Annotated in this window: 52 protein-coding genes, 1 tRNA gene and 1 pseudogene (1 of these 54 only partly in view); 23 read left to right on the forward strand and 31 right to left on the reverse strand. The window is 73.0% G+C overall.

Translation table 11 applies throughout. The annotated features are described in order from the left end of the window. The 5 genes from IF02_RS0113535 to mscL all read left to right on the forward strand — a co-directional run. Positions 1 to 925, forward strand: partial view of an MFS transporter gene (locus IF02_RS0113535; protein WP_030156615.1) — the 3' portion only. 410 nt of this gene lie to the left of the window's left edge; only the last 925 of its 1,335 coding nucleotides appear in the window; the start codon falls outside the window, past its left edge; its stop codon occupies positions 923 to 925. 67 nt (positions 926 to 992) lie between these two features. Further along, entirely contained in the window at positions 993 to 1,298 is a 306-nt protein-coding gene (locus IF02_RS33705) for an FmdB family zinc ribbon protein (RefSeq protein WP_078622074.1), read from the forward strand. An 84-nt stretch (positions 1,299 to 1,382) separates the two neighbouring features. Further along, a complete protein-coding gene (locus IF02_RS0113545) occupies positions 1,383 to 2,216 on the forward strand; it encodes an S-methyl-5'-thioadenosine phosphorylase (protein ID WP_030156617.1) in 834 nt (277 codons plus the stop codon). A 291-nt stretch (positions 2,217 to 2,507) separates the two neighbouring features. Continuing rightward, positions 2,508 to 2,939 (forward strand): hypothetical protein, encoded by a 432-nt coding sequence (locus IF02_RS0113550; protein ID WP_037836196.1) that lies wholly within the window; start codon positions 2,508 to 2,510, stop codon positions 2,937 to 2,939. 123 nt (positions 2,940 to 3,062) lie between these two features. Continuing rightward, positions 3,063 to 3,551, forward strand: coding sequence for a large conductance mechanosensitive channel protein MscL (gene mscL, locus IF02_RS0113555; protein WP_030156621.1), 489 nt, complete (start codon positions 3,063 to 3,065; stop codon positions 3,549 to 3,551). 4 nt (positions 3,552 to 3,555) lie between these two features. Here the strand turns inward: mscL and IF02_RS0113560 are convergent, their stop codons facing one another. After that, positions 3,556 to 3,777: a hypothetical protein gene (locus tag IF02_RS0113560; protein ID WP_030156623.1), complete on the reverse strand. Its 222-nt coding sequence runs from the start codon at positions 3,775 to 3,777 to the stop codon at positions 3,556 to 3,558. A gap of 137 nt (positions 3,778 to 3,914) precedes the next feature. Between IF02_RS0113560 and IF02_RS0113565 the strand changes: the two genes are divergently transcribed. Together IF02_RS0113565 and IF02_RS0113570 are read left to right on the forward strand one after the other, a co-directional pair. Next, positions 3,915 to 5,069, forward strand: coding sequence for a low temperature requirement protein A (locus IF02_RS0113565; protein ID WP_037836198.1), 1,155 nt, complete (start codon positions 3,915 to 3,917; stop codon positions 5,067 to 5,069). A 63-nt stretch (positions 5,070 to 5,132) separates the two neighbouring features. After that, positions 5,133 to 6,401, forward strand: a complete 1,269-nt coding sequence (locus tag IF02_RS0113570) for a cytochrome P450 (RefSeq protein WP_030156626.1) — start codon at positions 5,133 to 5,135, stop codon at positions 6,399 to 6,401. 111 nt (positions 6,402 to 6,512) lie between these two features. Here the strand turns inward: IF02_RS0113570 and IF02_RS0113575 are convergent, their stop codons facing one another. Beyond that, complete coding sequence (locus IF02_RS0113575) at positions 6,513 to 7,004, reverse strand: DUF5949 family protein (RefSeq protein WP_030156628.1); 492 nt, start codon at positions 7,002 to 7,004, stop codon at positions 6,513 to 6,515. A 56-nt stretch (positions 7,005 to 7,060) separates the two neighbouring features. Beyond that, positions 7,061 to 7,669, reverse strand: coding sequence for a DUF4352 domain-containing protein (locus tag IF02_RS33100; protein ID WP_051696192.1), 609 nt, complete (start codon positions 7,667 to 7,669; stop codon positions 7,061 to 7,063). Between the two features lie 170 nt (positions 7,670 to 7,839). Between IF02_RS33100 and IF02_RS33105 the strand changes: the two genes are divergently transcribed. Then, positions 7,840 to 8,277: a DUF6299 family protein gene (locus IF02_RS33105; protein ID WP_158708493.1), complete on the forward strand. Its 438-nt coding sequence runs from the start codon at positions 7,840 to 7,842 to the stop codon at positions 8,275 to 8,277. Positions 8,278 to 8,322: 45 nt separating this feature from the next. On the opposite strand, the gene IF02_RS32380 is transcribed toward IF02_RS33105, so the two are convergent. The 5 genes from IF02_RS32380 to IF02_RS0113610 all read right to left on the reverse strand — a co-directional run bounded on the left by IF02_RS32380 (position 8,323) and on the right by IF02_RS0113610 (position 13,758). Next, positions 8,323 to 8,502: a hypothetical protein gene (locus tag IF02_RS32380; RefSeq protein ID WP_037836201.1), complete on the reverse strand. Its 180-nt coding sequence runs from the start codon at positions 8,500 to 8,502 to the stop codon at positions 8,323 to 8,325. A 107-nt stretch (positions 8,503 to 8,609) separates the two neighbouring features. Next, positions 8,610 to 10,697 carry a SpoIIE family protein phosphatase gene (locus IF02_RS0113595; protein WP_051696194.1) on the reverse strand — a complete coding sequence of 696 codons (2,088 nt, stop codon included), beginning with the start codon at positions 10,695 to 10,697 and terminating at the stop codon, positions 8,610 to 8,612. Positions 10,698 to 10,709: 12 nt separating this feature from the next. Continuing rightward, entirely contained in the window at positions 10,710 to 11,009 is a 300-nt protein-coding gene (locus tag IF02_RS0113600; protein WP_030156636.1) for a hypothetical protein, read from the reverse strand. A gap of 18 nt (positions 11,010 to 11,027) precedes the next feature. Beyond that, complete coding sequence (locus tag IF02_RS0113605) at positions 11,028 to 12,302, reverse strand: NAD(P)-binding domain-containing protein (RefSeq protein ID WP_030156638.1); 1,275 nt, start codon at positions 12,300 to 12,302, stop codon at positions 11,028 to 11,030. 91 nt (positions 12,303 to 12,393) lie between these two features. Then, positions 12,394 to 13,758: an ATP-grasp domain-containing protein gene (locus IF02_RS0113610; RefSeq protein ID WP_420708145.1), complete on the reverse strand. Its 1,365-nt coding sequence runs from the start codon at positions 13,756 to 13,758 to the stop codon at positions 12,394 to 12,396. Positions 13,759 to 14,052: 294 nt separating this feature from the next. Here IF02_RS0113610 and IF02_RS0113615 point away from each other — a divergent pair, with 294 nt between their 5' ends. Next, positions 14,053 to 15,711, forward strand: a complete 1,659-nt coding sequence (locus tag IF02_RS0113615) for a glycoside hydrolase family 26 protein (RefSeq protein ID WP_030156642.1) — start codon at positions 14,053 to 14,055, stop codon at positions 15,709 to 15,711. Positions 15,712 to 15,716: 5 nt separating this feature from the next. Here the strand turns inward: IF02_RS0113615 and IF02_RS0113620 are convergent, their stop codons facing one another. From IF02_RS0113620 to IF02_RS0113660, 9 genes are read right to left on the reverse strand one after another with little or no spacing between them, the layout of a single operon-like run. Beyond that, the gene (locus IF02_RS0113620) at positions 15,717 to 16,859 is read right to left on the reverse strand and encodes a GNAT family N-acetyltransferase (RefSeq protein ID WP_030156644.1); all 1,143 of its coding nucleotides are present in this window, start codon (positions 16,857 to 16,859) and stop codon (positions 15,717 to 15,719) included. After that, entirely contained in the window at positions 16,856 to 17,611 is a 756-nt protein-coding gene (locus IF02_RS0113625) for a lipopolysaccharide biosynthesis protein (protein ID WP_078622075.1), read from the reverse strand. Before IF02_RS0113625 ends, IF02_RS0113620 begins: the two co-directional genes overlap by 4 nt. After that, positions 17,604 to 18,845, reverse strand: a complete 1,242-nt coding sequence (locus tag IF02_RS0113630; protein ID WP_078622082.1) for a glycosyltransferase — start codon at positions 18,843 to 18,845, stop codon at positions 17,604 to 17,606. The genes IF02_RS0113625 and IF02_RS0113630 overlap by 8 nt, the downstream gene beginning before the upstream one ends. Positions 18,846 to 18,850: 5 nt before the next feature. After that, on the reverse strand, positions 18,851 to 19,627 hold the full coding sequence (locus IF02_RS0113635; protein WP_030156651.1) for a polysaccharide deacetylase family protein: 777 nt from the start codon (positions 19,625 to 19,627) through the stop codon (positions 18,851 to 18,853). Next, on the reverse strand, positions 19,617 to 21,398 hold the full coding sequence (gene murJ, locus IF02_RS0113640) for a murein biosynthesis integral membrane protein MurJ (protein ID WP_106977282.1): 1,782 nt from the start codon (positions 21,396 to 21,398) through the stop codon (positions 19,617 to 19,619). The genes IF02_RS0113635 and murJ overlap by 11 nt, the downstream gene beginning before the upstream one ends. Next, on the reverse strand, positions 21,395 to 22,783 hold the full coding sequence (locus IF02_RS0113645; protein WP_078622076.1) for an O-antigen ligase family protein: 1,389 nt from the start codon (positions 22,781 to 22,783) through the stop codon (positions 21,395 to 21,397). The genes murJ and IF02_RS0113645 overlap by 4 nt, the downstream gene beginning before the upstream one ends. Further along, a complete protein-coding gene (locus IF02_RS0113650) occupies positions 22,783 to 24,300 on the reverse strand; it encodes an exopolysaccharide biosynthesis polyprenyl glycosylphosphotransferase (protein ID WP_030156657.1) in 1,518 nt (505 codons plus the stop codon). The genes IF02_RS0113645 and IF02_RS0113650 overlap by 1 nt, the downstream gene beginning before the upstream one ends. Further along, complete coding sequence (locus tag IF02_RS0113655; RefSeq protein WP_078622077.1) at positions 24,297 to 25,514, reverse strand: glycosyltransferase; 1,218 nt, start codon at positions 25,512 to 25,514, stop codon at positions 24,297 to 24,299. Before IF02_RS0113655 ends, IF02_RS0113650 begins: the two co-directional genes overlap by 4 nt. A gap of 19 nt (positions 25,515 to 25,533) precedes the next feature. Beyond that, positions 25,534 to 26,730 carry a hypothetical protein gene (locus IF02_RS0113660; protein ID WP_030156661.1) on the reverse strand — a complete coding sequence of 399 codons (1,197 nt, stop codon included), beginning with the start codon at positions 26,728 to 26,730 and terminating at the stop codon, positions 25,534 to 25,536. A 102-nt stretch (positions 26,731 to 26,832) separates the two neighbouring features. On the opposite strand from IF02_RS0113660, the gene IF02_RS0113665 reads away from it, so the two are divergent. The 5 genes from IF02_RS0113665 (at position 26,833) to IF02_RS0113685 (ending at position 29,916) form a co-directional block, all read left to right on the forward strand. After that, the gene (locus IF02_RS0113665; RefSeq protein WP_030156663.1) at positions 26,833 to 27,075 is read left to right on the forward strand and encodes a chaplin family protein; all 243 of its coding nucleotides are present in this window, start codon (positions 26,833 to 26,835) and stop codon (positions 27,073 to 27,075) included. Positions 27,076 to 27,229: 154 nt separating this feature from the next. Then, positions 27,230 to 27,673 carry a rodlin gene (locus tag IF02_RS0113670; RefSeq protein WP_051696195.1) on the forward strand — a complete coding sequence of 148 codons (444 nt, stop codon included), beginning with the start codon at positions 27,230 to 27,232 and terminating at the stop codon, positions 27,671 to 27,673. 136 nt (positions 27,674 to 27,809) lie between these two features. Next, positions 27,810 to 28,043 carry a chaplin gene (locus IF02_RS0113675; RefSeq protein WP_030156666.1) on the forward strand — a complete coding sequence of 78 codons (234 nt, stop codon included), beginning with the start codon at positions 27,810 to 27,812 and terminating at the stop codon, positions 28,041 to 28,043. 119 nt (positions 28,044 to 28,162) lie between these two features. Beyond that, complete coding sequence (locus IF02_RS0113680) at positions 28,163 to 29,401, forward strand: chaplin family protein (protein ID WP_030156668.1); 1,239 nt, start codon at positions 28,163 to 28,165, stop codon at positions 29,399 to 29,401. 167 nt (positions 29,402 to 29,568) lie between these two features. Continuing rightward, positions 29,569 to 29,916 carry a hypothetical protein gene (locus IF02_RS0113685; protein ID WP_030156672.1) on the forward strand — a complete coding sequence of 116 codons (348 nt, stop codon included), beginning with the start codon at positions 29,569 to 29,571 and terminating at the stop codon, positions 29,914 to 29,916. A gap of 119 nt (positions 29,917 to 30,035) precedes the next feature. Here the strand turns inward: IF02_RS0113685 and IF02_RS0113690 are convergent, their stop codons facing one another. Both IF02_RS0113690 and IF02_RS33110 read right to left on the reverse strand, forming a co-directional pair. Continuing rightward, positions 30,036 to 30,275, reverse strand: coding sequence for a chaplin (locus tag IF02_RS0113690; RefSeq protein ID WP_030156674.1), 240 nt, complete (start codon positions 30,273 to 30,275; stop codon positions 30,036 to 30,038). A gap of 166 nt (positions 30,276 to 30,441) precedes the next feature. Further along, positions 30,442 to 31,062, reverse strand: a complete 621-nt coding sequence (locus IF02_RS33110) for a hypothetical protein (RefSeq protein ID WP_051696196.1) — start codon at positions 31,060 to 31,062, stop codon at positions 30,442 to 30,444. 282 nt (positions 31,063 to 31,344) lie between these two features. On the opposite strand from IF02_RS33110, the pseudogene IF02_RS35485 reads away from it, so the two are divergent. After that, positions 31,345 to 31,728: pseudogene (locus IF02_RS35485) on the forward strand (rodlin); the annotation flags it as partial. Between the two features lie 53 nt (positions 31,729 to 31,781). On the opposite strand, the gene IF02_RS0113705 reads toward IF02_RS35485, so the two are convergent. Next, a complete protein-coding gene (locus tag IF02_RS0113705) occupies positions 31,782 to 32,423 on the reverse strand; it encodes a vitamin K epoxide reductase family protein (RefSeq protein ID WP_030156679.1) in 642 nt (213 codons plus the stop codon). 192 nt (positions 32,424 to 32,615) lie between these two features. Between IF02_RS0113705 and IF02_RS0113710 the strand changes: the two genes are divergently transcribed. Continuing rightward, positions 32,616 to 33,398 (forward strand): DUF6227 family protein, encoded by a 783-nt coding sequence (locus tag IF02_RS0113710; protein WP_030156681.1) that lies wholly within the window; start codon positions 32,616 to 32,618, stop codon positions 33,396 to 33,398. Positions 33,399 to 33,405: 7 nt separating this feature from the next. Here the strand turns inward: IF02_RS0113710 and pfkB are convergent, their stop codons facing one another. After that, complete coding sequence (gene pfkB / locus IF02_RS0113715) at positions 33,406 to 34,356, reverse strand: 1-phosphofructokinase (protein WP_030156683.1); 951 nt, start codon at positions 34,354 to 34,356, stop codon at positions 33,406 to 33,408. 192 nt (positions 34,357 to 34,548) lie between these two features. Next, complete coding sequence (locus IF02_RS0113720; protein ID WP_051696197.1) at positions 34,549 to 36,036, reverse strand: MFS transporter; 1,488 nt, start codon at positions 36,034 to 36,036, stop codon at positions 34,549 to 34,551. Between the two features lie 64 nt (positions 36,037 to 36,100). Here IF02_RS0113720 and IF02_RS0113725 point away from each other — a divergent pair, with 64 nt between their 5' ends. Next, positions 36,101 to 37,051 (forward strand): helix-turn-helix transcriptional regulator, encoded by a 951-nt coding sequence (locus IF02_RS0113725; RefSeq protein ID WP_030156687.1) that lies wholly within the window; start codon positions 36,101 to 36,103, stop codon positions 37,049 to 37,051. A gap of 128 nt (positions 37,052 to 37,179) precedes the next feature. On the opposite strand, the gene IF02_RS0113730 is transcribed toward IF02_RS0113725, so the two are convergent. The 3 genes from IF02_RS0113730 to IF02_RS0113740 all read right to left on the reverse strand — a co-directional run bounded on the left by IF02_RS0113730 (position 37,180) and on the right by IF02_RS0113740 (position 40,901). After that, positions 37,180 to 38,157 (reverse strand): sigma-70 family RNA polymerase sigma factor, encoded by a 978-nt coding sequence (locus tag IF02_RS0113730; protein ID WP_030156688.1) that lies wholly within the window; start codon positions 38,155 to 38,157, stop codon positions 37,180 to 37,182. A gap of 363 nt (positions 38,158 to 38,520) precedes the next feature. Beyond that, positions 38,521 to 40,065 carry an MFS transporter gene (locus IF02_RS0113735; RefSeq protein WP_030156689.1) on the reverse strand — a complete coding sequence of 515 codons (1,545 nt, stop codon included), beginning with the start codon at positions 40,063 to 40,065 and terminating at the stop codon, positions 38,521 to 38,523. Positions 40,066 to 40,157: 92 nt separating this feature from the next. Beyond that, on the reverse strand, positions 40,158 to 40,901 hold the full coding sequence (locus IF02_RS0113740; RefSeq protein ID WP_037836203.1) for a TetR/AcrR family transcriptional regulator: 744 nt from the start codon (positions 40,899 to 40,901) through the stop codon (positions 40,158 to 40,160). 243 nt (positions 40,902 to 41,144) lie between these two features. Between IF02_RS0113740 and IF02_RS0113745 the strand changes: the two genes are divergently transcribed. Both IF02_RS0113745 and IF02_RS0113750 read left to right on the forward strand, forming a co-directional pair. Then, positions 41,145 to 42,422, forward strand: a complete 1,278-nt coding sequence (locus IF02_RS0113745; protein ID WP_030156691.1) for a M6 family metalloprotease domain-containing protein — start codon at positions 41,145 to 41,147, stop codon at positions 42,420 to 42,422. Positions 42,423 to 42,508: 86 nt separating this feature from the next. Further along, the gene (locus tag IF02_RS0113750) at positions 42,509 to 42,991 is read left to right on the forward strand and encodes a RidA family protein (protein ID WP_030156692.1); all 483 of its coding nucleotides are present in this window, start codon (positions 42,509 to 42,511) and stop codon (positions 42,989 to 42,991) included. A gap of 9 nt (positions 42,992 to 43,000) precedes the next feature. Here IF02_RS0113750 and IF02_RS0113755 read toward each other — a convergent pair whose 3' ends face one another. The 3 genes from IF02_RS0113755 to IF02_RS0113765 are packed head-to-tail and all read right to left on the reverse strand — an operon-like array spanning position 43,001 to position 45,948. Next, the gene (locus tag IF02_RS0113755) at positions 43,001 to 43,873 is read right to left on the reverse strand and encodes an FAD binding domain-containing protein (protein WP_030156694.1); all 873 of its coding nucleotides are present in this window, start codon (positions 43,871 to 43,873) and stop codon (positions 43,001 to 43,003) included. A 39-nt stretch (positions 43,874 to 43,912) separates the two neighbouring features. Beyond that, positions 43,913 to 44,158: a hypothetical protein gene (locus tag IF02_RS34800; protein WP_158708494.1), complete on the reverse strand. Its 246-nt coding sequence runs from the start codon at positions 44,156 to 44,158 to the stop codon at positions 43,913 to 43,915. Next, positions 44,059 to 45,948, reverse strand: coding sequence for a tetratricopeptide repeat protein (locus IF02_RS0113765; RefSeq protein WP_158708495.1), 1,890 nt, complete (start codon positions 45,946 to 45,948; stop codon positions 44,059 to 44,061). Before IF02_RS0113765 ends, IF02_RS34800 begins: the two co-directional genes overlap by 100 nt. Positions 45,949 to 46,188: 240 nt before the next feature. Between IF02_RS0113765 and IF02_RS0113770 the strand changes: the two genes are divergently transcribed. Continuing rightward, positions 46,189 to 46,261, forward strand: a tRNA-Arg gene (locus tag IF02_RS0113770). A 70-nt stretch (positions 46,262 to 46,331) separates the two neighbouring features. Here the strand turns inward: IF02_RS0113770 and IF02_RS0113775 are convergent. From IF02_RS0113775 to IF02_RS35490, 3 genes are all read right to left on the reverse strand, one after another. After that, entirely contained in the window at positions 46,332 to 46,961 is a 630-nt protein-coding gene (locus tag IF02_RS0113775; protein ID WP_051696198.1) for a sortase domain-bontaining protein, read from the reverse strand. A gap of 700 nt (positions 46,962 to 47,661) precedes the next feature. Continuing rightward, the gene (locus IF02_RS0113790; protein WP_234318191.1) at positions 47,662 to 49,611 is read right to left on the reverse strand and encodes an MFS transporter; all 1,950 of its coding nucleotides are present in this window, start codon (positions 49,609 to 49,611) and stop codon (positions 47,662 to 47,664) included. A 169-nt stretch (positions 49,612 to 49,780) separates the two neighbouring features. Next, the gene (locus IF02_RS35490; RefSeq protein ID WP_234318192.1) at positions 49,781 to 52,819 is read right to left on the reverse strand and encodes a hypothetical protein; all 3,039 of its coding nucleotides are present in this window, start codon (positions 52,817 to 52,819) and stop codon (positions 49,781 to 49,783) included. Between the two features lie 163 nt (positions 52,820 to 52,982). On the opposite strand from IF02_RS35490, the gene IF02_RS0113800 reads away from it, so the two are divergent. The 3 genes from IF02_RS0113800 to IF02_RS0113810 all read left to right on the forward strand — a co-directional run bounded on the left by IF02_RS0113800 (position 52,983) and on the right by IF02_RS0113810 (position 55,286). After that, the gene (locus IF02_RS0113800) at positions 52,983 to 53,729 is read left to right on the forward strand and encodes a GOLPH3/VPS74 family protein (protein WP_030156705.1); all 747 of its coding nucleotides are present in this window, start codon (positions 52,983 to 52,985) and stop codon (positions 53,727 to 53,729) included. Positions 53,730 to 53,976: 247 nt separating this feature from the next. Further along, positions 53,977 to 54,861 carry a helix-turn-helix domain-containing protein gene (locus IF02_RS0113805; RefSeq protein WP_030156707.1) on the forward strand — a complete coding sequence of 295 codons (885 nt, stop codon included), beginning with the start codon at positions 53,977 to 53,979 and terminating at the stop codon, positions 54,859 to 54,861. Between the two features lie 212 nt (positions 54,862 to 55,073). Further along, the gene (locus IF02_RS0113810) at positions 55,074 to 55,286 is read left to right on the forward strand and encodes a DUF397 domain-containing protein (protein ID WP_030156708.1); all 213 of its coding nucleotides are present in this window, start codon (positions 55,074 to 55,076) and stop codon (positions 55,284 to 55,286) included. Positions 55,287 to 55,359: the final 73 nt, after the last annotated feature.

Consider the following 55,359-nt stretch of genomic DNA (forward strand, 5'->3'; position numbering starts at 1 on the left):
CCGCTGGGCCGCCAAGCTGGAAGGCTCCCCGCTGCTGCCGACGGCCGCCGCGTTCGAGTCCGTCACCGACGAGTTCACCTTCGTCGTCGGCCCGGTGCTGGCCACCGCGCTGTGCACCGGAATCCACCCGGCCGCCGGCCTGATCACCGAGGCCGCGCTGACGCTGGCCGGCGGTCTGGTCTTCGCCGCCCAGCGCGCCACCCAGCCGAAGCCTCACGCCACCCCGGCCGGGGGCGAGAAGCACGCCTCCGCGCTGTCCTTCCCGGGCCTGCGGGTCCTGATCGTGGCCTTCCTCGGCATCGGCGCCGTCTTCGGCGGCATGCAGGTGTCGCTGGCCGCCTTCTCCAACGAGATCGGCAACCCGGGCGCGAACGGCCTGCTGTACGGCGTCTTCGCGGCCGGCAACATGACCGCGGGCATCGCCTGCGGCGCCATCGCCTGGAAGATCGGCCCGCGCCGCCGTCTGCTGCTCGGCTACGCCGGCCTCACCGTGGCCGCCTCGGTCCTGTGGACCGCGCACTCGATGATCCTGCTGGGCGCGCTCGGCCTGGTCGTCGGCCTGTGCATCGCCCCGGCCCTGATCACCGGCTACACGATGATCGAGTCCCTGATCCCGGCGAACGCCCGCACCGAGGCCTTCACCTGGCTGACCGGCGCCGTCGCCTTCGGTCAGGCCACCGCCGTGACCCTGGCCGGCCGCCTGACGGACGCGCACGGGTCCTCGTACGGCTTCCTGGTGCCCATGGCGGGCACCGTGCTGGCGCTGGCGACCCTGCTCGCGCTGCGGTCGAGCCTGGCCCCGAAGGCCCCGAGCCGGATCATCAACTCGTCGGCCGGATCGTCTGCCACCGCTGCTCCGGAGGTCCCTGCTGCGCGGGTGAACGAGCGTGGTGTCGGTCACCGCGTGCCGGTGACGGTGGACTGATCGGCCGGAATACGTCACCATGGAACGTCGTTAGCACTCATCGAGTCAGAGTGCCAGGAGGAAATTCGTGCCGACCTACCAGTACCAGTGCACCGAGTGCGGTGAGGGCCTTGAGGCCGTGCAGAAGTTCACCGATGACGCACTGACCGAGTGCCCGAACTGCCACGGACGCCTGAAGAAGGTGTTCTCCGCGGTCGGCATCGTCTTCAAGGGTTCCGGTTTCTACCGGAACGACAGCCGCGGCGCTTCGTCGAGCAGCTCCCCTGCCGCCTCGAAGCCGTCGACGCCCGCTGCCGCCCCGGCCGCTTCGTCGGCGTCCTCGACGTCGAGCACGAGCACCGGCTCCAGCTCGAGCTCCACGTCGGCTGCCTGATCTCTGATCTCGTCTGCTTTTCGTAAGGCCCCGCCGCCCCTTCCGGGCAGCGGGGCCTTGCGCATGCCCGGTTAGGGTGGCCGCATGGCTAACGCAGAGATCGGTGTCATCGGCGGCTCGGGCTTCTACTCCTTCCTGGACGACGTCTCCGAGGTCCAGGTGGACACCCCGTACGGGCCCCCGAGCGACTCCCTCTTCATCGGCGAGCTGGCCGGGCGCCAGGTCGCCTTCCTCCCGCGCCACGGCCGCAGCCACAAGGTCCCGCCCCACAAGATCAACTACCGGGCCAACCTGTGGGCGCTGCGCTCGGTGGGCGTGCGCCAGGTGCTCGGCCCGTGCGCGGTCGGCGGCCTGCGCACCGAGTACGGTCCGGGCACGCTGCTCGTTCCCGACCAGCTGGTCGACCGTACGAAGTCCCGCGCCCAGACCTTCTTCGACGGGGAGCCGCTGCCCGACGGTTCCGTGCCGAACGTCGTGCACACCACGTTCGCCGACCCGTACTGCCCGGTGGGCCGCTCGGTGGCGCTGGCGGCGGCGCGGGGCCGTGCGTGGGAGCCGGTGGACGGCGGCACGATGGTCGTGGTCGAGGGCCCGCGCTTCTCGACCCGCGCCGAGTCGAAGTGGCACGCGGCGATGGGCTGGTCGGTCGTCGGCATGACGGGCCACCCGGAGGCGGTCCTCGCCCGCGAGCTGGGGCTCTGCTACACGTCGATGGCGCTGGTCACCGACCTGGACGCGGGCGCGGAGACGGGTGAGGGCGTGTCCCACACGGAGGTCCTGAAGGTGTTCGGCGAGAACGTCGGCCGCCTGCGCGAGGTCCTCTTCGACGCGGTGTCGGCCCTCCCCGCGACGGAATCCCGCGCCTGCCTGTGCACCCACGCCCACGACGGCTGGGACCTCGGCATCGAACTGCCGTGACCGGGGACGCCCTCGGCGGCCGCGGGGCGCGGTTCGCCGCCGCGGCGATTCCTCCGGGCGTCTGAGGCCGGCTCACTCCTGTGGGTGGCGGCGTTGTCCACAGGCTGGGGATTGTCCACAGGCGTGAGCGGGATTCCGCGGGGCGGCGGATCGTGAGGGGTGTCCGGGCGCTGGGTCCGGGCGTCGGATCCCGATTCACCGGTGGTGGCCGTCATGTCCAAGTCCTCCTGCTTCTCCTCCCCTTCTACGTGTCCCCCCGCGCGCCCCGTACCCTCCTTCCCACCGCTTCGCGTGGGCCGGGGCGGGGACCGGCTGCGCCGCGCCGTACGGCGTCGGCGGCGGGCCGCGTCGGCCGGCCTGGCCGTCCTGGCGGCCGCGCTGGCGGTGGTCGGCACGGCGGAGGCCCAGGCCTCAAAGGGCGCCGCGCCGCCGGAGGTGAAACCGGCCCCGGCCGCGGTGCGGTGGGTGTCGGCGCCGGTGCGCATCGCCGACGCGGCGACGGTGCGGCTGCTGCGGCCCGGGGACCGGGTGGACGTGGTCGCGGCGGAGCGCGCGGGCCCGCCGCGGGTGGTGGCCGCGGGCGCCCGCGTGGCCGAAGTGCCCGATCCGGAGAAGGGCGTGGGGGACGCCGGGGCGCTGGTGGTCCTGTCGGTGCCCCGGGATACCGCGCGGGCGCTCGTCGGGGCGGGTGCGGTGGCACGACTGGCGGTGACGTTGTGCTGAATCGGACCGGCGTGCGGTCAAGCCACCACAAGACAGCCCCCGATTGGACACGTCGTGCCCGGACTGCCGTAGCTTTCGGAACCGTTGGCTCCATGTTCGGCGGATTCGAAGAGAGGCTCAGTGGTGAGCGAGAAGAAGAAGGAGAGCGTCCTGGCAGGCTTCAAGGCCTTCCTGATGCGCGGCAACGTGGTCGACCTGGCGGTGGCGGTCGTCATCGGCGCCGCGTTCACGAACATCGTGAACTCGGTGGTGAAGGGGATCATCAGTCCGCTGGTGGGCGCCATCGGCACGAAGAGCCTGGACGGTTACACGTCCTGCCTGAAGGGCCCGTGCGGCATCGACGCGAAGGGGGATGCCATCGGCGTGAACATCCTCTGGGGCTCGGTGCTGAACGCCGCGCTGACCTTCCTGATCACCGCCGCGGTCGTCTACTTCCTGATGGTGCTGCCGATGGCGAAGTACCTGGCCAGGATGGAGCAGCGCCGCCGGGCCAAGGAGGGTGTCCAGGAGACCATGGAGATCACCGAGCTGGTGGTCCTCAAGGAGATCCGGGACGAGCTGGTCGCCCAGCGTCAGGGTGGCGGATCCGGCCGCCCCGGCTCGGGGTACTAGCAGGTCAGACGTGGTGCGGCGGCTTCTCGTCGAGGAAGCGTGCCAGGTCGGCCGCGCTCCCGGCGGAGGCCGGCCGCTCGCCCCACCCGCGGTCGGTGTCGTCCGAGGACTGCTGGTCCAGCGGGTCGTCGAAGACGAGCCGGGGCCTCGGCCGCGCCACGGGGGCGGCCTCGGGCCGGGGCTCGGGCTGCGAGGACTGCGGGTCGGAGGCGGGGGCGCTGCTCATGCCTCCAGGGTACGGCCGCCCCCGCCCGGGCCTGCGACCGTCCCGTCGCCCACAGTGCGTAGGTCAGGGGGTCCGCTGCCCCGTCGGCGCCGCGCGCCTCGCCTGCCGACCGGCGTACGGCTGCTGTCCTGTGCGGTATGACGTACGTACCGATGACCTCCCGCAGCCGGAACGAGGGCCACCGGGCCTCGACCCCGCTGGAGCTGTTCTTCGACCTCTGCTTCGTCGTCGCCGTGGCGCAGGCCGGCCGGCAGCTCGTCCACGCGCTCGCCGAGGGTCATTTCGGCGCCGGCATCACCGGCTACCTCTTCGTGTTCTTCGGGGTGTGGTGGGCCTGGATGAACTTCACCTGGTTCGCCTCCGCCTACGACGTCGACGACGTGCCGTACCGGATCGCGACCCTGGTGCAGATCGCCGGCGTGCTCATCTACTCGGCCGGGATCCCGCGCGCCTTCAACGACAACGACTGGACCATCTCCGTCCTCGGCTACGTGGTGATGCGCTTCGCGCTCGCCGCGCAGTGGCTGCGCGCCGCCGCCGGGGAGCGGGGTCCGGCCCGGCGCACGGCGCTCACGTACGCGGTGGGGCTGCTGCTCTGCCAGGCCGGCTGGGTGGCCCTGCTCGCCGCGCCCGAGCAGTCCCGCAGGTGGCTGTTCCTGCTGCTCGTGATGGTGGAGCTGCTGATTCCGCTCCTCGCCGAGCGGAGCTACCAAACCCAGTGGCATCCGCACCACATCGCCGAGCGGTACGGCCTGTTCACCATCATCGTGCTCGGCGAGACCATCGCCGCCAGCACGGTCGCGGTCCAGTCGGCGATCGACGAGCACGAAGCGCTGGGCGAGCTGCTGCCGATCGCCGCGGGCGGGCTGCTGCTGGTCTTCGCCGCCTGGTGGATCTACTTCGCGGTCCCCGCGCACGACCGGCTGCAGAGCAACCGCCAGGCCATCCCGTGGGGGTACGGGCACTACGTGATCTTCGCTTCGGCCGCGGCCATCGGCGCCGGCATCGAAGTGGCGATCGAGCACACGGTCGGCAAGGCCCACCTCTCGGGCCTGTCCGCCAACCTCTCGGTGTGCGTCCCGGCGGCGCTCTTCCTGGCCTTCGTCTGGCTCCTGCACTCCCGCCACTTCAAGCGCGGTACGGCCCAGCAGCTGGTCCTGCCGCTCACGGCGCTGGCGATCCTCGCCTGCGCGTGGACCGGCGCGCAGGCGGTGCTGTGGGCCGGGCTGGTCGCCGCGGCCTCCGTCGCGGTGGGCGTGACCTTGGCCGACCGGGAGCGTTCTGGTGCGTGAGGACGGCGGGCTCCGCGGCCGCGGCGGCCACGGCGAGCGCGCCGGCGACAGGGAGAAGAAACGATGAAGGTCCCGGTACAGCGGTACGCGGACACGGGCGCGGCAGTGGCGGAGTACGGGGAGCTCGCCGACCCGGCGTTCTGGCAGCAGCCCCCGGCGGCGCGGCTCGCGGCGTTCGCCCGGCTGCGGGCCCTGGACTCCCCCGTCTACGTGCCCGAGGGGAAGGGCCGCGGGCACTGGGCCCTCGTACGGCACGCGGACGTGCAGGAGGCGAGCCGGCTGCCCAAGGTCTTCGCCAGCGCGCCCGGGGTGACCACGCCCGAGCCGGCCCGGTGGGTGCGGGCGCTGTTCGGGGACTCGATGGTCAACCTGGACGGCGCGGACCACGCCCGGCTGCGCAAGATCGTGCAGCGGGCGTTCACCCCGCGGCTGCTGGCGGCGGCCGAGGCGGACATCCACGCGGTGGCCGCCCGGATCGTGGACGACGTACTGGCGCAGGAGCCCGACGAGTTCGTCACGGCCGTGGCCTCCCGGCTGCCGCTGGAGGTCATCTGCAACATGATGGGGATCCCGGAGCGCTACCGCGCCGAGATCGCCGACCGCGTCAACCACGCCTCGGAGAACATCGGCGTCGAGCGGGGCCTGGCCTCGCGGCTGCGGATGCCCGGGCGCGGGCTGCGGGCCCTGGCCAAGATGCAGCGGATGGTCGCGGGCATCGGCCGGGAGCGGCGCAAGAACCCCACCGGCGACCTGATCTCGGCCCTGGTCAGCGCGGACGTGGATGGCCAGGCGCTGAACGCCCGCCAGCTCGGCGCGTTCTTCTCGCTGCTGATGGTGGCCGGGGTGGAGACCACGCGCAACGCGATCACCCACGGGCTGACCCTGCTGACCGACCACCCCGCCCAACGGGACCTGCTGCTCGGGGACTTCGAGACGTACGCGGACGGCGCGGTGGACGAGATGATCCGCCACTCGACACCGATCATCCAGTTCCGCCGGACGGTGACCGCCGAACACACCCTGGGCGGACATCTGCTGCGGCCCGGCGACAAGGTGGTGCTGTACTACGCCTCCGCCAACCGCGACGAGGCGGTCTTCCCCGACCCCGACGCCTTCGACATCACCCGCTCGCCCAATCCGCACCTGGGCTTCGGCGGCGGCGGCCCGCACTTCTGCCTGGGCGCGCACCTGGCCCGGGTGGAGATGAAGGCCCTGTTCCGCGAGCTGCTGACCCGGCCGGTGGGGCTGCGGGCGGTGGGGCTGCCGGACCTGGCGGGCTCGAACTTCGACAACCGGGTCCGCTCGCTCAAGTTCGCCTTCGAACGCCCCTGAGGGGCGCGGCCGGCCGGCCACCGGGCAGGCTGGGGGCCCGGCGGCCGGAGCGGGGGGAGAGAGGGATCCCAGGGGATCCCGGGGGATCCCGGGGGATCCCGGGGAGCGCCCCTACTGGAGGCGCCGCACCGCGAGCACGCAGTGCGCGCTGCCCGTGAGCACGGACTCGTCGCCCGCGAACTCCTGGAGGGTCTTCGGATCGACCGGCTGGCCCGGAACGGCCTCGGGCCAGGCGCGCGTGGCGAACAGGAAGTAGGCCTGGCCGCTCTCGTTGGCCGCGGCGACCCACTCGTCCGGGGCGGTGCAGGTCGCGTTCAGCCCCGGCAGGGTCAGCGCGACCTGGTTGTCCGCGAGAACGATCTGCACGGGGAAGCCGGCCGGGTTGCGGGTGCCGTCCATGACCACGTCACCGATGGGCAGGCCGATCTCCTCCAGCAGCCCGCGGGCGGCCGTCTCGCCGGCCTCCCGCCCCTGCGGCCCGTCGCCGAGGCTGTAGGCCAGCAGGTACGGGATGTCGTGGCCCTCGGAAGGGTCGCCGATCCAGGCGAGCACGGAAAGGGTGCCGAGATGAGACCGGTCGGTTTCGGCTTGAGTTGAAGTCATGCGCCGCACCCTAGTGCTCTCCCCGCCGCGCCTTTTCGGCCTTTCACCCGCGCGGGCTAGACGGCCCAGAATCCTTCTCCGGAATTCGCCTGCATGTTCGCGTCCTGGTACTGGAGCCGCACAATGCGCGCCTTTTCCGGGATTTCGAACACCACCCACCCCTCGGCCCGCTGGCCGACGGCGAGGGATTCGAAGACGAGCGGTTTTCCGGTGGTCAGTTCACCGGTCGGCACCACCCCGTGGCGACCGCCCGCGCTGTCGTACGCCCACATCTGCCCGAGGTCCCCGTACGAGTCCCCGCCGACGTTGACGAACGACATCGAGGCGGCCACCCAGCGCTTCCCCGCGGGCGGGGCGTAGTCCTTCTCCACGCTGACCGCCGGGTCGACGTACGCGTTGAGCAGGGCCTGCAGGTGCCGGCCCACCTGGCGGCCGCGCACCCGTACGGACTCACCCACATGGGCTTCCTTCGAAGCGGCCCGGGCCGCCCCCGGGGCCCCGGCCGCCGGATCCTCCCCGGACCCCGGCGCGCCGTCGTCCACCGGGACGGCGGGCGCCGCGGCGGGGGCGAGCGCGGCCCCCTCGGGGGCGCCGGAGCAGGCCGTGGCACCGAACAGCAGCAAGGGGAGGAGGGCGGCGGCGAGGACGGAAGCGGACTGGCGCATGCGTGATCCCTTCGGGGACCTTCGTCGGAGGTATTTCGGCCAGTCTCACGCGCCCGAGCGGGCAATTGCACACACCGACACGAGTGTGCGCAAGGAGTTGCCCGCCATCTGCCAGCACAATGCGTTTCGGCGCTTTTGTGCCGACCCCACCCCACCCCCCTGGAGGATTCATGCGAGTTTCCACCCGCCGCCTGGCCGTGACGGTGCTTTCCACGCTGACCGCCGCCACCGCATTCACCGCACCGGCCGAAGCCACCGTTTTCGAGCAGGGCATTTCCGTACAGGACGCGTACGTCGCCGCCGACGGCGCGGTCACCCTTTCCGGGGCGTACCACTGCGAGCAGGCGTCACCCTCGGGGGTGATGCAGATCAAGGCGACCGTCGTACAGGAGGAGGGCCACCGGCTGAGCATCGGCGCGGAGCAGCCGGTCTGCGACGGCCGGGAGCACCGCTGGGTCGCCGTCGCGCCCGGCCGCTTCGCGAACGTGCACCCGGGCCACGCGGAGGTCACCGCGGAACTCCAGGAGATCCACCTCTCGGGCGTGATGCCGAAGTCGGTCGCCACGGTCGCCCAGGACACGCAGGACGTAGAGGTCCACGAGCACTGAGCGGTGCCGCGGGGCACCTGACACGCGCCCGGCCGGTAGCCGCCGCTACCGGCAGGCGGGCGCCACGCCGGTCATCGACATGAACGCGACGGTCCGGCAGCCGGGATCCGCGGGCGGGCGCCCGGCCGTACGGTGCACGGCCGTCGGTACGCCGACGGTCAGCAGGAGCAGCGCGAGGAGAGCGGTCGTGGCCCCCCTGCCCGGCCGCTTGTTCAGCCGGTGCACGGCGGGATCCCGGTCCGTGTGGTCGTCCGTTCCATGGACCGCATCATCACTCCGGCCCCCGCATGCCACAACTCGGCGTGAACGCAAGGTCACCGTCCGGTACAGGATCATCCGACGCTCCGCGCCGTGCCCGCGACGTCGAACTCGCACCACACCGCCTTGCCGTCGCCCCGGGACTCCACGCCCCAGTGCGTGGCCAGCGCGTCCACCAGCAGCAGCCCGCGCCCGGTGGTCGCGGCCTCCCCCGGGGTGCGCCGGCGCGGCCAGACGCTGGAGCGGTCCTTGACCCAGAGCCGGATCCGCCGGACCGGCTCCGGCAGCACCTCCATGGTCAGCACCGCCCCGCCGTCCGTGTGCAGCAGGGCGTTGACCAGCAGTTCCCCGGCGGCCAGTTCCACGTCGTCGGCGAGCTCCGGCATGCCCCAGTCGCGCAGCGCCTGCCGCAGGGCGTAGCGGGCCTCCGAGAGGCCCTCCGGGTCCGCCTGGTGGATGTACTGGTGGATCCGCGGGGCCCGGTGGGTACCGGGGTCGGGGGCCCGGCGCAGCACCAGCAGGGCCACGTCGTCCCCGGAGCCCCACCGCTCCCAGAGCCGGTCCGACAGGTGGTCGGCGAGCGCCCCCGCCTCCTGCGGGCCGCTGCGCACGGCGTGGGCGAGGGCCTCCATGCCCTGGGTGATGGCGGTGCCGGGCTCCTCGACCAGGCCGTCGGTGCACAGCACCAGCGTCTCCCCGGGGACCAGGTCGAGCCGGGTCTCGGGGAAGTCCTCCTGCTCGAACACGGAGGCCAGCCCGAGCGGCAGTCCGCCCCGTACGTTCGGCCAGCCCGTACGCCCGTCCGTGTGCCGGATCAGCGGCCCGAGGTGGCCCGCGCGGACGGCCCGTACGCCTCCGGTCTCCAGGTCCACCTGTGCGTACATGCAGGTCGCGAAGCGCTCGGTGTCCAGCTCGGCCAGGAAGCGGGAGGCCCGGGCCAGGACGGTGGACGGCGGATGGCCCTCCCCCGCGTACGCCCGCAGCGCGATCCGCAGCTGGCCCATGATCGCCGCCGCGTGCGTGTCATGGCCCTGTACGTCGCCCACGACGATGCCGACCCGGTCGCGGGGCAGCGCGATCACGTCGTACCAGTCCCCGCCGACCTCCCGCCCGCTCCACGCGGAGTGGTAGCGCACCGCGATCTCCCCGCCGCTGATCTCGGGGATCCGGCGCGGCAGCATCGAGGCCTGCAGGCCCGTGGCGAACTCCCGCTCCTGGTCGAACAGGAGCGCCCGCTGGAGGGACTGCGCCACGATGCCGGCCAGGCCCAGGCAGAGGTTGCGCTCCTCCGGGCTGAAGTCGCTGCGCCGCCGGTAGAACAGGACCAGCCCGCCGATCGCCTTGGCCTGCGCGATCAGCGGCAGGTAGGCGGCGGCGTCGAAGCGGATCCGGCGCAGGTAGTCCGCGAGCAGCGGGAACTCGCCCGCCAGTTCGGTGAGGGAAGTGACGAACCGCGCCTTTCGGGTAAGCACCGCCTGCGACAGCGGCAGCGAGCCGTCCAGCCGGGTGAACCGCCGTTCGCTGAGGATCTCCAGCGACTCCCCGCTCAGCGCGATGATCTTGATGGCGCCGTTCTCGACCAGCCCCAGGGCCAGCCCGTCCGCGCCGAGCCGCTCCAGCGCCCCCGCCCCGGTCAGCGTGGCCGTGACGTCGTCGACCGTCACCGCCCGCGACAGGGCCTCCGTCGTCCGCTGCACGATCGTGGCCTGCTGGGCCCGCGCCGACTCCAGCTTGCGCAGCACGGTGGCGTGGGCGAGCTCGGCCGTCGCGTCCCGGACGATCCCGACGATCCGCAGGGGCCGCCCGTCGGCGTCGCGCAGGATCCGGCCCTGCGTGTGCGTCCACTGGTCGGCGCCGTCGCGCCGCTGCACGGTGAAGTACGAGCCGTACGTCTCCATGCCGCCGTCCAGGGCCGCCTGCGTGGACTCCGCCAGCCGGGCCCCGTCGTCGGCCGGGATCCGCAGCCCCAGCCCCTCCGGGGTGTCGTCGAACTCCTCCCGCTCCAGGTCGAAGACCACCAGCCCGGACTCGTCGAGCGTCAGCGTCCCGGCGGCCAGGTCCCACTCGAAGCTGCCCATGCCGTTCAGCGCGAGCCGCTCGCCGGGCCCCGTCACGGGGTCCCGGCTGCCCTGCCCGGATCTGTCGCGCTCCGCCGCTGCCACGAGACACACCACCTAACGGCCGGGCCAGCACGGCTGGGAGATCAGCCGCTCCCACTCCTCGTCAGGATGCCCCGGAAGGGTGCGCCCGGCCTCCTGCCAGCGCTGGACGAGGAAGAGGTAGATCGTCGGCTGATCCGGTGCCGCGTGCCCGGGAGGGGTGTGGGCGGGAGGGGCGTACGGCGAGGCGGCGGGCCTGGCCGTAGGCCGCGGCGCGGGCCTCGCGCCGGGCCTGGCCGCGCCGGGCTGCTCCGCCCGGCTCGCGGGAATGCGCACCCAGCCACGGCCGCCCTGTGCTCGCTGCTCCGCACTCATCGCGGTCCCTTCTCGACCTCACCGCAGAGACGTCTTCGGATGCCCGGCACCGGCCCGGTCGGGCCGTACGGTCCCGGTGGAGCCCGCCGGCCTGCCCGGGGCGCCGAGGCGCTTTCGGACTCCTGCGACCAGTCTCCCCGCCGTGAACCCCGCACCGTGCACGAATCGCATGGAAGGGCCGAATGAGGGAGCGGTCAGCAGCCCCGCGAAGAACAGTCCCGGCCACGAGGACTCGAAACCGGCGCTCAGCTCCGGCGTGCCGCCGTCCCCGACGGTGTCCAGGACGGCCCGCAGCCTGGCGTCCAGCAGCTCCAGGCGCCCCAGGTGCGGGGTGAACCCGGTGGCCGCGACGACGTGCGCGACGTCCAGTACGACGGACTCCCCGGCCGCGGTGGTCAGCCCGAGCCTGGTCCGCTCGCCCACCGCCGCCGCCCGGTGCAGCCGGTGCCCCAGCAGCACCGGGACGCTCCGCTCGAAGCGGTCCCGCAGCCACCAGGCCCCGGCGGGCCCGAGCGCGGTCGCCGCGATCCGCTCCCGGGTCGGCGCGGGCAGCCGGCGCACCGCCCAGGGCAGCTCCGACCACACCCAGCTGCGCCAGCCGGTGCCGAGGCCGCTGTGCGGATCGCGCAGGGCGCGCAGCACCGGGCGCTCCAGCGGCTGGGGCACGGTGTTCCAGTTCAGCCGGGACCGGCGGGCGACCAGGCAGGGCCGGGCCCCGTTCTCCGCCAGCAGGGCGGCGGTCTCCAGGGCCGCCTGCCCGGCCCCGATCACGGCGACCTCCCGGCCGGCGAACCGGGCCAGGTCGCGGTGGCCGCTGCTGTGCGAGCAGTGCCCGGGAGGCAGCTCCCGCAGCGGCTCGGGGAGGTGGACGAACGGCATCACCCCGACGGCGAGCACGACCGTCCGGGCCAGCAGCGGCGGCCCCTCGGCGGTGCGGACCAGGAAGCCGTCGCCCTGCGGGGAGACCTCGGTGACCGTCACCTCCTCCACCTCGGGCACGGCGTGCCGGGCGAACCACATGCCGTACGAGCTGAACACGTCGATCGGCAGCGGGCTGCCGTGCTCGGCCGCCATGCCGCGGCCGGCGCAGTACGCGGCGAGGGTGTGCCGGCCGTCGGGCGCGGACAGGTTGGAGGACCAGGGCTCCGATTTCAGGTACATGCCCTCGGGCATGTGGTCCCGCCATGAGGCCATGGGCCGTCCGAGCACCCGTACGCCGAGCCCGGCCGCCGCCGCGTGGGCGGCGACCGACAGTCCGTACGGCCCGGCGCCGACCACCACGAGATCGTTCATCCGCGTCACCGCTGTCCCTCCAGTCTCATGGGCTCCGTGGACCTGCCCGGGCCGCCGGCGGTGGGCGGGGGCGGAGGCGGGTGACGGGGCGTCATCGGGTCACCAGCTCGTCCGGTTCGGCGGGGGCGGCCGGGGCTGCCGGGCTCGCCGGCGGGCCCAGGTCGCGGGCGCGCTGGCGCGGGGCGCGCACCACGGCGCGCGCCGTGCGCCGGCCGTGTGCCGGGACACCGCGCAGGGCGCGCGCGCCCTTCCCCGCGCCCCGGCCGAGGAACGCGGCGAGCATCGCGAAGAACGGCATCGGGTCGTCGGCGGCGAACCAGGCCGCCTCCACCCGCCCCCGCTCCGCCCGCGGCGCCGCCCGTACGGGCCCGGGCCGCTCGGCGCCGGGCCGCTCGGCGCCGGACCGCTCACCGCCGGACCGCTCACCGCCGGACCGCTCGCCCGCGGGGCGGCCCGGCCCGGCCCCGGCGTCCTCGGCCCGCGCCGGGGCCGGGACGGCGTCCTTGCCGACCGCCCGGGAGCGCCACGGGAGTTGACGGCCGCGCACCGCCGCCAGCAGGGCGTAGTTCTCGGCGACGAACACCCGGCCCGGACCGCCCGCCGGCTCCGGGACCCGTTGCCCCGTCAGGTCCAGGTACATCGCCTGGACCACGTCCAGCCCGCCCCCGTCCGTGAACAGCCGGAACTGCGCGCCCGGCCGGGGGTTGAAGTCCACCAGCCGGAAGCAGCCCTCCTCGTCCCGGCGGAAGTCCAGGTCCAGGATCCCCTGGTAGCCCAGCCGCCGGGCGAGCCGCAGCGCCGCCTCCTCCACCGCCGGATCCGGCAGCCAGCGCCCCACCGCCGTCAGCCCCGTACGCACCGGCCAGGACAGCTCCTTGCGGCCCGACCCCGCGAGCAGCGGGTGCCCGCCCCGGCCGAACGCGCCGTGGAAGAACCAGTCGGTGTCCGTCCCGGCCGGCAGGAACCGCTGGAGCAGCAGCCTGCTCCCGGCCTCCTCCGTGCGCTCGTACAGCCGGCGCGCCTCGGCGGCGGTGTGCACGAGCGTGGTGCTGCGCAGCCCGGCGCCCGAGGGCAGCAGCCAGGGCCGGCTCCACTTGGCCACCGCCGGCAGGCCGAGCCGCCACGCGGCCTCCGCCGCCTCGGCCCCGCTCGCCGGGATCACCGTCTCCGGGTGCGGGATGTCCCAGCGCGCGCACAGCCGCGACAGCTCCGCCTTGTCAGCCACCCGGGCGGGCAGCCCGTCGGGTTGATGGGGGATCCGGAACCGCCCGTCGAGCATCGGCGCGATCCGCGCGACGGCGATGGCGCTCAGGTCGTCCATCGCCACGAGCACCGCAGGCCTGCCGATCCGCTCCGACACCCCGACGAGGCACTCCAGCAGCGCCTCCGGGGCTTCGGGGTCCAAGCCCCCGGCCGGCCCGGGATGTGCGGCGCGCAGGTAGCGCGAACGCCCCATGGGACCTCCCCCGGCCTCGACGACGGCATGGACCTCCACGCCCCTGCGCCCGAGCGATCTGACGGCGCCGAGGGTTCCGTGGTGGAACGGATTCCGATCGAGTCTGAGCACTACTGCGGGCACATGGCCGTCGAACGCGTGCATGGGAACGGTGTCTTTCACCTAGTCGGACCAAGCGGGGAGGATACGCAGCTGCGAATGGCCTAGGCGGCGGTCACCGGACAGGCCATTCGTCAGATGTGATGCCTAACGTCTTTGACAAGCACACCGATTCAGGAAAGTTCGGGAGACGCCATGCCCAGACCACACCGCCGACTGGCGAGCACCTGCATCGGTACGGTGACGGCCGGACTGCTCGCCACCGGGGCCGCGCTCGCGGCCCCCGAGAAGGAGCAGCCCCAGGGTTCCGACATCGCCATGGGCGCGTTTCTCGACTCCGGCCAGACCGGAGTCGCCCGGATCCCGCAGCTGTCGCGCTGGCTGGGCGGCAAGGAGATCCGGGTCGGGCACACCTATCTGCCCGGAGACCGGTGGGCCCGTATCGACAGCCCCGACTTCCTGGAGGCCTGGGCCCAGTGGCGCCGGGCCAAGCAGGACCGGCTCTTCGTCCTCAACGTGCCCATGCAGGAGCACAACGAGGACCACGTGCCCGACCGCGAGGTGGCCCGGCTGATCCGGGCGGGCGCGGAGGGCGAGTTCGACCACCACTTCGAGAAGCTCGCCCACCGGCTGGTGGAGCTGGGCGTCCCGGACACGGTGATCGTGCTCGGCTGGGAGATGAACGGCGCCACCTACACGCACCGCTGCGCGCCGGACCCGGAGGGCTGGAAGGAGTACTGGAACCGCATCGTCAACACGATGCGCTCCGTCCCCGGACAGGAGTTCAAGTTCGATTTCGCCCCCAACCGCGGGTCGGACGCGATCGGCTGGACGAAGTGCTACCCGGGCGACGACGTGGTCGACATCGTCGGCATGGATTCGTACGACCAGGGGCCCGGCAGGACCTTCGACGAGATGGTCAGCCAGCCGTACGGGCTCCAGCAGCACGTCGATTTCGCGAAAGCGCACGGCAAAGAGATCTCGTACCCGGAGTGGGGGCTGTTCCGGCACGGGGACAACCCGGTGTACGTACAGCGCATGCTGAAGTGGATCGAGCAGCACCAGCCGCTCTACCACACCATCACCGACTACTGCCCCCACGGCGTGTGGCAGTGCAAGCAGAACCCCCGGTCCACGAAGGTCTTCCGGGCCGCGCTCGCACCCGAGCGGCCGGGCCCGGTGATCCCGACCCCGGTGGTTCCGACGCCGGTCATCCCGACCCCGGTGATCCCGACGCCCGTGATCCCGACCCCGGTCGTGCCGACCCCGTCGATCCCGACGCCCCAGATCCCGACCCCGTCGATCCCGGCCCCCGAGATCCCCGTGCCCTCGCCGGTGGTCCCGAGCCCGCAGATCCCGGTCCCGGTGCCGGTCCCGTCGCCCGAGACTCCGAGCACGAGCCCCAGCCCGAGCCCCGTGCCCGAGCCCGTCCCGGTGCCCGTCCCCGAGCCGGTGCCCGTTCCCTCGCCGGCCGTTCCGTCGCCCGAGGTCCCGGCCCCGGTCCCGGTCCCCGTCCCCGTGCCGGTGTCCCCGGAGCCGGTCGAACCGAGCCCGCTGGTCCCGGCTCCCGAGCCCGTGCCCTCGCCGGCGGTCCCGTCGCCCGAGGCCCCGGTGGACCCGAGCACGAGCCCGAGTCCGGACCCCGTCCCCGTCCCCGTCCCGGAGCCCTCGCCGGTGCTGCCCCCGGTCCCGGACCCGGTCGTGCCGAAGCCCGAGCCGGCCGATCCGACCGGCAACAGCACGGAGTGGTGCGTGCCGATCAACTTCGGCGAGTGGCTCTCCAAGCTGGTCGGCAAGCAGTCGGTCTGCGTCAAGATCGACTGGGGCAAGGACTCCGGCTTCTGGCCCTGGTAGAGCCGTCATCGGACCCGCAGTTCGTTGAGCCGCGCCCGCCAGTCCCTGGCGGCCGGCAGCGCCTCGCGCAGCGCGTCCACCGCCCGCTCGCGCCCCGTCACCTGCGATTCGTGCAGGCGGAGCAGGGGCGCGAGCGCCGTCCTGGCCAGCAGGAACCGCTGGTTGACGACGGTCTCGGGCCGCCAGTGGTTCTTGTACGGCTCGTTGCCGCGCAGGAAGCTCACCACCGGGCGGCCCTCCGCCAGGGCGCGGCCCGCCTCGTAGCGCAGCAGCAGCGTGGCCACGTCCACCTTCCGGGTCCGCAGGTCCGGGTCGGCCCCGTACAGGTAGCCGCCGCTGAGCGCTCCCGACAGCAGGGTGACGTTGGCGGCCACCACCTTCCCGTCGAGCCGGAACTCGGTGAGCCGGCCCTCGCCGACCCGCACCATCCGCCGGGTGGCCCGGGTCAGGTGCTCGGCGAAGCGGGGCCTCAGGTGCTCCGGGGTCACCCCGCGCCCGCGCCACTGCTTCTCGTGGAGCTGCAGCAGCGTCCGTACGGCGCGCGGCACTTCCTGCTCGGTGACCTCGCGCTCCTCGATCCCGGCCGCGTCGGTCTTGCGCAGCTTGGCCCGGACCCGCTGGGCCCCGGAGGCCGGCATCCGTTTCACGAGCTCGTCGAAGGGCAGCGCGGGCAGCTCCATGCAGGTGGAGTCGGTGAGCTTGCTCCGGATCCCCGGCCACTGGCCGTACAGCGCCTCGGCGGCGGCCCCGGGCCGCACCTCGCGCAGGTCGACGACCGCGCCGCGGGCGGCCCGGTGCAGGCCGCGGGCCAGCGCCGGGACGACCTGGTCGGCGTGCTCGGCGGCCACCAGGACGTCGAAGTAGTCGGTGATGCCGCCACCGAGCGGCACCAGGAGCGGCAGCGGCCGGTGGACGAGCATCAGCGCGCACGCGCCGACGAGTTCCTCGCCCCGCCGTACGAGCACGATCCGCAGCCGCCCGTCCCGGCCGTACGAGAGCCACCAGGAGTGCAGCCAGGCGTGGCTCTGGAAGGGGGTGGCGGTGGGACAGGCCCGGAAGAGCCGGTTCCACGGCTCTTCCAGCGCGGCGAACTGCCGGGGGTCGCGGCACAGCGTCACCGACAGGGCCCCGGTGGAGCCCGTGTTCATCGCACGGACTCCTTCTCCTTGGTGTCGGTGTGGTCGCCCTGCGCGGGCAGGGAGGCGTACTCCTCGACGACGGGCCCGGCGACGTGGTGCTCCTCGGACCGCCGGGTGCGCCCGGCGGGCCGGGCGAGCAGCCACAGCCCTCCGAGCAGTCCGCCGGCGCACAGCCCGACGGCCCCGCTGATGGCGGCGGACGGCGAGGCGGGCTCGCTCGGCGCGACGGCCTGGTTGAACAGGAGCAGCTGGACGCCGGTGTTCTTGGCGGCCTGATTGCTGCTCAGTGAGAGGGCGTCGGCGACGGCGTTGGCGATGTCGGCGGCCTCGGTCGCGCTCTTCGACGTCCCCGTGATGGCGATCATCGGCGACTCGGGGGAGGTCTCGGCGCGCACCTGCGTACGGAGCCGGCCGGCGCTGATGCCCGCGCGCGGCTGGGCGTACGCGAGGGTGGAGCTGCTCGTGGCGATGCGGGCGTACGCCTGGGCGAAGCCGAGGGCGGTGGCCGGCTCGGTGGTCTCGTTCGGGACGGCGACGACGTAGCTGGTGGCGGCGTACTCGGGGGCCTTCAGCACCCCGTACGCCCCGCCCGCGGCCAGCCCCAGCACGGCGGCGGCGGGCAACGGCCACCACGCGGGCGGCGGCAGCAGCCGCACCTTGCGACGGCGGCGGTCGGTCTTCCTCTGATCGGCCTTCCTCTGATCGGCCTTCTTCTCGGCCTTCTTCTGGTCGGCCTTCTTCTGATCGGCGGTGTCAGCCATGTACGTGCCTTCCTGGAGGGATGGGAGTGGTTTCGGGTCCCCTCTCGGGGGACCCCGTCGGTGGTGCGTCGATCAAGGCGTCCCCGGGCGCCGGGGCGGGCCCCGGCGCCGGCCCCGGCCCCGGCAGGGCCAGCGCGTAGACCGCGAGGAGGCGCTCCGCGCTGCGGGCGATGTCGTAGCGGCGGGCCACCGGGGGCTGGGGCAGGCGCCGCGCACCCGCCTCCATGTGCCCGCGCAGGGCGGCGACCAGCTCCTCCGTCCCGGTCCCGATCCGCCGCGCCCCCGGCGCCTCCGCGGCCGGGAGGTCGTCGATCGCCGGACAGGTGACGTGCAGCACCGGCAGCCCCGCGGCCAGCGCCTCCACCACCGCCAGCCCGAACGCCTCCTCCCGCGACGGCGACACGAACACGTCCATGGCGGCCAGCAGCGCCGGGATCCCGGGCGTCCGCCCGTCCGCGCTGTCGCCCAGCGGGTCCCGCTCCCCCAGCAGGTGGATCCGGCTCTGCGCGCCCAGCTCCGCGGCCAGCCGCCGCAGCGCCGCCCGCTCCGGCCCCTCCCCGGCCAGCAGCAGGTGCGCTCCCGGCAGCGCCGCCACCGCCCGCACCAGCGAGTCGAACCGCTTGCCCGGCACCAGCCGCCCGACCCCGCCGACCACGAACGCCCGCTCCGGCAGCCCGGTCCGGGCCCGGGTGGCCCGGCGCACCTCCTCGTCGAAGCGGAAGCGGACGGCCTCGATCCCGTTCGGTACGACGTGCACGCGCGCGGCCGGCACCCCCCACGCCTCCAGCCGCGCCGCCACCGTGTCCGACACGGCCACGGTCGCCGCGCCCAGCCGCTCACTGGCCAGGTACAGCCTGCGTACGCCGCCCGTCAGCGGCCGGCCCTCGATCTCGCCCTCGCCGAGCGAGTGCTCGGTGGCCACGGTCGTCCCGACCCCCGCGAGCCGGGCCGCGAGCCGCCCGTACACGCAGGCCCGGTACAGGTGCGTGTGCACGAGGTCGTACCGCTCGCGCCGGATGAACCGCACCAGCTTCGGCAGCGCCCCCAGGTCCCGGTTGCCCCGCATCCCCAGGTGCACCACCCGGACCCCGTCGGCCCGCAGGCCCTCGGCCACCGGCCCCGGGTTGGTCAGCGTCAGCACGTCGCAGCGCATCGGCATGTGCCGCAGCAGCAGCCGCAGCTGCTGCTCGGCGCCGCCGACCCCGAGCCCGGTGATGACGTGCAGCGCCCGCAGCGACTTCACCGGCGCACCGCCCGCCGCAGCTCCCCCACCCGGTGCCGCAGCTGCTTGATCCGCAGCCGCCCGGACCCGTCCGCCTGGCTGACGTGGGTGCGCGGCAGGGCGTGCGGGCCGGCCAGCCGGCCGGGGTCGATGGCGCACGCGTACCCGTACCCGGCGGCCCGCGTCGCCGCGACGACGCGCGCGTCGAGGTGCCCGTACGGGTAGCAGAACCCCTCCGGCAGGGTCCCGGTCAGCTCCCGGATCAGCTCGCGGCTGCCCCGCAGCTCCTGCTGGAGGATGTCGTCGGGGGCCGCGGTGAGGTCCTGGTGGAGCAGCCCGTGCGAGCCGATCTCCTGCCCGGCGGCGGCTACTTCGCGGATGCCCTCCGCGGTCAGCAGGGACTTGCGCGGGCCCAGCGGGTCCCACACGTTGTCCACCCCGAGCCGTCCGGGCAGCACGAACAGCGTGGAGGTGCAGTCGTGGCGGCGCAGCAGCGGCAGCGCCCGGGTCAGGTAGTCGGTGTAGCCGTCGTCGAAGGTCAGCCCGACGAGCCCGGCGCCGCGCCCGGCCGCGCAGGCCCGCAGCAGTTCGCCGACGGACACCCCGCGCAGGCCCCGCGAGCGCAGCCACGAGAGCTGCGCCTCCAGCGTGCCCGGGGTGACGGTGATGCCGTACGGGTCCTCGGCGGGATCGGTGAACTCGGCGACCGAGTGGTACATCAGGACCCACGGCGAGGCGGTCCGGCGGGCGGGGACCGTCGCGGCGGCCGGCGCCGTACGGGTGTCAGCGGGCATTGCGGAACCTCTGGGTCATCTGGGTGATCTGGGCGGGGAGGGCGGTGATCTCTAGCACCCGTATGGCCATGCCGCAGGCGCCGAACATGGCGGGGACGAGCAGGCAGCCGAGCGCGGCGCTGAGCAGCGGGTCGGGGATCATCGGCCCGGCGATCCAGCCCGTGCCGCAGGCGCCGACGGCGGCGACGGAGAGCCGGCCGATGCTGAGCGCGACCCGGCGGACCTGGATGGCGACGATCCGCGAGCCGAGCCCGGTGAGGAGCAGGGCGGCGGTGGTGGAGATGCCGGCGGCGTTGGCGGCGGCGATGCCGTACGTGCCCCACCAGCGGACGGCGAAGGCTCCGGCCACGATGTTGACGAGGAGTCCGGCACCCATCGCGAGCGCCGGGAACCAGGTGGGCCGGGCGGTCGAGAAGAAGGGCCGGGACAGCGCCCCGACGAGGCAGTGGCCGAGGAGTCCGAGGGCGTAGACCCGCATGACGGAGGCGGTGGCCAGGGTGTCGCGGTGGGTGAACGCGCCGCGTTCGAAGAGCACCTGGATGATCTGGGGCGCGTACCCGATGACGAGGGCGCTGCCCACGAGGACGGCGAGGGAGGCCAGCGCGAGGTCCTGTTCGACGCGGCGCCGGGCCTTCTCGCGCTCTCCGCCGGCCATGGCCTGGGCGACGACGGGGAAGGTGACGGTGCAGATCATCAGCGACAGCACCATCGGCATCTGCGCGACCTTCTGCGCGTAGTTCAGGTGCGAGATCGCCCCGGGCGGCAGCGAGGCGGCCAGGAACCGCTCGACCAGCACCTGCGACTGCCGGAACACCGCGAAGAAGACCACCGGGGCGATCAGGCCGAACGCGATGAGGGTGGGCCGGTCCCGGTCGCGCTGGCTGCGCGGCGCATCCTTGGCGCGGGGCGGCCCGAAGCCCACGTTCCGGATGAACGCGGGCAGTTGGACGAGCACCATCAGCAGCCCGCCCGCGGCGACCCCGGCCGCGGCGGCGCGCACCCCCCACACCGCGTGCAGGGCGATCATCGTGCCGATGATCCCGACGTTGTACGAGACGTAGATCGCGGCCGGCGGCACGAACGAGCGGTGTGCCCGCAGCGCGGCGCTGAAGTACCCCGCGACCCCGAAGGACAGCACGGTCAGCGCGGTCATCCGGGTGCACTCCACGGCCAGCGCCGGGTCGGGCAGTCCGGGCGCGAGCACGGCGACGACGAGCGGCGCCGCGACCACGAGCAGGGAGGCGACGGCGGCCAGGAGCACCGTCAGCCGCGGCAGGGTCGCGCCCACGAGGAGCCGTACGGGGTCCTGGGCGCGGGCCTCCTTGCGGGTGAGCCCGGCGCGGGCGGCCGCCCGCCGGGCCAGGGCCTGGCTGAACGCGGGCACCATCAAGAGCGCCATGGCGTCCTCGATGAGCAGCGTCGAGGCCATCTCGGGCACGGTCCAGGCGATCAGGAAGGCGTCGCTGTCGTGCCCGGCCCCGAAGAGGTGCGCGATGGTCTGGTCCCGGAACAGCCCGAACACCGCCCCGGCGGCGGTCAGTCCGGCGGTGACGGCGGCGGCCTTGGCCAGGAACCGCCCCAGCGGAGCCGGAGCCGCGCTCCCGGCCGGGTACCCGGGCAGGGCCGGGGCGCCCGGTCCGGCCGGTGGCCGGGGCCCGGCGGAGCCGTGCGGGGCCGCGGGGGACGCCGGGGCCGGGGTGCCCGGGACGCGGGCGGGGCCCGCCCCGGCCGGGGGGCCGGAGGCGGGCCGCCAAGGCGTCGTATCGGTCACCGGCCGTCCGCACCCGGAGCCGTGCGCGCCCACGGCCGGCCGGCGCCGCCGTCGGGAACCGCTTCCGCCGCGTGGGGAGCCGGCAGGGCCCACCAGGCCGCCAGGCCGATGATCACCCCGGTCAGGACGGTGGACGGCCCGCCGATGTCCGCGTACAGGAAGTCGGTCAGCTGCCAGACGAACAGCCCGATCGCGATCAGCCCGCAGTCCCGCAGCGCGGAATCGCCGGTGACGCACCGCCGCAGACCCGCGACGAGCAGCGCCGCCCAGCCGCCCGCCAGCGCGGTCAGCCCGATCAGCCCCTGCTCGCTCAGCACCAGCAGGTACATGTTGTGCGGGGAGAGCAGCGGCTGGCGGATGTACGCCTGACCCGCGCCGGCGGTGTCGCTGCCGGAGGAGAGCCCCAGCGAGGAGTGCCCGTCCCGGTTGGCCGGGAAGCCCTTGAGGCCCACCCCGACCGCCGGCCGCTCGCGCCACATCGACTCGGCGGCGGCCCACATCGTGTAGCGGTCGGTCACCGACTGGTCGGGGGCGCTGGAGACCTGCGTGATCGAGGTCAGCCGCTCCGCGACCATCTCGGAGCCGACCCCGAGCCCGCCCACCAGGACCACCCCGGCCGCGGCCAGCGCGAGCAGCACCTTCAGCGCCCGCCGGATCCCGGCGAGCAGCATCACCAGCACCGCCGCGCCGACCGTGGCGATCCACACGCCCCGGCTGAACGACAGCACCAGCGGCAGCACCAGCAGCAGCGCCACGCCCCCGCCGATCCGCCGGACCCGCCGCGGCAGCCCGGGCGCCAGCCCGACCGCGGTCGCCACGATCAGCCCGTACGCCACTACGGTGGCCATGCCCATCACGTCACCGGGGCCGAAGGTGCCCACGGCCCGGACGTCCTGGCCCTGGTACGAGGCCCCCGTGTGGGTCGCGAACTGCACGACCCCCACCGCGCCCTGCACCAGCGCCAGCACCACGAAGCACCCGGCGGCCAGCCGGAACTCCCCGGCGTCGCGCACCAGCAGCACGATCGCCGCCGGGACCAGCACGAACACCTGGAGGTAGCGCACGAACCCGGGCAGCGCCGCGTACGGGTCCCCGGCGGTCGCGGTCGCCACCGCCAGCCCCACGGCCGGCACGCCGAGCACCGCCACGCCCAGCGGGCTCAGCTCCCGCACCCGGCCGCGCAGCGCCTGCACCGCGCAGACCAGGACCAGCAGCAGCGAGGCGGCGTCGGCCGGGCCGACCTTGCCGGAGGTGCTCGCGTCGCCCGCCGCGATCGGGGCGAGGAGCAGCAGGACGGTCGCGGCGAGCGGCAGCAGCGGCCAGTGCCGCCGCAGCAGCCCCGCCGTGTCGGGCCGCGCGCCGAACGGCGATACGGCGAGGCTCATCAGCTGCCCCCCAGCCGGAAGCGGAAGAAGGAGGCCGCGGTGCGGGCGAGGATCCACAGGTCCTGCCACAGCGACCAGGTGTCGATGTAGTGGTTGTCGAAGCGGGCCCGGTCCTCGATGGAGGTGTCCCCGCGCAGGCCGTTGATCTGGGCGAGCCCGGTGATGCCGACGGGCATCCGGTGCCGGGCCTCGTAGCCCGGGTGCACGCTGCTGAACTTCGCCACGAAGAAGGGGCGTTCCGGCCGCGGCCCGACCAGGCTCATGTCACCCCGTACGACGTTCCACAGCTGCGGCAGCTCGTCCAGCGAGGACTTGCGCAGGAAGGAGCCGACCGGGCTCATCCGGTTGTCGCCGGCGACCGTCCACCGGGTGGCGGACTCGTGCTCGTCGGCGCGCAGGGTGCGGAACTTCAGCAGCGTGAAGGGGCGCCCGTACAGGCCGACGCGCTCCTGCCGGAAGATCACCCCGGGCCCGTCGGAGATCCGTACGGCCAGGGCGCACGCGCCCATGACGGGCGCGGCCGCGATCAGCGCGAGCGCGGCCAGCAGCCCGTCGATGGCCCGCTTCACCCAGCGCTCCACCGGCCGGGACGGGCGCGGCAGCAGCGGCTGTACGGCGTACCCCCACAGCTGGTCGGCGGGCTGGGCCACCCGCATGCCGGTCACCTTGGCGGTGCCGGCCGGGTCGGCGAGCCAGAGCCGGCAGCCGTGGTCGTGGAAGAGGCGGACCAGGGCGGCGGTGCGCTCGTCGGCCTCCGGCGGGCGGGTGAACACCGCGTGCCGGACCGAGTTCTGGATGACCGCGCGCCGGATGTCCTCGTGCGTGGCGAGCACCGGTACGGCGTCGCCGCCCTCCTCGGGGCCGCCGGTGGCGGCGAGCCCGACGGGCCGCAGCCCGTACTCGGGGCGCCCGTGCAGGGCGGCGGCGACCGCGCTCGCCCCGGCGCCGGGGCCGACGACGAGGGCCGAGGCGGGCCGGCGGCGGGCCGCGCGGCGGCGCAGCCGGTTGACGAACCCGCGCCCGGAGCAGGCAAGTACGGTCTGCAGACAGACGGCGCCCAGCAGCGCCGGCCAGCCGAGGGCCCGGCCCGGCGCCGCGGCCGCCACGACGGCGGCGAAGGCGCACCACAGGGCGGCGGCCCGCCCGGCCAGCGCGGGCAGATCCAGCAGCGCGGAGGGCGCGAGCCGCGGCCGGTACAGCCCGGCCTGCGCGTGCAGCGCGGCGGCCAGCACGGACATCGGGGCGGCCACCCCGGCGGGCACCGCCGTCCCGGGTGCGGACAGGGCCGTCGTGGTGAGTACGGCGGCCAGCGCGTCGGCGGTCAGCAACGGGAGGATCCCGTCGCGGCGCCGGACCCGGTGCGGCCGCAGCAGGGGCCTGGCCTGGTCGGCCCGGGGCCGGCGTGGTGGGTGGATGGCGGTCACGGACCGTCGGACGGCTGCGGTGCCGGCGGTGCCGCCGGCGGGCCCCGTGCCGCCCTGCCCGGTGTGCCGGGCGGGTGCGCTGTCCATCGTCATCGGCTGATGCGCTCCTGGTTCAAGGGCCGGGGCCTGCCCAGCAGTTCGTGGTACAGACCGGTGACCGCGTCCGTGGTCCGCCGCACGTCGAAGTCGGTCCGGGCGTGCTGCCCGGCCTGCTCCCCGAGTTCGGCGAGCAGCCGCGGTTCGGCGAGCAGCCGTCCCATGGCTTTGGCCAGGGCCGTCGGGTCCTCCGGCGGTACCAGGCAGAGCCGTCCCTGACCGGGCGGCAGGCTCTCCCGGGCACCGCTGACGTCGGAGACCAGGACCGGTCGGCCGCAGGCCATGGCTTCGAGCGGGGCGAGCGCCATGCCCTCCCACCGCGACGGCAGTACAACGAGATCGGCGGCCCGAAGCCACGGTCGGATGTCGGGGGCGGCCCCCGCGAAGAGCACTCCGGGCGGGGCGCTGCGGCGCAGCCGCTCGGTGTCGGGGCCGTCGCCGACGAGCGCGAGACGGGCTTCGGGGACGTTGCCGAGCACCTCCCGCCAGGCCCGGAGCAGGATGTCCTGGCCCTTCTGCTGGCAGAGCCGGCCCACGCAGACGGCGAGCGGCCCGTCGCCCAGGAAGGCGGCGGGCAACGGGAGTTCGGTACGCGCCCGGGCCCGGTCGGCGTCGCGGTCGGGGCTGCCTGGGCGGAAGTGGTCCAGGTCCACGCCGTTGCGGATCACCGACCAGTGGGCGGTGATCCCCTCTGCCTCCCCGGCCCGGCGTTCGGCCTCGCTGACGCAGAGCACCCGGTCGGCCCAACGGGCCCCGAACCGCTCCCAGCGCAGGGCGAGCGCGGCGGTGGCCCCGCCGACGGCGTCGAAGGACCAGGCGTGCGGCTGGAAGACGGTGGGCACGGCCCCTCGTACGGCGAGCCGCCCGGCGAGGCCGGCCTTGGCACTGTGGGCGTGCAGCACGTCGGGCCCGACCTGGCCGATGATCCGCCGGGCGCCGAGGACTTCGGCGGGCAGGTCGGGCCCGGGGGCCCGGCCGGCGCGCCAGGTGAGCACCTCGGCCCCGGCCGCGCGGGCGGCGTCGGCGAGCTGTCCGCCGCGCGGGCAGCCGACGGCGGTCCGCAGGCCGGCGGCCGTCTGGGCGCGGACGAGGTCGACGACGACGCGGGCGACACCGCCGTCGACGGGCTGGACGAGGTGCAGGACGGACAGGGGGCGGGGGATCGGAGCCTGCGCGGGGGAGGGCTGCGCAGGGGGAGGCTGTTTCGGCACGCGGAGTGGTCTCCTACGTTCAGCGGCGCGCGTCTGTCTGAACGAAGAGCACGCCGAGGAATTGACCCTGGCTTTCGCCCGTGAACCTGAAGCTCAGGCTGCGGGCGCCACCGGACAGGGCGGGACTCAGGTCGAACACGTCCGCGTCATATCCGAGATTATTCATATGTTCGGGCTGTCGCACGAACGAGGGATCGCCGAATTCCGTGATCGTGGAATTCATAACATCATTAAAAGGATTTTCTGCATCGCTGATGTTGACCCGGCGGCCACTGTCGGAGGTCACGGTGAGTGAGTCACCGAGGGTCCCGCGGTCCCCGTCGTACGCGACCACGCCGGCCTTCCCCGCCGAACCCGCGGCCGCGTCCAGCCCGGCGACCTCGACCGTGTCGGCGGCCCCCGGGCCCGCGCCCGCGGCGATCGACTCGAAGCCGTCCCACAGCGAGATCCGGCGCACCGGCTCCTGCGGGTGCTCGTACGCCACGACCAGCGTCCAGCCGCCCCAGGCACCCACCTCGGAGTGGCCCATCGCGATGTTCAGCTGGGCCACCGTCCACATCCCGGCGCCGCCCTTGCGGACCAGCGGGGTCACGTCGGCCGAGGCCTGGTAGGCATCGCTGCCCGCGTCCGTCCGGTGGCCGATCACCGTGTCGGCGAGGACCTCCTTGTAGGCCCCGCCCGGCTCGGCGAGCAGCACCCGGCCGTTGTCCTCCGGCGGCTTCTGCTCGCCCACCCGCAGGTTCCCGCCCCAGTACAGGCGGGCGTACGAGACCTTCGCGCCCTGCGGGACCTTGAGGTCGGCCCGGGTGGAGTTGTAGGTGTCCGGGTCCTTGTCGACCTCGCTGTAGAACATGTCGAAATCGCTGTTGACCCCCGCCGCACCCCCCTTGACCTCGGTGCACGGCTCGGCGTCCGGCGCCTCCTCGCGGCGGCAGGCGATGGAGGAGTTGGAGGCGCGGACCAGTCCGCCGCGCTGGACGGACTGGTAACGCTGGGTGAATGGGATCTTGGCCATTTCCCGCACGGCGGGAGCGGCCGGGCCCGGCGGAGCGGCCGCGGCATCGGGCGCCGTGGGGACGTTCGCCGAAAGTACGAGGCAGGACAGCAGACCGAGCGTGCCGAGGATTCTGCGGGACGAACCCATGACCCTGTCTCCATTTTCGATCAAGGGGACAAAACAGGAGTGAACTTTGTCAGAAATCAGGCTGGAAATCACGCCGGACTCGCTCGTACGGCCTTTTGGGCGATAACACGCACCCTCGCAGGCGGCGGGTCGTTATGCGGTGCACCATCGTTCGGACCGAAAGGAAAAACGGAGATGAACAAGAGGCTGATGCGCACCACCACCGTGGCGGTCGCCGGCGCCGCGGCACTGATGGGCGGCGCGGGCCTCGCCTCCGCGGACTCGGCGGCGGCGGGCTTCGCGGCCGGGTCCCCCGGCGTGGCGAGCGGCAACCTGGTCCAGGTCCCGGTCAACGTCCCCGTGAACGTCTGCGGCCTCGCGGTCAGCGTGATCGGCGCGCTGAACCCGACGTTCGGCAACACCTGCATCAACGCCTGACCGTCAGTCCGACCGTCAGTCCGACTGTCAGCCCAAACGTCAATCGGGTCGCTCGAAACGAAGGCATCCGGGTGAAGTCACGCAACCCGATCCCGGGCCCGGCCGTTGACCCGGGTGCTCCACTACCGGGCAATCCAGCAAAAAAGGGACGACAATGATCAAGAAGATGATGGCCACTGCGGCTGCCGCAGCCTCGGTCGTGGGCATCGGTGCCGCCATGGCCCCTCAGGCGATGGCCATCGGCAACGACAACGGCATCAACACCGTCAACGGCAACGGCGCCTCGCAGATCTACGGCAACCAGGCCACCTACGGCACCATGAGCCCCCAGATGGCGCTCATCCAGGGCTCGTTCAACAAGCCCTGCATCGCGCTGCCGGCCAAGGTCAACGCCCAGTCGATCCTCGCGCTCGTCAACGTCGGCGTCCAGGACATCCCGATCCTGTCCAACCCGATGAACCAGCAGTGCACCGAGAACTCCACCCAGGCCAAGGGCGACGAGCCGCTCTCCCACATCCTGGACAACATCCCGGTCCTGTCTCGCCGCTTGTCCACCCCGCTCGACCGCACGCTCGAATGCGCCGCGAATAGCATGTAAATCCGCCGCGAATTCCGGGCGGCGTACGCACGGGTGAATTGCGGAGCCACTCGCGAAAATCTCCGGTTTCTTTTCCCGGACCCACTCGTTGTTATTTCTGCAGTGGACACGCCTCTGCGGGAAGGATCGAAAACAAATGACGTACAAGAAGGCAGTGGTGCTGGCCGCCGGCGCTCTCATGGCCGCCGGTGCCGCCTCGCCCGCCATGGCCGACTCGGTCGCCGACGGCAACGCCATCGGCTCCCCCGGCGTGCTCTCCGGGAACCTCGCCCAGGTTCCGGTGCACGTCCCGGTCAACGTCTGCGGCAACACCGTCGACGTGGTCGGCGTGCTGAACCCCGCGTTCGGCAACACCTGCGTCAACGCCTGACGAAGCGCCTGCCCGCAAGGGCAAACCTCCTCGGGGTGGCCTCGGAGTGCACGGCGGTGCACTCCGAGGCCACCTTCGATTCAGCACCGGCGGGAGAGCCGGTAGACAGGGAAGGACCCATGCGACAGGTACTGAGCCGACAGGTACTGGGCAAGGGGGTGCTCACGGCGGCGGCCGCCTCGAGCCTGCTGTCGATCGCGACCGGCGCGGCCTACGCGCACACGGGGGCGATGGCCGAGGCCTCGCATTCGCCGGGTGTGCTGTCCGGCAACAGCGTCTCGGTGCCGATCACCCTCTCGCCGAACGTGTGCGGCAACAGCGTGGACGGCGGTGCGGCACTCAACCCCGCGATGGGGAACACCTGCGCCACCACGACCGGCTCCGACACCCACCACGCCGGCCGAGACTACGAGCGCTACCTCAGCCCCGAACACGCCGAGGCCTTCGAGCGCTACCTCGAAGAGCACCGGGGCGGCCGGCACGCCCTGCCGGAGCAGCGCCGCGAGGAGCCCCGCCACGAGGAGGCCCGCCGCCATGCACCCCGGCACGCGGCCCCCCGGCACGAGGAGCCGCGCGACGAGGGCGGCTACGGCGGATCGGACGAGTCCGGCGAGTCGGGCGGGTACGGAGGCCCGGACGAGGAGGAGTGCGACGACCATCCGCACGCCCTCCCGGCCCCGGCGCCGGTGGCCCACCACGCTCCCCCGGCGCCCGAGCGGCCGCAGTCGCGGCCCCACCCGAAGCCCCACCCGAAGCCGCACCCGCAGCCGAAGCCCAAGCCGGAGGCGCAGCACCCGGCTCCGAGGCCCGCGCCGCAGCCCCACCCCGCGCCGAAGCCCATCCCCCGCCCGGCCCCGAAGCCCCCGGTCCACGAGGTACCCGCGCCGCCGCAGCCCGCGCCGGCGCCGGTCCCGGTTCCGGCGCCCCTGCCGGCCCCGGTGCACGAGGCGCCCGTACCGCTCCCCGCCCCGGTCGCGGAGGCGCCCCGGCCGCTTCCGGCCCCCGCGCCGGTCGCCGAGGAGGCCCCCGTACCGGCGCCGCCGCGCGGCAGCCGGTTCGAGGAGCACCCGGCTCCCGCGCCGGCGCCCGAGGTCGTCCGTCCCGCCGACCAGCCGCCGGCCGCCCCCGCCGGTGACACCCCGATCCACCTGGCGCCGGCGCCCGTACCGGCACCCGTCCCGGTGAGGCCGGCCGCGCCGGCCCCCGTACCCGCTCCGGCGCCCGCCCCCGCCCCCGCTCAGGTGTCGGCGCCGGCGCTCGCCGAGACCGGCGCGGGTCAGCCCGGTGCGGCCGCGGCCCTCGCCGCGGCGCTGATCCTGGGCGGCGCCATTCTGTACCGGAGGTCCCGGATCGTCTGACCGGCAATACCGGTAATCGGAAGAAATATCGGCCGGAGAATCCCTCGTCGGATTCTCCGGCCGTCGCCGTACGCGTTTCCGGAGCGACGGGGAATCGTTACGCAGGGCGAAAGCGGCGCGACGGTCACCGCTGACGCCTCTGTCCACGAAAGAAGAGGATTTCGATAATGAAGCTCACGAAGGTCGCCGCGGTCATCGCCGGCTCCGTTGCCGCGCTCGGCGCCTCCGCTCCCGCCTTCGCGGCCGCCGCGCCGGCCGCGATGCCCCCCATGAGTCTGACCGGCGGGGCCACCGAGGCCGTCAACTCGCTCGCCCCGGTCACCGAGTCGCTCCCGCAGACCCTGAACAACGGGGTGGCCGAACAGGGCGAGACCGTCACCAAGGTCGTGGACACCGCGCAGCGCGTCAACAAGGTCCGCAACGATGCGCCGGGCGAGGTGCTCAAGGTGGCGGACGGGGCCACGCAGGTGTCCCCGCTGCTCGGCGGTGTGAAGCTCAACGGCGGGGCCCACTGAGCCGGTCGGGTCCCCCGCCCCGGCAGGATTCGCGGGATCAGCGGGATCCGCCGGAGCAAAAAGCCGTGGGCGCCACCGGCGAGGCCGGTGGCGCCCACGGTCAGGTACGCCGACTGACGTCAGTCGTTGACGCAGACGTTGCCGAACGTGGGGTTCAGCAGGGCGATCACGTTGACGGTGTTGCCGCAGACGTTGACCGGAACGTGAACCGGGACCTGGACCAGGTTGCCCGAGAGGACACCGGGGGAGCCCACGGCCGCGCCCTCGGCCGACGAGTCGGCCATGGCGGAGCCGGCGGCACCGGCCGCAACGAGACCGGCGGAGGCCAGGACCAGGGCGGCCTTCTTGGCAGAGTTCATGGGAAGTGCACCTTCTGTTCGATGTTCTGCCCCGACGCGGGGCTCACACCGAGCGAAACGGTCCAGCCTCCCGGACGACACGGCCCCGCGCGCAATCAGACCTGTTCAGCTCAATAGTCGTAACCACGCGCGGTTTTCGGGCCGTCTTCTGCTATGGCCCTGCCCGCTACGGCAGGCCGGGAACCTCCGGCACGATCTCCACCGGCGTCAGGACCGGGTTGGCCGGCTTGACCGGTGCCGGCTTGACCAGCACCGGCTTGGCCGGGACCGCGGGCACGGCCGGCTTGGCCGGGACGGCCGGGACCGCGGGCACCGCCGGGACCGCCGGAACGGGAAGCGCCGGCTTGGAGACGGGCGCGGCCGGCTTGGAGACGGGGACGTCGGGGATCTCGGGGATCTCGGGGATCCCCGGAATCGTGGGGATCTCAGGGATCTCGGGGATGGTGGGGATCTCGGGGATCGGCAGCGCCGGGATGTCCGGGATCGTCGGGAGGCTCGGCAGGGTCGGCAGCTTGATCGGCGGGAGCGTCACCCCGGGCAGGAGCGTCTCGAGGGACTTGGAGACTCCGTCGAGGATCGCGGTGATCTGCGCGAGGAGGTCGTCGAGCGGGCCGGCCGCCGCCACCCGGCGTTCGATCTGCTTCTGGGCTGCCGCGACTCGTTTCCTGGCGGCGGCTGCCGTGTCACCGTCCGCGGCGCCCGCGGGGGCGGCCGCGCCGGAGAGTATGACGACGGCGAGGGCCGCCGGGACGAGGACGCGGATGCGGGACGGCTTCGTGCGGTGCATGGCGGTTCCTTACGGTGGTCGCACAGAGGCGGACCCGAGCGATCCGCTTCCTCACCCACCGTGCGAACATCCTCTACGGAGCGCAACCGGAGCGTGAACGGCCCGGCCGGCTCTGGGCGCTTCGTACGGGCTTCGCGCACGCGTCCGCAGAAGGCTCACCCGGAGCGGGGAAATCCTCGGGCCGAACGGGCCGTTTGAGTGAAGCAGCGGAACCAACCCCCGGGAAGGGCAGTTGACCAGGGCGCTCCACTAGCGGGCACTCGTGCGACAAAAGGACCAATGATGCTCAAGAAGATCATGACTGCTGCCGCGGTCACCGCCGCCGCCGTCGGCGCGGGCGCTGCTGTTGCGGCCCCGGCCATGGCCATCGGCAACGACAACGGGATCAACACCGTCAACGGGAACGGTGCTCAGCAGATCTACGGCAACCAGAAGACCGAAGGCCCGATGAGCCCGCAGCTCGGCCTGGTCCAGGGCACCCTCAACAAGCCCTGCATCGGCCTGCCGGTCAAGGTCAACGCGCAGTCGATCCTCGCGGCCCTCAACGTCGGCGTCCAGGACATCAACGTCCTGTCCAACCCGATGAACCAGCAGTGCACCGAGAACTCCACCCAGGCCAAGGGCGACGAGCCGCTCTCCCACATCCTGGACAACATCCCGGTCCTGTGCCCCGGCAGCGTCCAGCTGCCGGGGCCCTCGGGCGTGCCGGGCGGCCGCGGTCACCCGGTCCAGAACTCCCACCACCGCGTCAGGATCAGCATCCCGATCACGCCGAGGTGCAGGACGGGCGGGGCCCAGCCGAACTCGGTGAAGAAGGTCCGTACGGGGCCGGGCGCGGGCAGTGCGCCCGTACGGACGTTGTGCGCGGTGACCGCCCAGAACATCAGCAGGGTGGCCGCCCAGGTCAGGCAGCACCACAGGCAGAGCGCGTTGATCTCGTACAGGGACTGGACCATCAGCCAGGTGCAGAAGCCGACTCCGAAGAGCATCCCGGCGTTCAGTCCCAGCCAGAACCAGCCGCGGTAGCGGGCGCCGGCCAGCAGGCCCGCGCCGACGCACACGACGGCCCCGAACGCGACCAGCCCCAGCAGGGGGTTGGGGAAGCCGAAGGCCGCCGCCTGCTCGCTCTTCATGACGCTGCCGCAGGAGACCACCGGGTTCAGACTGCAGGCGGGCTTGAAGTCCGGGTCCTCCAGCAGGAGGAACTTGTCGAGGGTGATCACCCAGGAGGCCAGTACCCCGGCGGCCCCGGTGAGCGCCAGCAGCCAGGCCAACGCCCTTGGGCCGGCGTCCGGTTCGCCCTCGTGTCTGCTGTGGGGCAGCCCCTGCTGGCGGGGAAGGCCCACTGTTTTCGTTGCCATACGGGCCATGTTCCCGCGCTCCGGCACAGACCCGGGCGAACCATGCTCATCCCGGGGCAAGTTGACCTGAAGGGGTGGCGGGAACCCCGGATGCTTCCCGGACGTTTTACCGAACCCCGGACGTGATGTCAGAGCCAGGGGCTACGTTGAGCTTCCGCGAAGTCACAAGCTGCGACGGCCTGGAGACCCACCTTGAGCGATCCGTACGAGACAACCGAGGCGCACCTCGAGCGACTCCTGGGCCGCGCCCTCAACTCTTTCGACCTGCCGGACCGGTTGGTCGAGCGCCTCGGCTCGGCGCTCGCCCACAGCTCCTCGCTGTGCACCACCCACCACAGCCCGGCGGCGGGTCTGTGGCGGGAGACCCACCGGCACACGTACCTGCTGGCCGACGGCGGTTCGGCGTCCCTGTGGGAGCTGGTGTACCGGCTGGCGGGCGACCGGACGATCCGGCACGAGGTCTTCGTGAGCAAGGCGGAGGCCTGCCTGGCCGTGGCCCGGCTGTTCGGCGAGGCCCCGGCCGAGGCGGCCTTCGACCCGGAGCTGGATCCGGCGCTCGCCGCCGCCGAGGAGGAGCCGGACACCGATGTGGCGGCGCTGAGCGCGCTGTTCGCGGCGACCACGCCGGCGCAGCGGCGCCGGGAGTACGCGCTGGAGGAGTCCGCCGACCACGCCCGCCGGGTGCTGCGCCGGGCGGAGAACCCGGACCGGCCCGGCGAGGGGACGGCGCTGCTGCTGAGGTCGGCGTACGCGCACCAGATCACCCAGGCGTTCGGCACCCGGCCGTTCACGGCGGACGGGCGGAGCCCCGGATTCAACCTGTACGAGCACTCGTTCGTGCTGCCGGACGGGAGCGAGCTCAGCCTGTGGGAGGTCGAGCACACGGCGACGCCGGACGGGCGGCACATGTGCGAGGTGTACGAGAGCGAGGCGGCCGCCCGCGGGGCGATGGAATTACGTGCGCGGGTGAGATGACGACCCGCTAGGGCAGGGCGGGAGCGGAGAGACGCTGGTCCGGGGGCGGGTTTTCGGTGATGCGGACCGCCCCGGGGCGCAGGTCCGCGGGGGTCGGCATGGCGCTGCCGGGGAGCTGGACCGCGGCCGCGCCGTGGGCCAGGGCCGAGGCGAGGGCCTTGGGGCCGGCCCCGCCCGCGATGAGGAAGCCGGCCAGGGAGGCGTCGCCCGCCCCGACGTCGCTGCGGACGGCGGCCACGGGGGCCGTGCCGTGGAAGGTCCCCTCGGCGCTCACCAGGAGCTGGCCGTCCGCGCCGAGCGAGGCCAGCACCGCGCCCGCGCCCCGGGCGCGGAGCTCCTGGGCCGCCCGGGTGACCTCGCCGAGGGTGGCCAGCGGGCGGCCGACCGCCTGGGCGAGCTCCGAGGCGTTGGGCTTGATCAGGTCCGGGCGGGCCGGCAGGGCGGCGGTCAGCGCCGGGCCCGAGGTGTCGAGGGCGACCCGGGCGCCGGCCTCGCGGGCGCGGGCGACCAGCTCGGCGTACCACTCGGGCGCCAGGCCGCGCGGGAGGCTGCCGCAGGCCGCGATCCAGTCGGGGTGGCCGGCGGCGGTGCGGACGGTCTCCAGCAGGAGGGCCGATTCCTCCGCGGTGAGTTCGGGACCGGGTGCGTTGATCTTGGTGAGGGTGCCGTCCGGTTCGACGAGCGCGATGTTGGAGCGGGTCTGCCCGGCGACCGTCACCGCCGTGACGTCCACGCCCTGTACGCCCAGCAGTTCGGCGATCAGCGCGCCAGGGCCGCCGCCGAGCGGGAGGACGGCCGTCGTGAGGACTCCCGCGGCGGCCACCGCGCGGGAGACGTTGACCCCCTTGCCCCCGGGGTCGACGCGGTCGCCGGTGGCGCGCAGCACCGCGCCGCGCTCCAGCGGGGGGACCTCGTACGTCCGGTCGAGGGAGGGGTTCGGGGTGACGGTGAGGATCATACGAGCACGACTTCCGTACCGGCGGCCTCGACGGCGGCCCGGGTGCGATGGCGGACCGGTGCGTACATGGGGATGCGCGTCCGTTTCTGCGGATTGCGCCCCACTGTACGAAAGAATCAGTGCAAACCAAAGCAAACAGGCATGTCCGCCAACAGAAGCGGACATGCCCGGACGGTGTGGGGAGGGGAGGGGCTACCCGACGGGGACGGCCTCCGTCGCGGCGGCCTGCGGGCCGCCCTCGCGCTCCTCCATCGGTACCGACTTGCGGGGCAGCATGAACATCACCCCGAAGATCCCGATCATCACGGCCGCGATCCACCACAGCGCGCTGTGGAAGGCCTCGACGTACGGGGCACCGAGGACCCGGTCGTCCGCGATGCGCCCGAAGAAGACGACCGAGGTGAGGCCGAGACCCAGCGCGTTGCCCATCTGGCCGGTCGTGTTGATCAGGCCGGACGCGGAGCCGGCGTGCTCGCGCGGCACCTCGGACAGCACGGTGTCGGTGAGCGGGGCGACGATCAGGCCCATGCCGATGCCCATGACGATCAGCGGCGCGGCCATCTGCCAGGAGGCGATCTCCATGCCGTAGTACCGCGCCTCCCAGATGTAGAGGAGGATGCCCGCGGCCATGGTCAGCGCGCCCGCCTGGAGCACCTTGCGGCCGAAGCGCGGCACGAGCTTCTGGACGGACAGGCCCGCGGCGGCCGAGACGGCCAGCGAGAACGGGATGCCGGTGGTGCCGGCCCGCAGGGCGCTCCAGCCGAGGCCCATCTGCATGTACAGCGTCCAGACCAGGAAGAAGATGCCGGTCGCGAGGCCGAAGGTCAGCTGGACGGCGATACCGCCGGCGAAGCTCTTGACCTTGAAGAGGGAGAGCTCGACCAGCGGGGAGCCGTCCTTGCGGATCTTGTACTTCTCGTAGGCGATGAACGCGGCGAAGACGAACGGCGCGGCGGCCATGCAGACGAAGCCCCACACGGGCCAGTCGTTCTCGCGGCCGTGGGTGAGCGGGAAGATCAGCATGACCAGGGCGAGGGTGGCCAGGACCACGCCGACCAGGTCGAGGCGCAGGGCCTTGGGGGCCTTGGACTCGATGATGAACTTCCGGCCCAGGATGACGCCGGCGATGCCGACGGGCAGGTTGATCAGGAAGATCGGGCGCCATTCGAGACCGAAGATGTCCGACTCGGTGAGCAGGGCGCCGAGCATCGGGCCGGAGACGGCGCCGAGGCCGACGATCGCGCCGAACATCCCGAAGACCTTGCCGCGCTCGTGGGGCGGGAAGGTCACGTGGATGATCGCCAGCACCTGCGGGACCATCAGCGACGCCATGGCGCCCTGGAGGATGCGGGAGGCGACGAGCATGTCGGGGTTGGCGGCGATGCCGCACAGCAGCGAGGCGGCGGTGAAGCCGGCGATGCCGATGAGGAAGAGGCGCTTGCGCCCGTAGATGTCACCGAGACGGCCGCCGGTGATCAGGCCGGCGGCGAAGGCCAGCGCATAGCCGGCGGTGATCCACTGGATCGCGCTGGTGGAGGCGCCGAAGTCGGCGCGCATGCTCGGTATCGCGATGTTGACGATCGTGACGTCGACCAGGTCCATGAAGGCCGCTGTCATCACGATGGCGAGCGCCAGCCAGCGGCGGCGGTCGGCGGTCGGGCTGGGTGTCTCGGTGGTCATGGAGAGAAACTTAGACGGGATCTAGGTCAGATGGTGTCCTATTTCCCATGGCAATGTGGATCGTATGACCGACACCCCGGCACGGCTGCTGACCCTGCTCTCCCTGCTCCAGACCCCGCGCGAATGGCCCGGGAGCGAGCTGGCGGAGCGGTTGCGGGTGAGCCCGCGCACGATCCGGCGCGACATCGAGAGGCTGCGGGAGCTGGGGTACCCGGTGGAGGCCACGCTCGGCTCGGAGGGCGGGTACCGGCTGGTGGCGGGCGCCGCGATGCCGCCGCTGCTGCTGGACGACGAGGAGGCGGTGGCGATCGCGGTGGGGCTGCGGGCGGGCGCCGGGCACGCGATCGAGGGGGTCGAGGAGGCCTCCGTACGGGCCCTCGCGAAGCTGGAACAGGTCCTGCCGGGGCGGCTGCGGCGCCGGGTGGGCGCGCTCCAGTCGGCCACGACCGCGGTGACCCGCGGGGACGGGGCCAGCATCGACCCGCGCACGCTGACCACGATCGCGGCGGCGGTGGCGGGGCCCGAGCGGCTGCGGTTCGCGTACCGGGCGCGGGACGGGGCCGACTCGCGGCGGCTGGTGGAGCCGTACCGGCTGGTGAGCACGGGGAGCCGGTGGTACCTCGTGGCGTACGACCTGGACCGGGGGGACTGGCGGACGTTCCGGGTGGACCGGGTGGCGGAGCCGTTCGCCACGGGCGCCCGGTTCACGCCGCGGGAGCTGCCGATGGACGCGGCGGAGTTCGTACGGCGCGGGCTGCACGGCGGGGAGACCTACGCGGTGGACGTGTCGTTCGCGGCCCCGGCCGAGGAGCTGCCGGGGTGGCTGCGCCAGCATGCCGAGACGGTGGACGGGGGCTGCCGGGTGCGGTTCTCCAGCGGGGATTCCCCGGAGTGGGTTGCGGCCCTGCTGGCGCTGACCGCGGTCCCCTTCACGGTGCACACCCCGGACTTCCTGGCCGCCGCGGCCCGCGCACTGGCGTCACGGCTCACCGCGGCGGTGCCCCCGCAGGGGTGAGCCGGGGCGAGCGGAGGTGGGCCGGGGTGGCCCGGGATACGAGGGAGCCCCCGGTGCCTGGGGGGGGATAGGCACCGGGGGCTCGTTCAGGGGGCGGCCGCGCCGCGGGGGCTCGGCCGCGGCGCGGGTCAGGCCACCGCGTCGAAGCCCGTGTCGCGGGCCATCCGCTTCAGCTCCAGCAGGGCGTGCTTCTCGATCTGGCGGATCCGCTCGCGGGTCAGGCCGTGCTGCTTGCCGACCTCCGTCAGGGTCCGCTCGCGGCCGTCGTCGATGCCGTACCGCATCTTGATGATCGAGGCCGTGCGCTGGTCCAGCTTGCCCAGCAGGTCCTCCAGCTCCTCGCTGCGCAGGAGGGACAGGACGGACTGCTCGGGGGAGATCGCGGAGGTGTCCTCCAGGAGGTCGCCGAACTGCGTCTCGCCCTCGTCGTCCACGGACATGTTCAGACTGACCGGGTCGCGCGCCCAGTCCAGTACGTCACCCACGCGCTTCTCCGTCGAGTCCAGCTCGGCGGCGATCTCGGCGTGCTCCGGGTCCCGGCCGTTCTCGCGGTTGAACTCGCGCTGGACACGGCGGATCCGGCCGAGCTCCTCGACCAGGTGGACGGGGAGGCGGATGGTGCGGGACTGGTCGGCGATGGAGCGGGTGATGGCCTGGCGGATCCACCACGTGGCGTACGTGGAGAACTTGAAGCCCTTGGCGTAGTCGAACTTCTCGACGGCGCGCACCAGGCCGGCGTTGCCCTCCTGGATCAGGTCGAGCAGGGGCAGACCGCTGCGCGGGTAGCGGCGGGCGACGGCCACGACGAGGCGCAGGTTGGAGCGGATGAAGATCTCCTTGGCCCGCTCGCCTTCCGCGGCCAGCGCTTCCAGCTCCTCACGCGCCGGGCTCTCGCCCTTGCGCTCTATCTCGCCGTCGAGGATCTGCCGGGCGTACACACCCGCCTCGATGATCTGCGAGAGCTCCACTTCCTTGGCCGCGTCGAGCAGCGGGGTGCGCGCGATCTCGTCCAGGTACATGCCCACCAGGTCGCGGTCGGCGATCTCCCCGCCCACAGCGCGGGCGCTGCCCCTGGACTGACGACGGGCGACGGCGCGGGTTGCCATGCGTGCTCCCTTGCAATGAGTTAGGTCGCGGTGCGGCTGCTGGAACGCGGCTCTGCGTCCCTGGACACTCTCCCGAGTGCCCGCTTCCGATGGAAACAACGACTGGAATCGGGACAGAATTCCCACGTTGGTCCCTCTTTTTGGGGATCTTGCAGTATCCTGCCCCGCCGCCGCGCTCACGTGACCACCGTCACACTCCGCGATGCGTGCCGTGGCTGCACGCTCCGCCCTTGAAGACGGCCCCCGCCCGCTTCCGGTTGCCTGGACAACCAACCCATTCCCATCCAAACGCGACCGACCCCGCCTCGTTCACATCAGAACGAGACGGGGTCATCAGTCATTCCGGGGGTTCCCCGAGCCGCGTCAGTGGGCGATCACCGGGATCTTCACGTCCGCGTCCGCGTCCGCACCCGCGCCGTCGCCGGAGGCGACCGGACCGCCGGCGCCCGGCCGGCCCGTGGTGATCAGCGTCAGGGCGATGGCCGAGCTGGCGACGAGGATGCCGACGGCCCACCAGATGGCGCTGGAGTAGCCCTCCACCATCGCCTGGGCCTGGATCAGCTTCGCCGCCGGGCCACCCGCCGCGACCGCGGCCGCGTGGTCGGTCAGGTACGCGGTGGTCGCCGAGGCGGCGATCGTGTTCAGCAGGGCGGTGCCGATGGCGCCGCCCACCTGCTGCGAGGTGTTGACCATGGCGGAGGCGACACCGGCGTCGGCCGGGTTCACCCCGTGCGTGGCCAGCGACATGGCCGGCATGAACGCCGTACCCATGCCCAGGCCCAGCAGCAGCTGCGCCGGCAGGATCAGCGCCGGGTACGAGGACCCGACCTCGAGCTGGGTCAGCATCAGCATGCCGGTGGCGGCGAGCAGGAAGCCCGGGCCCATCAGCAGCCGGGGCGGGACGCGGGTCATCAGACGGGCGCCGATCTGGGTGGAACCCGTGATCATGCCCGCGATCATCGGCAGGAAGGCGAAGCCGGTCTTGACCGGCGAGAAGCCCTTCACGACCTGGAGGTAGTACGTGAGGAAGAGGAACAGGCCGAACATCGCGATGACGGCCAGGCCGAGCGAGAGGTAGACACCGCCGCGGTTGCGCTCCAGCAGGACGCGCAGCGGAAGCAGCGGGGACTTCACGCGGGACTCGACGAACACGAAGGCCGCGAGCAGCACCGCCGAGCCGACGAACATGGCCACGGTGACGGCGTCCGACCAGCCGGCCGACTCGGCGCGGGTGAAGCCGTAGACCAGCGCGACGAGGCCGAGCGTGGACAGGACCACGCCGGGGATGTCGAGCGGCGCGCGGTTGCGGCCGCCGGCGGGCTCACGGATGACCATCCAGGCACCCATGGCCGCGACGATCGCGAACGGGATGTTGACGAAGAAGGTCCAGCGCCAGTTCAGGTACTCGGTGAGGAAGCCGCCGAGGATCAGGCCGACGGCGCCGCCGCCGCCCGCGATCGCACCGTAGATGCCGAAGGCCTTGGCCCGCTCCTTGGCGTCGGTGAACATGACGGCCAGCAGGGAGAGCGCGGCCGGGGCCAGCAGTGCGCCGAAGGCACCCTGGAGGGCGCGCGCACCCAGCATCATCGCCTCGCCGTTGGCGGCGCCGCCGAGCGCGGAGGCCAGGGCGAAGCCGATGAGGCCGACGATGAAGGCGTTCTTGCGGCCCCACTTGTCGGCGATGCGGCCGCCGAAGAGCAGCAGTCCGCCGAAGGCCAGCGCGTACGCGGTGATGACCCACTGGCGGTTGCCGTCGGAGATGCCGAGGTCGGTCTGGGCGGACGGGAGGGCGATGTTCACGATCGTCGCGTCGAGGACGACCATCAGCTGGGCCAGGGCTATGAAGACGAGTGCCTTCCAGCGACTGGGATCGGCAGCCAGCGGCGCAGGCGCGGCTGTTTTCGGCATGGGGATACCCACTTACTGTGCGGAATGACTGAAATATGGCGTTTAACGGATTTGTGACGGGTTTACGACGCTAACGGGCGCGACCCGGGGCGTCACATGGTTTTCTGCCTCAGGTCCTCGAGGGTGGCCGCCTCGCCCGGCAGTTCGGAGCGGGCCGGCGCCCGCAACCCGTCCAGGAACAGCTGGAGATGGCGGTGGACGAACCCGTCCACGTCCATGCAGGTGATGCCCGGCAGCGGCCGGCTGAGCTGGGAGAGGGCGATCATCAGGTCGCCGACGCCGATGTCCGTGCGCACCAGCCCGGCCCCCTGGCCCGCGGCCACCATCGCCTCGACGGCTTCCGCCAAGGCTTCGCGGGCCGCGATGAGTTCGGGGTGCTCGAAATCGAAGTCCCCCGCGAGCATGGGGCACAGGGCGCCGATCCGCTCGTCCGCCGCGGCGTGCGTGAAGCGGCACAGCGCGGCGAAGGCGTCGGTCTCCTCGGCGAGGGAGTCCTCGGCCTGGGCGGTGACCCGGTCCATGACGAACAGCACGACGTGGTGCACCAGGGCCGCCCGATCGGGGAAGTGCCGGTAGAGGGTCGCGTTGCCGACGCCCGCCCGGCGGGCGATCTCGTCGAACGGCGCCGCCGAGCCCTGCTCCACGAGCACCTCGCGCGCCGCGACCAGGATCCGCTCGCGGTTGCGGACGGCGTCCGCGCGCGGACGCGGGACCCGGGTGGGCGCCGCGGCCGACGGGTCCGCCTGGTCCGCCCGGCCCGCGGACGGATCCGCCGGCAGGTCCACGGCCGCCGCCGGGGCGGTCAGGACCGCCTCCGGGGTGCTGGGGCGCTTCATGCGGGGCCTCCTGGCCTGGATCTCGTACCCCCCCCCAAACGGGGAGTCGGTCCCCGCTTTGCGGGACTCACGTACAAACGGGGATTGCGTCCCCGGTTATTTCACTCTCCTGTGTGACCCGGGTCACATCGCGGTTCCCGTTCGGACGTACTCGACGCGCGGGCGCGCCGCAGCCGACGGAGGGTGATCGAACAGAGCGCAGTCCGGGCCCGGCCGGCTGCCGCGGACCCGAAGGCGATCTCCATGCCGCAGACCCGCCAGCGGATACGCAGACCACGCCGCGCCGGCGCGTACATCGGCCTCACGGTGCTGGCCCTCGGTGTCACGGCGACCGCGAGCACCGGGATATCCAGCCGCGGCCACTCCGCGGCCGGGCCCGTGGCCACGAGCGCCGAGTCCGCTCTGGCGCCCTGCCGGATCACCGGCGCGATGGGCGTCCAGATGTCCGAGGGACTGCCGACCCCGCCCGGGTACTCCCGCTCGACCGGCGAGGTCCGCGCGCTGAACCTGATGATCGACTTCCCGGACGCCAAGGGCGAGGGCGCGGCGCTGGACCGCATGGCGGAGTTCTTCCCCCAGACCTCCGACTGGTTCCGCACCAGCTCCTACGGCCGGCTCACGTACCGGGCCGAGGCGCCGATAAGGACCTGGCTGCGGATGCCGATGCCGTTCGCCGCGTACGGGATCGAGCGCGGATCCGCGTACGAGCCGGGTTACCGGCAGCTCGTCGAGCACATCGCGAAGGCCGCCGACCCCGAGGTGGACTTCAGCCGCTACGACCTGGTCAACGTCCTGGTCACGCCGAACGCCGGACCGTCCGCCCTGGACACCGTGCTCTCGGTCACCTTCTCCGGCAACGCCGAGGCCCCGATGGCCGACGGCGTACCGCTCGCCAACACGTCCTTCGTCTACAGCCGCCAGGACGACGGCTCGGGCACCTACCGGGAGACCGGCTACCGGGTGCTCCCGCACGAGAACGGGCACGTCTTCGGGCTGCCCGACCTGTACACCTCCGACGGCGGGGGCACCGTCGGGCACTGGGACATCATGAGCGAGGACTGGGGAGCCAACAACGACCTGCTGGGCTGGCACAAGTGGAAGCTGGGCTGGCTGGACAGCTCGCAGATCAGCTGCGCCGCGAAATCCGGCGTCAGCGACCACACCCTGACCCCGCTCGCCGTGGAGGGCGGCACGAAGCTGGCCTTCGTACCGCTGTCGGAGACCGCCGGGTACGCGGTGGAGGTGCGCACCCGGGCCGGGAACGACGAGGCCGTCTGCAAGCCCGGCGTACTGATCTACAAGGTGGACTCCCAGGTGGACACCGGGCGCGGGCCCGTCACCGTCTCCGACAGCGCGATCGGCAGCGGCGGGTGCACCCGGCGGCCCAACGTGCACGGGGAGCTGTCGGACGCGCCGTTCCGGCCGGGCGAGACCTTCACCGACGAGCCGGCCGGCGTCAGCATCTCGGTGGTGGGCGAGCTGCGCAACGGCAGCTTCCAGGTCCGGATCACCCGCCCCTGAGACCGCCCGACCCCGCACGACCACACGACGACCAGCCGATCGAGCCGACCGAGCCGACCGAGCCCACGAGACCGAGGAGACACTGGATGACGACCGGCACCCCCGAACAGCGGCTCGCCGCGGCCGGGTTCACCCTCCCGAAGACCCTCGCCCCGCTGGGCGCGTACGTGCCCGCCCTGGTCAACGGGCACTACGTGTACACCTCCGGCCAGCTCCCGATGGCCGACGGCGCCCTGCTGCTGACCGGGAAGGTCGGCGCCGAGGTCACCGAGGAGCAGGCCAAGGCGCTGGCCCGGCAGTGCGCGCTGAACGCGCTCGCCGCCATCGCCTCCGTGGCCGGTGACCTGTCCGCCGTCAAACGGGTGGTCAAGGTGGTCGGCTTCGTGGCGAGCGATCCGCGGTTCACCGGCCAGCCGGGCGTGGTCAACGGGGCCAGCGAACTGTTCGGCACCGCCTTCGGCGACGCGGGCATCCACGTGCGGAGCGCGGTGGGCGTGGCGGTGCTGCCGCTCGACGCGCCGGTCGAGGTGGAGGTCGTCGTGGAGCTGCACACCCCGATGGGCGTCTGAGGCCTGCCGTCACGCGGTCCTGCCGCGGTACTCCTCCCAGGTCCACAGGAGCTGACGGCGGGCCAGGACACCGACGGCGTACCGGCGGTACTCGGCGGTGCCGCGCACGTCGTCGATGGGGTTGCAGGCCGCGGCCGCGAGATCCCCGAACTGCTTCGCGATCGACGGGGTGATGACCTTGCGGGACTCCCAGAACCCGCCCTCGTCCAGGGCCGCGGCCAGGAACTCCTCTGCCGTCTTCGCCCGCACCGGCGTGGGCGCCGCCGAGCCGATGCCCGTACGGACGCTCCGGGTCGCCGGGTGCAGGGCCAGGCCGAAGGCGCAGACGGCGATGACCATGGCGTTGCGGGTGCCGACCTTGGAGAACTGCTGGGGCCCGTCGGCGGTGGCCACGTGCACGGTCTTGATCAGCTCGTCGGGGGCGAGGGCGTTGCGCTTGACCCCGGTGTAGAACGCGTCGATCGGGATCAGCCGGGACCCCCGTACGGACTCCACCTCGACCTCGGCGCCCGCCGCGAGCAGCGCCGGGTGGGCGTCACCCGCCGGGGAGGCCGTACCGAGGTTGCCCCCGACGCTGCCGCGGTTGCGGATCTGCGGGGAGGCGACGGTGTGCGAGGCGAGGGCCAGCCCCGGGAGCCGAGTCCGCAGGTGCTCCATGATCTGCGTGTACGGGACGGACGCGCCGAGCCGTACGACGTCCTCGCCGACCTCCCATTCCCGCAGCAGACCGATGCGGTTCAGGTCCATGAGGTACTCGGGCCGGCGGTGGTCGAAGTTGATCTCGACCATCACGTCGGTGCCGCCGGCGATGGGCACGGCCGTGGGGTGCTCGGCCTTGGCGGCGAGCGCCTCCTCCCAGCCGGCGGGGCGAAGGAATTCCATGGGTGTCCCATGGACCGGGGTGTTCGACCTCAAACCGAATCAGGCGGAATTCCCCCGGTCATCGGGCCGCCGGGAGGCGTTGACGTTGATGTCCCGGCCGCTCTGGAAGACCTTGTCGTGGAAGGTGCCGCCGCTGATGCTGATCGAGATCGACGGTGCCTGCGCGGCGTCCCGCCAGCCCGGGTTCACCTCGTCCAGCAGCTCCGTGAGCTCCCGTACGGCCGCCTGATCGGCCTCCAGGACCGTCCGCAGGCGCTCCCGCCAGCCCTCTTCGAGCTGCTCCACCGCCGCCTCGTCGCCGTCGGCGCGAGGAAGCCGCGCAGGGCCTCGGCCAGGTGGGCGGCGGCCTGTTCGTGCCGGCCGGCCGCGCTCGCTGCGTTGCCCTGGTGGTACTCCAACAGGGCCCGGCCGCGCGGGTGTTCCAGGTCCCCGAGGGCCGCCAGGGCCTGCCCGTACCGTTCGGCTGCCGTCTGCGGATCGCCCTGCGCGACCGCGATCCGGCCGAGCCCTTCCAGGGCGGAGGACTCGGTCCGGGCGTGCCCTCCGGCGCGGCGGGCGCTCTCGCGGGCCGCGTCGTAGTGCGTGCGGGCCTCGTCGAGGTCCTCGGCGGAGCCGCGGTCGGTGAGGGCGAAGGCCAGCTCGAAGTGCATCCGGGCGAGGAGGAGTCCGTCGCCGTCGCCGGTGCGGCCGGCGGCGTCGGCGGCGAGCCGGGCGATGCGGATCCACAGGGCGTGGTGGCCTCGGTCGAGGAACAGCCCGTGGACGGCCTCGGCGAGCAGGCAGAGCTGCGCCGGTTCGATGCCGGGCAGTTCGGCGACGGCCAGGAGGTTGTTCCGGTCGGGCTCCAGCGCCTCGAAGGCTTCGCCCTTGTCCTTGAACACGCCGGTGAGCGGGCCGGGTTCGGCGAAAAGGGCGCCGGCCCGCCAGCGCCCGGAGATCCGCAGCTCGGCGGCGACGGCCCGGCGCAGGTACCAGTCGATGACGCGCTGCACGTCGTCGGAGGGATCGGGGGCGGCCAGGATCTGGGCGTGGCCGTGGACGACCCCGTTCAGCCGGGAGCGCCGGGGCCCGGACCGCTCCAGCAGGCCGGCCGCGTAGAGGGGCCCTCGTACGCCGGGCGCCAGCTCGTCGAGGAGCGCGTCGGCGAACTCGGGGCCGGGGTGGACCCCCAGGAGGCGGAATCCGCGCTGCACTTCGGGGTCGAGGGCCTCGTAGGCGAGGTCGAAGAGGCGGCGGGGCATTTCGAGCGCCTCCAGGATGTTCTCCCGTGCGACCCGGGCCGCCAGCCCCTCGACCCCGTCGAACGCCGGTTCGGCGGCGCTGGCCGCGGCGATGCGGACGACGTACGGGAGCCCGGCCGAGGCCCGCAGCACCGTACGCAGCGCGTCCCCGGCCGGTACCGGTACGTCCTCCCCCGCGACGGTGCGGAACAGCTCGGCGCACGCCTCCTCGTCCAGCTCGGGCACGACGAGCCGCACCGGCAGCCGCCCGCCGAAGGCGCCGAGCCGGAACCTGCTGGTCAGCGCCACCATGCTGCCGGGATGGCCGGGCAGCAGCCGGTCCACGTCCACCTGGGCGGCGGAGAGGACCCCGTCGAGGACGACGAGCGAGGGCAGTTCGGCGGTGAGGCTGCGGAAGCGCGCGGCCAAGGCGTCCTCGGTGGCGGGGAGTTCGGCGCGGGGCGTGCCGAGCACCCCGATGAACGATTCGAGCACGGCGGCGGTGTCGGTGGGGGCTCCGAGCCCCCGGGGGCTCATGTCGGCGTGGAACACCCCGCCGGGGAAGGCGTCCTTGCGCTGCTGGGCCCAGTGCAGGAGCAGCCCGGTCTTGCCGACGCCGACGGTGCCGTGCAGCAGCACGAGGAGCGGCGCACCCTGGCCGTCCCGCCCGGCGAGCAGCCCGTCGAGCCGCTCCCGCAGGGCCTCGCGGTCGACGAACCCGTCGGGGCCGAAGGGCAGCATGCGGGGCACGGGCGGAGCCAGGGGCCCATGGTGAACCACCTGGGCGTCCCGGCCCATGAAGAAGGGACCGTTGAAGGTGCCGCCGGAGATGGCACTGCTCACCGAGTCGTTCACGCCGGCAGTCTCCCAGCCCACCCCGCCCGAACGCCCCCTTCCACCAGATCATGGCCGATAACCACCCCCACCCGCCCGAGCCCCGCCACGCACCGACGCCCTGCTCGCGCCGATCGCCACTTGCGGGGAGGCGTGCGGGAATTGGCGACGGCCACCGGCGGAAGCCGAACCGCGCCCGGCGGCGTCGCCCATATCGGGGCGACCACGCACCGGGCGATCCGCTAGGCTGTCAGCGGTCACGCCTTCGTAGCTCAGGGGATAGAGCACGGCTCTCCTAAAGCCGGTGTCGCAGGTTCGAATCCTGCCGAGGGCACATGGGAAAAGGGCACCTACTGGATCAGTGGGTGCCCTTTTTTTGCTTGGGGTGGGGGTCAGGGCCGCGGTCAGGGGGCCAGGTCGGCGTAGAAGATGACGTTGTTGGTGCGGTGGCCGTCCTTGATCTCGCCGCCGCAGGTGAGGAGGCGGAGCTCGGGGCGCTGGGTCTCGCCGTAGACCTTGTCGGTCGGGAAGTCCTTCTTGTTGACGTCCTCGATCTCGCGGATCTTGAACTTCGCGGTCCTGCCGTCCTCGCGCTCCACCTCGATCAGGTCGCCGAGCTTGATCTTCTTGACGTCCTTCATCAGCGCCGGGCCGTGCCTGGTGTCGAAGTGGGCGACGAGGACGGAGACGCCCTTCTCGCCCGGGGTCGCGCCCTCGGTCCACCAGCCGGGGTTGTTCGCGTCCGTGTCGGCGTCGGGGACGCCGAGCTCGCCGGTGGTGGCGTCCACCTTGAGGTCGACCATCTTCTTCGCGTCCACGCCCGCCGCGTCGATCTTCATGCCGGTCGGCTTCGACGGGGGCAGGGCCGTGGTCGCGTCGGCCACGGGGGAGGCCGCGGACGCGTTGCCGACCTTGGGGTCGGGCGGGAGCTTGGTGCCGCCGGTGCCGCAGGCGGCCAGGGCGCCCGTGACGGACAGCGTCAGGGTCGTCGCCACGATCGCGCGGCGCGTGCGGGGCATGAGGGTGCTGGGCATGGTGTTCTCCGGGCGGGGAAGGGCGGGGACGGGCGGGAGATCAGCCCTCGGCACGGCGGCGGCGCAGCACCGAGAAGCCGAGGCCGGCGGCGACGGCAGCGGTACGGAAGGTGGCGCGCATGGTGGGTTCCCCTCGGGTCGGCGTCGCCCGCGGTCTCGGCCTCGGCCTCGGTCCGGCCGTCCGCTCGGGTGCGGTGCGGCCTGGCGACAGACCCGACGTTACGAGGGTCATGTTTTGGTAATCCGTCGGCAATGTAACGGTTGTCCGGATACTGGGGCGCGGCTCCGTCAAGGACCGAAGTCCCTGGTGGGAGGCGTACGAAAGCCCTCCCGGCCGGAACCGGGAGGGCTGGCGGCGCAAACGCGCAACTCGTGGTCGTCTGTCTTGGGGCGTGAGATCAGCTCAGGCCTCTGCTGCGCTCCCCGATGCGGTCACCCTGCGGGGCGCCGGCCCGCTTCAGGGCCGCCTTCGTGTGCGCTCCACCCTTGACCTTGCTCCGCACGAGACCGTCGAAGCCGTGGCCTGCCGGGCGCGGCGGCCGATCCGGCCCCTGGGCCTGGAAAGCCTCTCGGAAATCCTGCCTCTGCTGCTCTTTGCTCATCCCGTCGTCAACTCCCTCGGGAAGCACCCAATCGGACTATTGGGATCGTATGCAGATATGCGGAGCAACGCACCCGGACCGACCGTAAAAACTCCCGATCAAGGGCGCGGCGGGGCCGGGCGCTCCACCGACCCCGCCAGCCACCGGGTCAGCTCCTCCGGGCACGGCGTCCCCCGCGGCAGCTGGTACTTCGCCGCCACCCGGTACACCCCCGGCCCCGGCGCCAGCAGCTCCGTCCACACGTCGCCCGCCGTGTCCGGAGCCGCCTTGAACAGGCACCCCGCCGTGTTCGCGTACTCCTTCGGCAGCGTGCCCGAGCCGCCGCCCCCGCCCCCGCTGCGCGCCTTCGACGCGAACGTCTCCTGCGGCGGCGGCACCGGCTTGCCCGCCCCGTCCACCAGCCCCAGCCACGGCGAGTGCGGGATCCGTACGAGCACCCGCCCGGCCGTCTTCACGTCCACGACCAGCTGGTCCGCGCCCGCCCGCACCACCGTGGCCGGCCCGGACACCAGGTCCGTCGGCGCGTCGACCTTGAACAGCCGCCAGTTCCGGTCGCCCCACACCTGCTGGAGGTACGGGAGCCCCTCGCTCACCAGCTTCGCCTCGTCCTCCCCGCCCGAATCGGGTTTGTCGGCCGGCAGCACCACGTAGTGCACGGCCCAGCGGTCCAGCCAGTCCCGGTAGCTCACGGCCGTGAGGGTGTCGTCGTAGAAGAGCGGGTTCCGCTCCAGGTCCGCCTGCCGGTTCCAGCCGCGCGCGAGGTTGACGTACGCGGGGAAGGCGGAGGACTCGCGGTGGCTGCTGGCCGGGACCACCTCGACCCGGCCGCGCTCGGCCCCCGCCTTCTTCAGCTGGTCGACCAGCGGGGCCAGCTCCCGGTTCCAGGCGGCCACCGGGGTGGTGCGGACGATGTCCGTGATGCTGTTGGCGGTGATCCAGACGTTGATCCCGATGAACGCGAACAGCACCGCGTACCAGTGCCGGCTGCGCGGGACCGCGTACGGGAGGGCCGCGAGCAGCACGGCCCCGCCGAACAGCATGACCAGCCGGGTGACGTTCGAGCCGACCTGCGAGTCGACCGCCCAGGTCAGCAGGACCCCGAAGGCGTACACGGCGGAGGCGATCCGGACGGTCTTCCACCGCTTCGGTACGAGGAACAGGACCGCCAGTCCGAAGAGGAACGGCGGCGCGGCCGAGCCCAGCTTCATCGGCTGCGTCCCGGAGAACGGGAACAGCCAGGCCGACAGCCCGACGACCGCCACCGGGGCGAGGCCGAGCGCGTACGCCCCCGGGCGCCGCCCGCTCAGGAACAGGGCGGCCGCGATCACCCCGAGGAAGAGCCCCGCGACCGGGCTGGAGGCGGTCGCGAGCCCGGCCAGCGGCGCCGCCACGGCCGCCTTGGCCCAGCGTCGCTCCGCCCATTTGCGGGGCCAGCAGAAGACGGCGGCGACCGCGCCGAGCGCGAACATCGCGCCGAGCCCGAAGGTGACGCGTCCGGACAGGGCGTTGCAGAGCAGCCCGTACACCCCGGCCAGAGCCGGCCACAGGGGCTCGCGGACGGTACCGCGGCAGCGGGTCAGGATCAGCGCGAGCAGCCCGGCCGAGACCGTACCGGCGACCATCATCGTGGTCCGCACGCCGATCATGTGCATGACGTACGGGGACACCACGCTGTACGAGACGGGGTGCATGCCGCCGTACCAGGCGAGGTTGTACGCCGAGTCCGGATGGCGGCCGACGAACTCGGCCCAGGCGTCCTGCGCGGCCAGGTCGCCGCCGCTGCTGGCGAAGCTGAAGAACCAGATCACGTGCAGGAGGGCCGCCAGGGCGGTGGCGACGAGCACCGGGTGGCGGCGGAGCCGGCCGAGGGAGCGGGAGGTGACGGAAGCGGCGGAAGCGGCGGAGGCGACGGGAGCCGGGGCGACCGGGGCGGCCCCTATGCCGCCGGGAGCGGCTTCGGGCATGTCGCCGGCGCCGGACGCACCGGATCCGCCGGCGGCCGCCGGTGCACTCCGGTCGCCCTGGCTCTGCTGCTCAGCGGTGGTCACTGCACTACTCCCCGGATTCCCCGGACTCCCCGGGTTCACCGGAGCATCGATCGAAATTCTGCGTACCGTTCCCGGGTCGCTAGACGCGCGGCGGCGCCCCGGGGTTGCCCGGGGCGCCGGAATCACGCGGTATCGCGGCAAGCGGTCACTTCACCGTTTGCGGGGGCGGTCAGCCGACACGGGTCAGTTTGCTGCCGATGCCCGGCGCGGCGAGGTCGCTCTGCAGTGCCACCGGCACCTTCACCTGGCTGGCCCCTTCACCGACGGTCAGCACGCCGATCTCGGTGCCCGCCTTGGCGGTCTGCGGGAGCTTTCCGTCCCCGGCGGCGAGCTTGACGGTGACGGTGAGCGACGGCCAGCCGACCGCCTCCACGTCGGCGGTGGCGACGACCGGGGTGTGGCCGCCGAGACCGTCGTCCACGTACCCGACGACGTCGCCCTTCTTCACGACGGGCGCGTTCACCAGCATCTTCTGCGTGGCCAGCATGACCTGCTTGCTGGCCGCGATCGCCGTGTCGAGGATCGGGACGCCGTACTGGCCGAGCACCGCGCCGACGATCAGCTGCTTGGTCTTGCCGACCTGCTTCTCGGCGGCGAAGAGCAGGTTGCCGCCGGCCTTGGTGGTGGAGCCGGTCTTGATGCCGAGCGCGCCGTTGCCCGGGATGAGCGTGTTGTAGTTGCGCCACTTCTTGCCGTACTGGTCGGTCCATTCCGGCAGCTTGGTGATCTCGATCAGCTCCGGCATCTCCACGACCTTGAGACCGAGCTTGACCTGGTCCTCGGCGGTGCTGACCGTCGTCGCGTCCAGACCCGAGGGATCCGTGTACGTGGTGTTGGCCATGCCGAGTTCCTTGGCGGCCTCGTTCATCTTCTTGACGAACGCCTCCTGGTCGCCGCCGGCGTCCCACCGCGCGAGCAGCCGCGCGACGTTGTTGGCCGACGGAATCATGATCGCGGCGAGGGCGTCGTACTCCGAGATCTTGTCGCCCGCCTTGAGGGTGCCGACCGTGGACTCGCCCTCGGAGCTCTTGGCGCCGTCGTCGACCGCCGTCTGGTCGATGTCGATCATCGGACCCTTCTTCTCACCCTTCTTGAGGGGGTGGTTCTTCAGGATCACGTACGCCGTCATCGTCTTCGCGACGCTGCCGATGGCGACCGGCTTCTGCTCGCCGAAGCTGCCGACGGTGCCGAGGCCTGCGGCAGCCATGTAGGCCTGGCCCTCCTTCGGCCAGGGCAGGACCGGGTTGCCGCCGTCGAAGGTGTACGAGGACTTCGCGGTCATCGTGAGCTTCGGCTCGGGCATGGGGCGCACGAGCTGGACGACGGCCAGGACGATCGCGAGGAGCGCGACGAGCGGGGCGTAGATCTTGACCCGCCGGACGGCCGTGCGCATGGGGCTCGGCGGCGGGGGCGGGTTGTTGGTGAGGTCCGCGAGCATGTCGAGCGGCGGCTTGGGCGGCAGCGGCTGCTGCGTGGTCCGCTCGGTGTGCTCGGGTACGGGTACGGGTACGGGTGCGGGGGCCGCGGCGGGGGCCGGAGCCGGAGCCGCTGCCGCGGGGGCCGCCGGTGCCGGCTTCGGAGCCGGGCCGTCTTCCTTGCGCAGCGGAACGAACGTGCTGGCCCGCTCCCCGCCGACCGCCTTCGGCGGCACGGGCCGGGAGCCCGCGGGCTTCTGCGAAGCCGGGGCGGGGGCCTTGGCGTCCGGCTTCACGGCCCGGAACACGGCGGTGCGCTCGCTGTCCGCGGCCTCGTCGGAGCCCTTGCCCGCGGCGTCGGCCCCGGCCCGGGACCCGGCCCCGGAGGCGGAGCCGGACCCGGAATCCACCTTCGGAGCCCGGAACACGGCGGTGCGCTCACTGTCGTCCGCCGACGGCTTGCCGGAAGCCTCGGCGGCGCCAGCGGGCTTGCGCGCGGAAGCAGGGGCGGAAGCGGAACCCGAACCCTGACCCGGCCTTCCGGCCGGTCCATCACCAGCGGCCGGCTTGTCGGCGCCCGAGGCCGGAGCGGAATCCGGCCGGACGGCTCCGGCCGAGGTGGCGGCGGAAGCCGGACCCGGCTCACCCGCCGGGGCATCGGCGGCAGCCGGCTTCGCAGCGGCCGCCGCAGCACCGGAACCGGAACCAGAACCGGAACCTGCGGCGGCAGCACCCGAGCCGCCCTGCGCCGCACCCGGCCGCACGGCCCGGAACACGGCGGTGCGCTCACTGTCGTGCGCCGGAGACGACTTGGCCGGCGTATCGGCGGCAGCCGGCGCGTCCGTACCGGAGGGCTTGGCGGGGGAAGCCGGATCCGGCTTCCCGGCCGGGCGATCGGCGCCGGCCGAAGCGGCGTCGGAACCGGAACCCTTGGCGGTGGTGTCGTCGTTGGCGGCGTCCGAAGCGGAACCTGCTGCGGAGCCTCGCTCGCCACTGGCCGGCTTCCCGGCGGCAGGGGACGCCGGGGCATCCGCAGCGACCCCCGGCCGCACGGCCCGGAAGACCGCGGTGCGCTCACTGTCGTGCGCCGGCTTCCCGGCCGAAGTCCCGGCAGCGGCGTCCGGCTTCGCAGCCTTCGGCTCCGCGGCGGCCTTGTCGCCCCCGGCGGAGGCCGGAGCATCCGCAGCGGCGTCCGGCTTCGCAGCCTTCGGCTTCGCGGCGGCCTTGTCGCCCCCGGCGGAGGCCGGGGCCGAGCCCGGAGCCGAGCCCGGCTCGGGAGCGGGCGGCGCAGCGGCGCCCGCAGCGGCCTCGGCCGGAGCCGAGCCCGGCTTCGGAGCGGCGGCCGGCGCCGGGGTGTCCGTACCGGCATCGGCCGAGGCCGAGGCCGAACCGGGCTCCGCCCCCTCGGCGGCAGGCTCGCCCGACTTCGGCTCGGCCGGCTTCAGGTCGGCCGGCTTCGGGGCGCGGAAGACCGCCGTCCGCTCGCTGTCGGCCGCTGCCGGTGCGGGCGTCGGCGCCGGATCCGAGTCCACCCGTCCGGAGGACCCGGAGGACCCGGAGGACCCGGAGGACTCCTCCTCGGTCGTGGCCACCCACGCCGCCACCGCCTCGCGCAGCGGATCCCGGCCCTCGGCCGGGGCGGCGGCGGAGGTCCCGGACTCGGGTTCCCGCGGCCGGAACACCGACAGCCTCGGGTCACGCTCCGCGGAGGACATCGCCGCCCCCGACGCTCCTTCATCAACCGACTTGTCGGGGGACTCGCCCGCCACCAGTTCCTCCTCGATCGCCACCACGTTCGGCTGTCCGAATGTCTAACAGTGTCCCGTCTAGGGGGCATCGCCCCCGCGCTAGACGAGAACGACATAGTTGCCGGTTCCCCCACAAAGCGACCAGGCGCTCTCGACAGATGAATGTGAGAGGCGTCACCCTGTCACTCATCCACGCGGGGAGGCATGGATGGGCAGGAGCCGCAGAACAATTCCGGAGGAGCTTCTGCTGCTCGCTTTGGACCCGACCACGGGTACCACGGCGCAGCCGCAGTCGCTCGACCTCGGCCTGGCCGGGGCACAGCTAGTAGAGCTGGCTCTGGCAGGACGGATAGCCCCTGATGGGGATCGTATCGCCGTGGTGATGCCACGGCCGACAGGAGATCCGACTCTGGACTCCGCACTGGAACTGCTGCGCAGGCGCGGCAGCCCGGTACGGGCCGTCCACTGGATCGGCGGACCCCGGCTGGGGCTCCGCCAGATTTACCTCGCTCATCTGGAGCGTTGCGGCATGGTCCATGCCGTCGCGGGCCAGATGTGCGGAGTGCTGCCGACGACTCGCTACCAGGCGACCGACACGGCGATCAGCCGGGAGATCCGTGCCCGGCTCGACAGTGCGATCCGCACCGGCGTACCGCCGGACCCGCGGACCGCGGCGCTCGCCGCACTGGCCCACGCGGTCGGACTCGGCAAGCACCTGTACCCCGGCAACGAGGGGCGGTCGTCCAGGTCCCGGCTGCGGGACCTGATCCGGCACGACCCGATGGGCGGTCTCGTGGCGCACGCCGTCATGGACGTCCAGAACGGTGTGGCTGCACAGCCGCGCCGTGACCGCGCACCGGCGGCCCCGCCGGCCGCCCGGGCCACGGCGAACGGCGTACCGATGCAGGCGCGCCGGACGGGCGCGATGGCACGCGCCGGTGTGGCCGCGCACTGATCCACGGCTTTACCGATTCACCGCTCCAACGCTCCACCGAACCGCCATCGCCGCAACCGGCGTCCCCGATGACCCGGTTCGGGAGCCGCCAGCGCGCGGGATGGCGGGGCCGGTCCGCCGGCCCCGCCATCCCGCGCGTCTGCATTTCCGGGCCGTTCTCCGGCGCCGCCCCGCCCTTCGGTGGCAGTCTGCTCACCATCAGACACGCAGAGAGACAGAACCAGAAGAAGGCGGAGGTGCCGTTCAAGTGGCGTCCAATGTCAATCCCACCGTCCGACGCCGCCGACTGGGCATGGAGTTGCGCAAGCTCCGCGAGGACAAGGGCATGACGGCCGAGCAGGTCGCCGAACGCCTGCTCGTCTCCCAGTCGAAGATCAGCAGGCTGGAGAACGGCCGCCGTTCCATCAGCCAGCGCGACGTCCGCGACTTGTGCGACGTGTACGAGGTCGAGGACCGCCGGCTCGTCGACTCCCTCATGCAGATGGCCAAGGATTCCCGCCAGCAGGGCTGGTGGCACGCCTTCGGCGACATCCCGTACAGCGTGTACATCGGCCTCGAAACCGATGCCGCCAGCCTGCGCACCTACGAACCCCAGATGGTGCCCGGCCTGCTCCAGACCCCGGAGTACGCCCAGGCCCTCATCCGCGGCGCGCTGCCCGAGACCGCTCCGGCCGATGTCGAGAAGCGCGTCCAGGTGCGCATGCACCGGCAGAAACGGCTCTCCGAAACGGACAACAACAATCCGGAAGTCGGGCCGTTGCGGTTGTGGGCGGTCATCGACGAGGCCGCGCTGCGCCGGCACGTGGGCGACCCCCAGCTGATGATCAAGCAGCTCGAGTACTTGATAGAGCAGTCCGAACAGCCGTACATCACCGTGCAGGTGATGCCGTTCTCGATGGGCGCCCACCCGGGCGTGAACGGCCAGTACGCGATCCTCGAGTTCCCCGACGCGTCGGACTCGACGGTGGTCTACATCGAGGGCGTGACGAGCGACCTGTACCTGGAGAAGGCCAACGACGTCCAGAAGTACAGCGTCATGTACGAGCACCTGCGCGCGCAGGCCCTCAACGTGGAGCAGACGCGCCAGTTCATCGCGGAGATCATCGGCGAGTACGCGGACAAGGGGAAGTAGGTAAAAGGGGAGGAAACCGGGCAGGTGGCGAGGGGGGGCCGGTACGGTACACCGTTGCTCCCCAGCCACAGAAGTCCTGAATGGAATATGCCACTCGGTCGGGTGAATGCCCTCTTCACCCGTCGAGAGGTGCCGGTAGCGTCGATCACGTCGGTCAGAGAAGCGAAATGGCTGACACCCCACTGGCACAACTCGCTGAACCGGAGAGAAACATGGCTATTCGTCAGGGCGCCACGGACAACTGGATCAAGTCCTCCTACTCCGGCGGAAACGGCGCTTGCGTCGAGGTCAAGTCCCCCGTCGTGGAGGCCATCGCGGTCCGCGACTCGAAGGTGCAGGACGGTCCGTCCCTCACCTTCGCGCCGGGTTCCTGGACCTCGTTCGTCGCCGACGTCACCGAGGGCCGGCTGGGACGCCTCGTCTGAACGTCACGGCGTACGGCCCCGCCGACCCCTCCTCTGCACCACGCGCAACGACTGCATTACCCGCACCACTGAC

The organism is Streptomyces sp. NRRL S-244 (assembly GCF_000717915.1).
Classification (GTDB): Bacteria; Actinomycetota; Actinomycetes; order Streptomycetales; family Streptomycetaceae; genus Streptomyces.

Excerpts from the sequence above, each read along its gene's own strand:
- IF02_RS0113545 (WP_030156617.1), top strand. The coding sequence starts at position 1,383 with ATGGCTAACGCAGAGATCGGTGTCATCGGCGGCTCGGGCTTCTACTCC.
- IF02_RS0113560 (WP_030156623.1), bottom strand. The coding sequence starts at position 3,777 with ATGAGCAGCGCCCCCGCCTCCGACCCGCAGTCCTCGCAGCCCGAGCCC.
- IF02_RS0113565 (WP_037836198.1), top strand. The coding sequence starts at position 3,915 with ATGACGTACGTACCGATGACCTCCCGCAGCCGGAACGAGGGCCACCGG.
- IF02_RS0113570 (WP_030156626.1), top strand. The coding sequence starts at position 5,133 with ATGAAGGTCCCGGTACAGCGGTACGCGGACACGGGCGCGGCAGTGGCG.
- IF02_RS0113575 (WP_030156628.1), bottom strand. The coding sequence starts at position 7,004 with ATGACTTCAACTCAAGCCGAAACCGACCGGTCTCATCTCGGCACCCTT.
- IF02_RS33100 (WP_051696192.1), bottom strand. The coding sequence starts at position 7,669 with ATGCGCCAGTCCGCTTCCGTCCTCGCCGCCGCCCTCCTCCCCTTGCTG.
- IF02_RS33105 (WP_158708493.1), top strand. The coding sequence starts at position 7,840 with ATGCGAGTTTCCACCCGCCGCCTGGCCGTGACGGTGCTTTCCACGCTG.
- IF02_RS0113600 (WP_030156636.1), bottom strand. The coding sequence starts at position 11,009 with ATGAGTGCGGAGCAGCGAGCACAGGGCGGCCGTGGCTGGGTGCGCATT.
- IF02_RS0113605 (WP_030156638.1), bottom strand. The coding sequence starts at position 12,302 with ATGAACGATCTCGTGGTGGTCGGCGCCGGGCCGTACGGACTGTCGGTC.
- IF02_RS0113610 (WP_420708145.1), bottom strand. The coding sequence starts at position 13,758 with ATGGGGCGTTCGCGCTACCTGCGCGCCGCACATCCCGGGCCGGCCGGG.
- IF02_RS0113615 (WP_030156642.1), top strand. The coding sequence starts at position 14,053 with ATGCCCAGACCACACCGCCGACTGGCGAGCACCTGCATCGGTACGGTG.
- IF02_RS0113620 (WP_030156644.1), bottom strand. The coding sequence starts at position 16,859 with ATGAACACGGGCTCCACCGGGGCCCTGTCGGTGACGCTGTGCCGCGAC.
- IF02_RS0113625 (WP_078622075.1), bottom strand. The coding sequence starts at position 17,611 with ATGGCTGACACCGCCGATCAGAAGAAGGCCGACCAGAAGAAGGCCGAG.
- IF02_RS0113635 (WP_030156651.1), bottom strand. The coding sequence starts at position 19,627 with ATGCCCGCTGACACCCGTACGGCGCCGGCCGCCGCGACGGTCCCCGCC.
- IF02_RS0113645 (WP_078622076.1), bottom strand. The coding sequence starts at position 22,783 with ATGAGCCTCGCCGTATCGCCGTTCGGCGCGCGGCCCGACACGGCGGGG.
- IF02_RS0113650 (WP_030156657.1), bottom strand. The coding sequence starts at position 24,300 with ATGACGATGGACAGCGCACCCGCCCGGCACACCGGGCAGGGCGGCACG.
- IF02_RS0113665 (WP_030156663.1), top strand. The coding sequence starts at position 26,833 with ATGAACAAGAGGCTGATGCGCACCACCACCGTGGCGGTCGCCGGCGCC.
- IF02_RS0113670 (WP_051696195.1), top strand. The coding sequence starts at position 27,230 with ATGATCAAGAAGATGATGGCCACTGCGGCTGCCGCAGCCTCGGTCGTG.
- IF02_RS0113675 (WP_030156666.1), top strand. The coding sequence starts at position 27,810 with ATGACGTACAAGAAGGCAGTGGTGCTGGCCGCCGGCGCTCTCATGGCC.
- IF02_RS0113680 (WP_030156668.1), top strand. The coding sequence starts at position 28,163 with ATGCGACAGGTACTGAGCCGACAGGTACTGGGCAAGGGGGTGCTCACG.
- IF02_RS0113685 (WP_030156672.1), top strand. The coding sequence starts at position 29,569 with ATGAAGCTCACGAAGGTCGCCGCGGTCATCGCCGGCTCCGTTGCCGCG.
- IF02_RS0113690 (WP_030156674.1), bottom strand. The coding sequence starts at position 30,275 with ATGAACTCTGCCAAGAAGGCCGCCCTGGTCCTGGCCTCCGCCGGTCTC.
- IF02_RS33110 (WP_051696196.1), bottom strand. The coding sequence starts at position 31,062 with ATGCACCGCACGAAGCCGTCCCGCATCCGCGTCCTCGTCCCGGCGGCC.
- IF02_RS0113705 (WP_030156679.1), bottom strand. The coding sequence starts at position 32,423 with ATGGCAACGAAAACAGTGGGCCTTCCCCGCCAGCAGGGGCTGCCCCAC.
- pfkB (WP_030156683.1), bottom strand. The coding sequence starts at position 34,356 with ATGATCCTCACCGTCACCCCGAACCCCTCCCTCGACCGGACGTACGAG.
- IF02_RS0113720 (WP_051696197.1), bottom strand. The coding sequence starts at position 36,036 with ATGACCACCGAGACACCCAGCCCGACCGCCGACCGCCGCCGCTGGCTG.
- IF02_RS0113725 (WP_030156687.1), top strand. The coding sequence starts at position 36,101 with ATGACCGACACCCCGGCACGGCTGCTGACCCTGCTCTCCCTGCTCCAG.
- IF02_RS0113730 (WP_030156688.1), bottom strand. The coding sequence starts at position 38,157 with ATGGCAACCCGCGCCGTCGCCCGTCGTCAGTCCAGGGGCAGCGCCCGC.
- IF02_RS0113735 (WP_030156689.1), bottom strand. The coding sequence starts at position 40,065 with ATGCCGAAAACAGCCGCGCCTGCGCCGCTGGCTGCCGATCCCAGTCGC.
- IF02_RS0113740 (WP_037836203.1), bottom strand. The coding sequence starts at position 40,901 with ATGAAGCGCCCCAGCACCCCGGAGGCGGTCCTGACCGCCCCGGCGGCG.
- IF02_RS0113745 (WP_030156691.1), top strand. The coding sequence starts at position 41,145 with ATGCCGCAGACCCGCCAGCGGATACGCAGACCACGCCGCGCCGGCGCG.
- IF02_RS0113750 (WP_030156692.1), top strand. The coding sequence starts at position 42,509 with ATGACGACCGGCACCCCCGAACAGCGGCTCGCCGCGGCCGGGTTCACC.
- IF02_RS0113755 (WP_030156694.1), bottom strand. The coding sequence starts at position 43,873 with ATGGAATTCCTTCGCCCCGCCGGCTGGGAGGAGGCGCTCGCCGCCAAG.
- IF02_RS0113775 (WP_051696198.1), bottom strand. The coding sequence starts at position 46,961 with ATGCCCAGCACCCTCATGCCCCGCACGCGCCGCGCGATCGTGGCGACG.
- IF02_RS0113800 (WP_030156705.1), top strand. The coding sequence starts at position 52,983 with ATGGGCAGGAGCCGCAGAACAATTCCGGAGGAGCTTCTGCTGCTCGCT.
- IF02_RS0113810 (WP_030156708.1), top strand. The coding sequence starts at position 55,074 with ATGGCTATTCGTCAGGGCGCCACGGACAACTGGATCAAGTCCTCCTAC.